This is a genomic window from Notoacmeibacter sp. MSK16QG-6 (genome assembly GCF_024158145.1).
Taxonomy (GTDB): Bacteria; Pseudomonadota; Alphaproteobacteria; order Rhizobiales; family Rhizobiaceae; genus Notoacmeibacter.
The window spans coordinates 1-55,531 of the sequence record NZ_JAMYXM010000009.1 but is presented as its reverse complement, the minus strand read 5'-3'; the positions used below and the strand labels follow the sequence as shown (position 1 = coordinate 55,531).

The 55,531-nt window shown below is 58.1% G+C and carries 57 protein-coding genes and 1 pseudogene; 32 read left to right on the top strand and 26 right to left on the bottom strand.

From position 1 onward, the window contains the following. The 4 genes from NIM86_RS17000 to NIM86_RS16985 form a co-directional block, all read right to left on the bottom strand. The coding region (locus NIM86_RS17000) for a helix-turn-helix domain-containing protein (RefSeq protein ID WP_253383893.1) at positions 1-368 on the bottom strand (368 nt) is incomplete at its 3' end. 232 nt (positions 369-600) lie between these two features. Beyond that, positions 601-984, bottom strand: coding sequence for a hypothetical protein (locus NIM86_RS16995; RefSeq protein WP_253383892.1), 384 nt, complete (start codon positions 982-984; stop codon positions 601-603). 5 nt (positions 985-989) lie between these two features. Further along, entirely contained in the window at positions 990-1,400 is a 411-nt protein-coding gene (locus tag NIM86_RS16990) for a hypothetical protein (RefSeq protein WP_253383891.1), read from the bottom strand. Further along, on the bottom strand, positions 1,393-2,109 hold the full coding sequence (locus NIM86_RS16985) for a ParA family protein (protein WP_253383890.1): 717 nt from the start codon (positions 2,107-2,109) through the stop codon (positions 1,393-1,395). Before NIM86_RS16985 ends, NIM86_RS16990 begins: the two co-directional genes overlap by 8 nt. 516 nt (positions 2,110-2,625) lie before the next feature. On the opposite strand from NIM86_RS16985, the gene mobC reads away from it, so the two are divergent. From mobC to NIM86_RS16965, 4 genes are all read left to right on the top strand, one after another. Beyond that, positions 2,626-3,000 carry a plasmid mobilization relaxosome protein MobC gene (mobC, locus tag NIM86_RS16980; protein WP_253383888.1) on the top strand — a complete coding sequence of 125 codons (375 nt, stop codon included), beginning with the start codon at positions 2,626-2,628 and terminating at the stop codon, positions 2,998-3,000. After that, positions 3,000-5,435, top strand: a complete 2,436-nt coding sequence (locus NIM86_RS16975) for a relaxase/mobilization nuclease domain-containing protein (protein WP_253383887.1) — start codon at positions 3,000-3,002, stop codon at positions 5,433-5,435. Before mobC ends, NIM86_RS16975 begins: the two co-directional genes overlap by 1 nt. Positions 5,436-5,444: 9 nt before the next feature. Next, positions 5,445-5,672 carry a hypothetical protein gene (locus tag NIM86_RS16970; protein WP_253383886.1) on the top strand — a complete coding sequence of 76 codons (228 nt, stop codon included), beginning with the start codon at positions 5,445-5,447 and terminating at the stop codon, positions 5,670-5,672. A 261-nt stretch (positions 5,673-5,933) separates the two neighbouring features. After that, positions 5,934-6,383, top strand: coding sequence for a GNAT family N-acetyltransferase (locus NIM86_RS16965; protein WP_253383885.1), 450 nt, complete (start codon positions 5,934-5,936; stop codon positions 6,381-6,383). 96 nt (positions 6,384-6,479) lie between these two features. On the opposite strand, the gene NIM86_RS16960 is transcribed toward NIM86_RS16965, so the two are convergent. Next, on the bottom strand, positions 6,480-7,334 hold the full coding sequence (locus tag NIM86_RS16960) for a hypothetical protein (RefSeq protein ID WP_253383884.1): 855 nt from the start codon (positions 7,332-7,334) through the stop codon (positions 6,480-6,482). Between the two features lie 1,399 nt (positions 7,335-8,733). Between NIM86_RS16960 and NIM86_RS16955 the strand changes: the two genes are divergently transcribed. After that, positions 8,734-9,585, top strand: a complete 852-nt coding sequence (locus NIM86_RS16955; protein ID WP_253383883.1) for a hypothetical protein — start codon at positions 8,734-8,736, stop codon at positions 9,583-9,585. A gap of 212 nt (positions 9,586-9,797) precedes the next feature. On the opposite strand, the gene NIM86_RS16950 is transcribed toward NIM86_RS16955, so the two are convergent. Genes NIM86_RS16950 through NIM86_RS16890 form a run of 13 tightly spaced genes read right to left on the bottom strand, consistent with a single transcriptional unit; the run spans position 9,798 to position 22,697 of the window. Then, positions 9,798-11,948: a type IV secretory system conjugative DNA transfer family protein gene (locus NIM86_RS16950; RefSeq protein WP_253383882.1), complete on the bottom strand. Its 2,151-nt coding sequence runs from the start codon at positions 11,946-11,948 to the stop codon at positions 9,798-9,800. Next, the gene (gene virB11 / locus NIM86_RS16945; RefSeq protein ID WP_253383881.1) at positions 11,941-12,957 is read right to left on the bottom strand and encodes a P-type DNA transfer ATPase VirB11; all 1,017 of its coding nucleotides are present in this window, start codon (positions 12,955-12,957) and stop codon (positions 11,941-11,943) included. Before virB11 ends, NIM86_RS16950 begins: the two co-directional genes overlap by 8 nt. Continuing rightward, the gene (virB10, locus tag NIM86_RS16940; protein ID WP_253383880.1) at positions 12,950-14,212 is read right to left on the bottom strand and encodes a type IV secretion system protein VirB10; all 1,263 of its coding nucleotides are present in this window, start codon (positions 14,210-14,212) and stop codon (positions 12,950-12,952) included. Before virB10 ends, virB11 begins: the two co-directional genes overlap by 8 nt. Then, the gene (gene virB9 / locus NIM86_RS16935; RefSeq protein ID WP_253383878.1) at positions 14,212-15,021 is read right to left on the bottom strand and encodes a P-type conjugative transfer protein VirB9; all 810 of its coding nucleotides are present in this window, start codon (positions 15,019-15,021) and stop codon (positions 14,212-14,214) included. Before virB9 ends, virB10 begins: the two co-directional genes overlap by 1 nt. Next, on the bottom strand, positions 15,021-15,716 hold the full coding sequence (locus NIM86_RS16930) for a virB8 family protein (RefSeq protein WP_253383877.1): 696 nt from the start codon (positions 15,714-15,716) through the stop codon (positions 15,021-15,023). Before NIM86_RS16930 ends, virB9 begins: the two co-directional genes overlap by 1 nt. A 49-nt stretch (positions 15,717-15,765) precedes the next feature. Next, on the bottom strand, positions 15,766-16,782 hold the full coding sequence (locus NIM86_RS16925; RefSeq protein WP_253383876.1) for a type IV secretion system protein: 1,017 nt from the start codon (positions 16,780-16,782) through the stop codon (positions 15,766-15,768). Beyond that, positions 16,767-17,015, bottom strand: a complete 249-nt coding sequence (locus NIM86_RS16920; protein WP_253383875.1) for a hypothetical protein — start codon at positions 17,013-17,015, stop codon at positions 16,767-16,769. The genes NIM86_RS16925 and NIM86_RS16920 overlap by 16 nt, the downstream gene beginning before the upstream one ends. Next, the gene (locus NIM86_RS16915; RefSeq protein ID WP_253383874.1) at positions 17,005-17,706 is read right to left on the bottom strand and encodes a type IV secretion system protein; all 702 of its coding nucleotides are present in this window, start codon (positions 17,704-17,706) and stop codon (positions 17,005-17,007) included. The genes NIM86_RS16920 and NIM86_RS16915 overlap by 11 nt, the downstream gene beginning before the upstream one ends. Positions 17,707-17,715: 9 nt before the next feature. Continuing rightward, the gene (locus tag NIM86_RS16910) at positions 17,716-18,756 is read right to left on the bottom strand and encodes a lytic transglycosylase domain-containing protein (RefSeq protein WP_253383896.1); all 1,041 of its coding nucleotides are present in this window, start codon (positions 18,754-18,756) and stop codon (positions 17,716-17,718) included. A gap of 38 nt (positions 18,757-18,794) precedes the next feature. Next, the gene (locus NIM86_RS16905) at positions 18,795-21,212 is read right to left on the bottom strand and encodes a VirB4 family type IV secretion/conjugal transfer ATPase (RefSeq protein ID WP_253383873.1); all 2,418 of its coding nucleotides are present in this window, start codon (positions 21,210-21,212) and stop codon (positions 18,795-18,797) included. A gap of 1 nt (position 21,213) precedes the next feature. Continuing rightward, entirely contained in the window at positions 21,214-21,513 is a 300-nt protein-coding gene (locus NIM86_RS16900; protein WP_253383872.1) for a type IV secretion system protein VirB3, read from the bottom strand. A 3-nt stretch (positions 21,514-21,516) separates the two neighbouring features. Then, positions 21,517-21,852 carry a TrbC/VirB2 family protein gene (locus tag NIM86_RS16895; protein WP_256478562.1) on the bottom strand — a complete coding sequence of 112 codons (336 nt, stop codon included), beginning with the start codon at positions 21,850-21,852 and terminating at the stop codon, positions 21,517-21,519. A 38-nt stretch (positions 21,853-21,890) separates the two neighbouring features. After that, positions 21,891-22,697 (bottom strand): transglycosylase SLT domain-containing protein, encoded by an 807-nt coding sequence (locus tag NIM86_RS16890; protein WP_253383871.1) that lies wholly within the window; start codon positions 22,695-22,697, stop codon positions 21,891-21,893. Positions 22,698-23,047: 350 nt separating this feature from the next. On the opposite strand from NIM86_RS16890, the gene NIM86_RS16885 reads away from it, so the two are divergent. From NIM86_RS16885 to NIM86_RS16860, 6 genes are read left to right on the top strand one after another with little or no spacing between them, the layout of a single operon-like run. Further along, complete coding sequence (locus NIM86_RS16885) at positions 23,048-23,605, top strand: hypothetical protein (RefSeq protein WP_253383894.1); 558 nt, start codon at positions 23,048-23,050, stop codon at positions 23,603-23,605. Further along, positions 23,602-24,144, top strand: coding sequence for a thermonuclease family protein (locus NIM86_RS16880; protein WP_253383869.1), 543 nt, complete (start codon positions 23,602-23,604; stop codon positions 24,142-24,144). Before NIM86_RS16885 ends, NIM86_RS16880 begins: the two co-directional genes overlap by 4 nt. After that, positions 24,141-24,824 carry a thermonuclease family protein gene (locus NIM86_RS16875; protein ID WP_253383867.1) on the top strand — a complete coding sequence of 228 codons (684 nt, stop codon included), beginning with the start codon at positions 24,141-24,143 and terminating at the stop codon, positions 24,822-24,824. Before NIM86_RS16880 ends, NIM86_RS16875 begins: the two co-directional genes overlap by 4 nt. Then, positions 24,825-25,238, top strand: coding sequence for a hypothetical protein (locus tag NIM86_RS16870; RefSeq protein ID WP_253383866.1), 414 nt, complete (start codon positions 24,825-24,827; stop codon positions 25,236-25,238). It abuts the gene before it with no gap. Further along, positions 25,235-25,717, top strand: coding sequence for a hypothetical protein (locus NIM86_RS16865; protein ID WP_253383864.1), 483 nt, complete (start codon positions 25,235-25,237; stop codon positions 25,715-25,717). Before NIM86_RS16870 ends, NIM86_RS16865 begins: the two co-directional genes overlap by 4 nt. A gap of 6 nt (positions 25,718-25,723) precedes the next feature. After that, on the top strand, positions 25,724-26,143 hold the full coding sequence (locus NIM86_RS16860; protein WP_253383862.1) for a hypothetical protein: 420 nt from the start codon (positions 25,724-25,726) through the stop codon (positions 26,141-26,143). A gap of 36 nt (positions 26,144-26,179) precedes the next feature. Here NIM86_RS16860 and NIM86_RS16855 read toward each other — a convergent pair whose 3' ends face one another. After that, on the bottom strand, positions 26,180-26,524 hold the full coding sequence (locus tag NIM86_RS16855) for a hypothetical protein (RefSeq protein ID WP_253383861.1): 345 nt from the start codon (positions 26,522-26,524) through the stop codon (positions 26,180-26,182). Between the two features lie 446 nt (positions 26,525-26,970). On the opposite strand from NIM86_RS16855, the gene NIM86_RS16850 reads away from it, so the two are divergent. Continuing rightward, on the top strand, positions 26,971-27,249 hold the full coding sequence (locus NIM86_RS16850) for a DNA -binding domain-containing protein (RefSeq protein WP_253383860.1): 279 nt from the start codon (positions 26,971-26,973) through the stop codon (positions 27,247-27,249). Positions 27,250-27,300: 51 nt separating this feature from the next. Here NIM86_RS16850 and NIM86_RS16845 read toward each other — a convergent pair whose 3' ends face one another. After that, on the bottom strand, positions 27,301-27,627 hold the full coding sequence (locus NIM86_RS16845; protein WP_253383859.1) for a transcriptional repressor TraM: 327 nt from the start codon (positions 27,625-27,627) through the stop codon (positions 27,301-27,303). A gap of 188 nt (positions 27,628-27,815) precedes the next feature. Here NIM86_RS16845 and NIM86_RS16840 point away from each other — a divergent pair, with 188 nt between their 5' ends. After that, positions 27,816-28,496 carry a recombinase family protein gene (locus NIM86_RS16840; RefSeq protein WP_253383858.1) on the top strand — a complete coding sequence of 227 codons (681 nt, stop codon included), beginning with the start codon at positions 27,816-27,818 and terminating at the stop codon, positions 28,494-28,496. A 13-nt stretch (positions 28,497-28,509) separates the two neighbouring features. On the opposite strand, the gene NIM86_RS16835 is transcribed toward NIM86_RS16840, so the two are convergent. Both NIM86_RS16835 and NIM86_RS17310 read right to left on the bottom strand, forming a co-directional pair. Further along, complete coding sequence (locus NIM86_RS16835) at positions 28,510-29,121, bottom strand: acyl-homoserine-lactone synthase (protein ID WP_253383857.1); 612 nt, start codon at positions 29,119-29,121, stop codon at positions 28,510-28,512. Between the two features lie 134 nt (positions 29,122-29,255). Next, the gene (locus NIM86_RS17310) at positions 29,256-29,999 is read right to left on the bottom strand and encodes a LuxR family transcriptional regulator (RefSeq protein WP_371872943.1); all 744 of its coding nucleotides are present in this window, start codon (positions 29,997-29,999) and stop codon (positions 29,256-29,258) included. A gap of 246 nt (positions 30,000-30,245) precedes the next feature. Here NIM86_RS17310 and NIM86_RS16830 point away from each other — a divergent pair, with 246 nt between their 5' ends. The 6 genes from NIM86_RS16830 to NIM86_RS16805 all read left to right on the top strand — a co-directional run bounded on the left by NIM86_RS16830 (position 30,246) and on the right by NIM86_RS16805 (position 35,659). After that, complete coding sequence (locus NIM86_RS16830) at positions 30,246-31,577, top strand: hypothetical protein (protein ID WP_253383856.1); 1,332 nt, start codon at positions 30,246-30,248, stop codon at positions 31,575-31,577. After that, a complete protein-coding gene (gene purE, locus NIM86_RS16825) occupies positions 31,570-32,070 on the top strand; it encodes a 5-(carboxyamino)imidazole ribonucleotide mutase (RefSeq protein WP_253383854.1) in 501 nt (166 codons plus the stop codon). Before NIM86_RS16830 ends, purE begins: the two co-directional genes overlap by 8 nt. A gap of 2 nt (positions 32,071-32,072) precedes the next feature. Continuing rightward, positions 32,073-32,705 carry an HAD family phosphatase gene (locus tag NIM86_RS16820; protein WP_253383852.1) on the top strand — a complete coding sequence of 211 codons (633 nt, stop codon included), beginning with the start codon at positions 32,073-32,075 and terminating at the stop codon, positions 32,703-32,705. Next, a complete protein-coding gene (locus tag NIM86_RS16815; RefSeq protein ID WP_253383850.1) occupies positions 32,702-33,538 on the top strand; it encodes a M24 family metallopeptidase in 837 nt (278 codons plus the stop codon). Before NIM86_RS16820 ends, NIM86_RS16815 begins: the two co-directional genes overlap by 4 nt. Beyond that, positions 33,538-34,764 (top strand): MFS transporter, encoded by a 1,227-nt coding sequence (locus NIM86_RS16810; protein WP_256478556.1) that lies wholly within the window; start codon positions 33,538-33,540, stop codon positions 34,762-34,764. The genes NIM86_RS16815 and NIM86_RS16810 overlap by 1 nt, the downstream gene beginning before the upstream one ends. A gap of 154 nt (positions 34,765-34,918) precedes the next feature. Beyond that, a complete protein-coding gene (locus NIM86_RS16805) occupies positions 34,919-35,659 on the top strand; it encodes a DUF3800 domain-containing protein (protein WP_253383846.1) in 741 nt (246 codons plus the stop codon). A 61-nt stretch (positions 35,660-35,720) separates the two neighbouring features. On the opposite strand, the gene NIM86_RS16800 is transcribed toward NIM86_RS16805, so the two are convergent. Together NIM86_RS16800 and NIM86_RS16795 are read right to left on the bottom strand one after the other, a co-directional pair. Further along, positions 35,721-36,374, bottom strand: coding sequence for an SOS response-associated peptidase (locus tag NIM86_RS16800; protein ID WP_253383844.1), 654 nt, complete (start codon positions 36,372-36,374; stop codon positions 35,721-35,723). After that, positions 36,353-36,577: a hypothetical protein gene (locus tag NIM86_RS16795; RefSeq protein ID WP_253383843.1), complete on the bottom strand. Its 225-nt coding sequence runs from the start codon at positions 36,575-36,577 to the stop codon at positions 36,353-36,355. The genes NIM86_RS16800 and NIM86_RS16795 overlap by 22 nt, the downstream gene beginning before the upstream one ends. Positions 36,578-37,144: 567 nt before the next feature. On the opposite strand from NIM86_RS16795, the gene NIM86_RS16790 reads away from it, so the two are divergent. Then, entirely contained in the window at positions 37,145-37,531 is a 387-nt protein-coding gene (locus NIM86_RS16790) for a LexA family transcriptional regulator (protein WP_253383842.1), read from the top strand. Between the two features lie 8 nt (positions 37,532-37,539). Continuing rightward, entirely contained in the window at positions 37,540-38,820 is a 1,281-nt protein-coding gene (locus tag NIM86_RS16785) for a Y-family DNA polymerase (protein WP_253383841.1), read from the top strand. Between the two features lie 21 nt (positions 38,821-38,841). Here the strand turns inward: NIM86_RS16785 and NIM86_RS16780 are convergent, their stop codons facing one another. Continuing rightward, a complete protein-coding gene (locus tag NIM86_RS16780) occupies positions 38,842-39,837 on the bottom strand; it encodes a hypothetical protein (protein WP_253383840.1) in 996 nt (331 codons plus the stop codon). A 195-nt stretch (positions 39,838-40,032) separates the two neighbouring features. Between NIM86_RS16780 and NIM86_RS16775 the strand changes: the two genes are divergently transcribed. The 11 genes from NIM86_RS16775 (at position 40,033) to NIM86_RS16725 (ending at position 55,309) form a co-directional block, all read left to right on the top strand. Further along, positions 40,033-42,153: a ParB/RepB/Spo0J family partition protein gene (locus NIM86_RS16775; RefSeq protein ID WP_253383839.1), complete on the top strand. Its 2,121-nt coding sequence runs from the start codon at positions 40,033-40,035 to the stop codon at positions 42,151-42,153. A gap of 167 nt (positions 42,154-42,320) precedes the next feature. Next, complete coding sequence (locus NIM86_RS16770; protein ID WP_253383838.1) at positions 42,321-46,688, top strand: strawberry notch family protein; 4,368 nt, start codon at positions 42,321-42,323, stop codon at positions 46,686-46,688. Beyond that, positions 46,685-47,794: a toprim domain-containing protein gene (locus tag NIM86_RS17305; protein WP_253383836.1), complete on the top strand. Its 1,110-nt coding sequence runs from the start codon at positions 46,685-46,687 to the stop codon at positions 47,792-47,794. The genes NIM86_RS16770 and NIM86_RS17305 overlap by 4 nt, the downstream gene beginning before the upstream one ends. 287 nt (positions 47,795-48,081) lie before the next feature. Further along, entirely contained in the window at positions 48,082-48,999 is a 918-nt protein-coding gene (locus NIM86_RS16760; RefSeq protein ID WP_253383834.1) for a DUF2493 domain-containing protein, read from the top strand. 513 nt (positions 49,000-49,512) lie between these two features. After that, positions 49,513-49,695, top strand: a complete 183-nt coding sequence (locus tag NIM86_RS16755) for a hypothetical protein (RefSeq protein WP_253383832.1) — start codon at positions 49,513-49,515, stop codon at positions 49,693-49,695. Positions 49,696-50,227: 532 nt separating this feature from the next. Beyond that, on the top strand, positions 50,228-51,511 hold the full coding sequence (repC, locus tag NIM86_RS16750; protein ID WP_253383830.1) for a plasmid replication protein RepC: 1,284 nt from the start codon (positions 50,228-50,230) through the stop codon (positions 51,509-51,511). A gap of 35 nt (positions 51,512-51,546) precedes the next feature. Then, positions 51,547-52,032: a thermonuclease family protein gene (locus tag NIM86_RS17300; protein ID WP_371872940.1), complete on the top strand. Its 486-nt coding sequence runs from the start codon at positions 51,547-51,549 to the stop codon at positions 52,030-52,032. A 383-nt stretch (positions 52,033-52,415) separates the two neighbouring features. After that, positions 52,416-52,751 (top strand): DUF736 family protein, encoded by a 336-nt coding sequence (locus tag NIM86_RS16740; RefSeq protein ID WP_253383827.1) that lies wholly within the window; start codon positions 52,416-52,418, stop codon positions 52,749-52,751. 119 nt (positions 52,752-52,870) lie between these two features. Further along, complete coding sequence (locus NIM86_RS16735; RefSeq protein ID WP_253383826.1) at positions 52,871-53,071, top strand: hypothetical protein; 201 nt, start codon at positions 52,871-52,873, stop codon at positions 53,069-53,071. Positions 53,072-53,145: 74 nt separating this feature from the next. Further along, positions 53,146-54,192, top strand: a complete 1,047-nt coding sequence (locus tag NIM86_RS16730) for a Fic family protein (RefSeq protein ID WP_253383825.1) — start codon at positions 53,146-53,148, stop codon at positions 54,190-54,192. Between the two features lie 220 nt (positions 54,193-54,412). Beyond that, positions 54,413-55,309 carry an ArdC family protein gene (locus tag NIM86_RS16725; protein WP_253383824.1) on the top strand — a complete coding sequence of 299 codons (897 nt, stop codon included), beginning with the start codon at positions 54,413-54,415 and terminating at the stop codon, positions 55,307-55,309. On the opposite strand, the pseudogene NIM86_RS16720 reads toward NIM86_RS16725, so the two are convergent. After that, positions 55,306-55,531 (bottom strand): annotated as a pseudogene (locus NIM86_RS16720) (XRE family transcriptional regulator); the annotation flags it as partial. The gene NIM86_RS16725 and the pseudogene NIM86_RS16720 overlap by 4 nt on opposite strands.

The window sequence follows — 55,531 nt, the reverse complement described above, 5'->3', positions numbered from 1 at the left end:
TGTTGCAACTTTTTCTGGGCGTCTTCATCGTTTTCTCCAAAGAAATGCGGCGCGATGACACAAAACAATTCGATGGGATGGAAGCCGAGAAGTTCGGCGAGATGGACGACGCGTGTCGCGGTCATTTTCGAGAAACCGCGCTCGTATCGACCATACACCTGCGCGGTGAGACCGAGGAACTCCTGAAGCTCGTTCCGTGTCAGTGGGACGGCATTTCGGCGTTCACGGATGAACTTGCCGATCGCGGCGTCCATCTCGGAGAACTCTTGGATGCCCTGAAACCCTGGGCGTCTATGAATCGGCTTGTCGACTTCCGGGTCTGAGGTTTCGACGAGTCCCATTCGTTTTTTATAGGATTCGTTGTCCACCTAGCGGTTCCTTGCCGTTCTTATGTGTTGTGCATGTCAATGGAGGATCGTCTTCACACCGTGTAGCCAACGTTATTATGCCATTTTTCGCTCGTTCGCCAACGATCGGGCCATTTTGAAACTCCATGGCACCCGGCCATGCAGAGAGGTTCGCGAGATCCATATGCTTCAATATGACAACGCCCCCGGTTGGGCGCAGTGCCTATAGCTCATATCAACCAGGCTGCGCCACTTACTTCCATGTCATTCTCACTATGTGCCATTCCTCATTCGAATGTTCAAATATGGCCTCGGCTGGATGGGGATTTTCCACCCACCAAAGTTCGAGCTGCATAGCACAGGCTATTCCCGCTTTGACGCTGATGCACCTTCTCACTCTGACTGATGATTTGCCGGCGTCGGCGGCGATGTCCCAATCCCTGTACGAAAAGACAGCTCGTTTCGCCTCGTCGTCGCTCGGTCGCTCATCTTCTGCAAGGTCACCCGAAACCGAACTGACCAAGCCTTCCATGGATTGAGAGACGGCTTCGGGCGACAATCCGGGACGGCCTAGCATTGGGGCGACGTAAATCCCGGCGATCAGTCCAATGGCGACGCCGAGCAGGAGCTGGCGCATCGCTATTAGTAACCGTTGTTCGCCAGGAATTCTTTGATCGCCTCGACGAGAATCTTTCTCTGAGACACGTCGTTTTCGCTGGCGGCGCGCATGAGACGATTTTTTGTATCGTAGTCCAACATCACATTGACAGGATACTGGAGTTCACGTTTGCGCTCACGCCTCAGTTGGGCAAGCCGGTTGGAGTCGGACTCCTGCTGTTGGCGCCGCCGCTCCACGATCTCTCGCGTTTCTTCATCCGACCTCGGCTGGATCCTGGGACCGTCAGCGGGTGCAGATGGAGCGCTAAAGTCGGCCGCACTTTCTGAAGGTGCTTCGTCCTTGGGAGCCTCGGTCGTCAGCGGTTTCGGGCTGTTCGGTTTCCGACGCGGCGCGACCGCGAAATCGTCGGGCGAAATGCGATCTGCTTTAGGCATTTTCAGACCTCTTCTCATCAACGGAATGGAGCACCTTCTCGATTTCCTCCGTTAACGCCCGAACTTCTAGACGCCCCTTGAGGATTGCCGGTGTGTGCTCAAGCATTTGAAGTGTCCCGTAGCCATTGCGAATTTCCCGGTAACAGTTTCTTTCGTTCAACTCAGTCTCGGCCAGCATCGAGTCATAGCCCGCCGCCTGGAGGTTCGCTACGAAAGGTCTGATTGTCCGATATGCTTCTAGTTGACGGTTTGGAAGCGTGATCCGCGTCGCGATGTTCACATGGAGACGAAACTTATGGTCTTCGTCGGTCGCGTCGCCGATTGCCTCTGCCGCTTGGCCGGCAGCTTTTATCTCGTCTTGGTTAGGCTGAACGGGAACCAAAATCACTTCCGATGCGCGGATGACAGCCGAAGTCCGTGACGTCTGAAGCCCAGGGGAGTCGATGATAACGTAGTCATAGCCCCTTGCCCTATCCTGCAAGGCTTCATCTAATTTTCGAGGTGTAAGGGCGACCTCAATATCCATATTCTCCGGCAAATTGCCTTTCTGCTCGCATCGTTGCCACCACTCAAGCAAATTGCCCTTTTCATCATTCTCGATCAGCAACACCCTCTTCCCTTTTGAGGCCCATTCTCCGCCGATCAGGATTACGATGGTGGTCTTTCCTGCTCCCCCTTTGGAGCTAACCGATGAGATGATCCGAGGCATTTCTCAATCCTTGATGATTGCGTTTATGGCATACGACTCTGGTACACCACACTAACGACGAAAACTTCGACATCGCGGTGTGGTTTGGGTGATGCGCATATCTACACCATCATTCACTAACAAAATGTTGAAGCGGACCACCACATCATTACACGAAAAATCCGTGTAATGATGTGGTTTGTATACACCGCATTTATCAACGAACGCACTACTCCAGCACACGATGTAGACCTGTGGAATAAATGCACTCAAATGTACAACGTAAATGTGGTGGTGCAACACGATGTTGACTAGAGGTGTGCCTAGGCGGTGTATGTGGGCAATGTGGCGAAGCGGTGTGCGATCACTCGATGACATGTAATGAGGGGCGGTTCGTGTCGTATTTAGAGTGGCAGGATACGCAATTTTGTGGTACAAAATCTGCAACGATCGACAGACAGGCTGTCGATTAGCCGCCGGCGGGCGGTTGGAGATCGGCGGCCCGGCGCCGTGATGATCGAAATTGGACGGTCGTTGATGGCGGATCGCAAGGAGAAGGTCGTGAAAATGCGGGTGACGCCGGAGGAGTATGAGGCGATTTCGGCGGCGGCAGAGGCCGCCGACATGACCCTTTCGGCGTTCGTCCGGTCGCTCAGTCTGGAAGGCGCAGGGGTGCGGCCGATGCTGACAGACGAGGATCGGGCCATCATGAAGCTACTTGCGGAGGACATGCGGGCGATCGGCGTGAACCTCAATCAGGTCGCCCGTCATCTCAATGCGGGCCGGACCGTGAGTGCCGAAGAGCTTTCACTCAATCTTCGCAATGTGCAGGTGGCGGCCGCGGCGAGCCAGCATGAGCTGGCACGACTCGCCAAGCGCGCCGGTCAAAGACGGCGAGGTGCGGGACGCTGATGGCTGAACTGTTCTTGGGTGCGTTCGAAGAGGAATGGGAGCGGCGCAAGGCGGCGCGGCTGCACGAGCTGGAGCTTGGTGAGCGGCGACGGAGCCGTTTGGTTGGCGAGGTTGAGCGGGATTTCGACGCGGCCACATCAGCGGCGGCCGGGAAGGCAGCCGCACTGAATTTCGGTCGGACCAGCGGCTTTGGCGGGCCGTTTAAGCTTGGTTCCCTGGCGTCGGATCGGCCTTCGGCCGAACGACCGATGACGCGCCGGTTTGAGGGTATGGCGACGGGCAGCCAGGCGGCCGTCGTCAAGATGGCGTCCTATGGCGGTGCGGCCCGGGTCGGGGCGATGGTCAATTATGTTTCGCGAAAGGGCGAACTCTCGGTCGAGAACGAGCGCGGCGAGCGCATCGAGGGGCAGGAAGAGCTGGCGCGAGTGCGCGGCGATTGGGACCATCTGATGAAAGGACGAGCGGAGAGCAGGGATATTGGCGGCTTTCGGGTCGACCTCGGTATGGAGATCGCCGGGCCGGACGATGCGTCGTTTCACGATCGCGTCCGAGACGTTCTGACGAGTGGTTTCGACGACCGCCACTATGTCTACGGCGTCGAGCGTCATCGGGACGGCTCGGCGACGGTGAGCGGTGTTATCGTGCTGCGCAGCGGCGCCGGCAAGCGGCTGACGGCCGACGCCAAGGCGGCGGCAATCGTGCAGGCGCAGTTCGACGAAAGCCATGCGGGATCGTCGGGTCGGGCGACATTTTCGTTCGACGGCTACGGCAATGGCGTCGAGTACGGCACCAGCCGGGTGAGGGGGCTTGTCGAGCGTCATCGCGGCGATGTTTGGGCGGATGATGGCCGTCTGATCGCCGATGATGAGCAAGCCGGAGACCTCGTTCAGAAGGAATGGCGCGGCGAACTGCACAGCCGCAAGAGCCGCGATGTGATGCATCTGATCCTGTCGGCGCGGGCGGGCACGGATCCGGAGGCTTTCCGGAGCGCGGCGCGCGGTTTTCTGGCGGCACAGTTTGGCGATGGCGGCCATCGCTATGTGTTCGCGGTTCACGATCCGGCGGATGATCCGAAAGAAGCGGAAGAGGGTGGCAAGCGGCCGCATATCCATGCCCATGCGATCATCACGATGCGCTCGGAATTCGGCGACCGGATCGAGACTAGCCCGGCGATCTTCCGGCAGTGGCGCGAAGCGCTGGCGGAACAGGCGCGCGGGCAGGGCATCGCCATGGAAATGACGGATCGGCGGGAAACGGCCAGTCCGCCGGCGTTCACGCAGAACCAGGTGCGGCCGATCGACCGGCGTGGCGCGACCCGCCATGTCGGCACCAGCGCTTTCGGGCAGGCGCGATACGACAACAAGCGCGCCGGCGCGGCACATGTCGCGCGGTCGGGCCGTAGCCAGGACTATGCCATAATGGCATCGAAGACATGGGGTCAGCTTGCGCTTGCCAGCGGGGACAATAGTGTCCGATCTTTTGCCAAGACGACCATGGAGCGGCTTGAATCCACGCGTTCTGGCGAAGGACGCAGCGATGGCGGCGATGTGGTCGTTGCCGATTTTCGGTCGAAATCGCGAACCAATATGGTAGTGTTGGCGACGGCATTGAAAGAGGGCGACGAGATGGCTGAGATGACGCGGGCGCAGTTCGAAACCTATGAGAAGGGTGTCGAGAAGGCGCTGTTCCAGCTCGACCGCGATACGCCTGCGGAGGAGCGGGCGGATTTCGAGGACGTCGCCCAGGCGGCGCGGGCTGTGGTCAATATCCGCCGTGAAATGGTCGAGCTTCGCGAGGAGAGGGATGCCCTTGAGGCCAATGAGGGGCGTGAGAACGAAGCGGGTTCGGACCAGTCGGAACGTGACGATGATATCGACAATGCCGCGTGGGATGCGGCTGTCGAGCGTCACGGCCTGGAAGCGGTCGAAGCGGCGAACGATCTTCTGATCGAAGTCGCCACATGGGATAGCGCCATGGACGATGCGGCCCGGAACAATGACGATAGCCGGTTCGAGAGCTACGATCGCAAACGCGAGCTGGCGCTTGAGGACGTTGCGAAGCTTGCCCAGGACGGCAACAGCTATGCTCGAGAAGTCGTTGAACAGGACGACGAGCTGAAAGCCATCAGCGATCGGCTGGAGAAAGAGGCCGCGTCAGGTCCGGGTGAAGCGTCAGCCATTTCGGCGCGCGACGAACGGGAGCCTGAAGAGGGGTACGATCGCGACAATCCTGAAGACCGAGCGCAGCATGACGTCCATGATCTGCATGAACAGGTCGCCGCAGTTAATCGGAAGGCTGACGAGGCACAGTGCAATGAAGCCAAAGCGGACAGGTCCGCCGATCAGCAGACCGATCCGGCCCGTCAGCAAGTGCCGCGGTCAGACGCGATCGAGCGGCAGGATGAAGAGCGCGATCGCGACGAGCTGGAGCGATAGGAGGACGTCATGAACGACGATCAGCCAACCTATATCGTCAATCAGAGCAACGATCTTTCGGAGAAGGGCGTCGGCGGCGTGGTCGGCGCCTTACTTCTCGTCTTCGTGCTTTTTGCGGTCGGGCGGTTTATCGACCATCAGATCTACGCGGCATGGACGACGATCCAGCCCTATTACGACTCTCTGGTCGATCAGACTGAGCCAGTCCGCCAGTGGCTTGACCAGCTTTTCAATTAAGCTCTGGCAGCGCCGTGAAGCGATGGCTGTCCGCCACGAATTCCGACGCGAACGAATGACCGCTTCGAGCCCTTTGTTGTTGCTTGGCGCTTTCTGGCATTATGTCTGCTCGCGACCCAATTTCAGCCGTTGTAGCATCACCGTTGATTCCCGAAGTCGACATAGATCGTGGCGGGGAAAGAAAGTATTGCCTTCTTTAGCCGTAAAGGTTTCGGCAGTCTGGGGCGCCAGTAAGCGGGCGGACGCAGAAGATTACGAACGATGCCAGATCAACCCACTATCGAGATAAGTCAGATCGAGGAGTTGCCCGAACCATTCGACGCGCTCCTGCAGGACGCAGATGCAGAGGGCTTCGACACGATGTCGGTGCTCCGCGACGAATGGGCCGCCGGCTCCAATCGCTTTGAGCGTCCGGGAGAAGTGTTGATGCTGGCGAGGGTAGACGGTAAGACGGCGGGCATCGGAGGGATCACGCAGGACTTTGTTGAAGCGAGCTACCTGCGGATGAGACGCTTCTATGTGCGTCCTGCCTATCGTCGGCTTGGTGTTGGTCGCCAGATTGCACTGCATGTTCTGGAACATGCCCGACCTTTCAACCGGCCGATCGTACTTCATGCCGATGGGCCAGATGCCGAGGTGTTTTGGCCGACGCTTGGCTTTGTCCCCATAGACCGGATACACACGACCCATGTGTTCCGGCCTTTAAGATAGCGGCTTCTGCTGCAACTCCCACAAACCGGACCATCCGCTTTCCACTCCAAAGCTGTCACCGCTAAGTTCTCATGGAAACGCACTCTCTCCCGTGCTTTAAAAAAGAGCAATCGTGAGTTTGATGAAGGTGCTGATCGAGGGTATTAAGAGTAAGAAAAACCCTAAGGTGTAAAGAATCGCCGTCAGAAACCGCAGTTTTGGCTGGGAATGATCGTCGATCTCGTACTTTGTGAATGCTATATCAGCTGCAAATTCTTGGGCCGCAACTGCTCTATATGGTTCAGAGAATGCCCAGATGACCTTGGGCGCCTGATAGGCCCGTTCGGCAATTGCTTCTGCATTGAAATAGCCGGAGCCGGTGATAAATTCCTGATGGAATTCGTCCAAGCCATCACTCTCTCCGTCTTCTGCATTATCAAACCGTCCAGCACGATCACCCTCTAGATATTTCTTGTACACCTCCACCACTATTGCTGACGTGCGCAACCTCGTGAAATCAGGATAATCAATAGTTTCAGCTTCATGTCCGCGTTCATCACTTTGCGTAAATTTTCTCAGAATATCATCGAAATAAGACAAGACAAATGTATGAGCATGCAGAGACTGAACAGAACTGGCGAAGTCCATGCTATCACTAAACCGCGCTACGCTTTTTGGGCAAAAAAAACCATATATTATAGACCCTGCACCAACTGAGATAAGACCATAATATAAAAAGTACACGTTTGTTACGCTGAGCGAATCAGTGGCTGAAATTTTCATGTTTATAGAAACTTGTTCGAAGAAACCGATAACGTAGTCATTAAAAACAATCAGGTACGCAATCAATGGAGAAAACATAACTGCACGCATTAGAGGCAGGCTGCCAATACGCCTCAGAGCTGACCAACTAGTGATAAGCCCTACTCGCATAAGCGTGTTCTTCTGTGCAGAATACGTGATAGCTTTCATGACTTCCCAGTAGCAAGGCATCCGTACGATCGTGAGATCGTCAGTATAGGGTTGCTTTTTGAAGCTTCGTGCGAAGCGATCTAGCCGATCCGAGACCAATTACAACTGCGAGACACTAATCATCTAATGGCGCCACGTCAGTGACGTCCGCATTGCTCACGCTGGATGCTAAAGCCGACTAAACCTCTTTTCCACCCCTTCCCAACCTCCCCTACAATCCCCGCCAGCCGCCTTCCGGAGCAACGGGATCGCGAACCGGAGATGTCGTGGGGGCGGGGCGAGCGCAGCGCGTGGGCGGCGGAACCGTGGCCGTCCGCGGTGGGTGTAGGATAACTCCTTTGGCTGCGGGTTTGCGATGAGCCCGGAACCGTCTGAGCCTGCGGGCGTGCAGGGCCTTCCAGGCGGCGGTTCCCAATTCGACCGCACTCAAATCCCGAGAGTAAAGTTCATCCATCCCTTCGGGGTCAATGCATGCCATGCCATAGCAGGCCCCGAAGGCGGTCGTTTAGATCAACGACGTTTTTCTCAAAAGTAGCCGTCCGCGCTCTTTCAACTGACGACCGATACTGAAAAATGCGGTGCTTCGAATCCATTCCAGCGAGTTAGAGAAATACAAGACTTTGCTCTAAGTTCTAGGGGTAGAGCCTAGCGGTCTTCGACAACGCGACGTAAAATATTTTACGTCGAAGGCCGCTGTTGTTTTCGTAGATACTTGTACGCTAGTAAGACACTCCGAAGCTAACCAAAGGATAACGCCGTGGAACAAGCCCAACGGAAGCGAGCTCATCTTGAGCGTATTTTGCTGGTTTGCGGAAATCAGAACGCAGGCAAGAGCCGACTGATGCGCAACATGCTCGGTGACCAGCGATTGGGTGGCACTGTACCTGGCAGAGGCCCCGTGAGCCTGCGGGCGTTATCTAGGGAAAGAGCGTTGGCCGTTCGCTCATCGTCGCCGCATGAGAAAAATCAGTCGCAACTCGACTTTCACAAGATGCTGGACCGCTTGACTAACAGGGCTTGGGGGTCCTTCTGGCGCATCAACTTCGCGTGCGCAGTCCAGCCGCGACCTTTCAACAAGATGCCAGGTATCGTCGACGTTTGTGACGGCTTGATACAGGAGTTCCTTCCAGAACGCATTCGTGTCGTCCAGCTGGCGCCTAACCAATGGGGTGACGGTCAGAGCGGGCTGACCACAGCGGAAGTAGACGGCCTACGATCGCTGGATGTTGAGGTAATGTCCATAGACGCTCGGAGAAACCCGAGCCACCCAGCTGAACCTGGCAACATACGAGTTCTGGCCGACTTCTTCGACTTCTCTTAAAAAAGCGGAGAGGTAAGTCCCAAGCCTCCTCCGATCCACAAATGTCGGAGTCCTCGGCCAGCGCTAGGTGACTGCGGAATGAACGAGCTCGAGCAAGAATGCATCATCCTCAACTCTGCGTGGGACATGATCGACGGTATGGTCAACTGGGCTATTTTCTGCAAACACGATCGTACCGATAACGTGACGATGATGTTCGAGACGCGTCAGCACCAGATGCTGTTTAGCATCCTGCTTGGCGACTTTCTTTCGCAGTTTACAGCTTTCAAGGGCCAGCCCGTACCGCTCGGATTGAAAGCCGCGCCATCAAATGCCCAGCCATCCGACCTAACCTTTCTGTATTATTTGCGTCAAGTCTGTGCAGTGCCGCAGCTAGGCGGTGATGTGGCCGACCTCAAACTGCACACGAACGCATTTGCGACATGGCTTGAGGCCGAGTTCACCGCGCCCCAAGTCAACATTCACAATGTCGATTCGGCAATGGATATAGTTGTGAGGCGCTATCGCTATCTCAAGATCTGCGGCGACGTCTCCAAGCATAATCTGGGCCGTCTGGCGACCAATGTCAGTTACATCAAGAAGTTGTTCGAGCGGGCTGGCCGCGAAGTCGCCGAACAGGACGTTTATCTCGCGGTAGACTCGTTCTATGACTGGTTCTTCGACGACATCTACGTCTACCATGCAAGCGTGATAGCTGAATACCTGAACAATCTGCGGTGGGCAATTTATCGCTACCTGAAGCCCGAGTATGGCCGAGCCTGGCGCCCGACAGGCGTCATTTCGGGTGCGCAGATGTATACCTATAACGTACCTCCAAGCTGTACCCAGCCCCTCGCGCGGGCCATGTATTGGGACTTGATGAACCGGGTCCGCGCTGGCCCGCGAATACAGCACTTCACCGTCTCCGACTCATTCCGCGCTCGTTACTAAGCGAGAACCCAGGCCGCCAGTTTGTTATCGGCTCCAAATTGGTCAGCGGTGTACGCGCACGACGGATGTCTGCTTCCTGCTTACCTCGCAGAAAACCCGCTAGTCCGCTTACCACCCCAGAGCAGACACAGATTGTCACCGCCGCGAAAGTCAGCAAAGTCCGTAAAGGCGACCTTCGCAACTTGCGGGATTCAGTTCTCCCGTCGTGAGTATTAGTCGTTGAGACCGGTGGCTGGCAGTTCGGCTCCCTGATCCAGCTCCGGATCAGGAACGGTGGCCTGCCAGATTTCCATATAGCCTTTTCGCTTGCGTGGACCATCGCCAGCCGTAGTGCCTTCTTTGGTCGTGATGACTGCCCTTAGGGCGTCTTCAGCCGGTTCGAGGCGAGCAATCGTGTCAGCCAACATCTGTTCGACATCGAGTCGGGGACGGCGCGGTTTTTGGTGCGGTGGATCGAACAGGACGGGTTTTGCAGGCCGTCGTCGTAATATGACCGACTGGCTCACAGAACGTTCGTCTCGTGGCGCCGAGGGCTCGGGTTCTTCGACGGGATTCGTCGCTTCGCTGTCTACGTCTTCCTCATCCGAAACAGTGTTGGTTGTCCGATCGTGTTCGTCGGGTGGAGTCGGTGAGGGCGGGGGTTTTCTCGGCTCCTGCTCGATGGGACTGAATACTCCGTAGTCGTCCGTGGTTACCGGTACCGGCAAGGGGGGGAGGTATTCGATGGGCGGAACCTCGGGCTTGTGGCGCTGGGAAAAGGCCTCGGCCGACCGAAACGGTTCGGTTTTGAAGAACTGCAGTTTCTGGCCAAAGATCGGCCGCTGTCCTTCGATGAGGAGCACCATACGGTCCTCCGGCATCTGCCGGACTTCCTGCGGCATCATCAGATCGCGTTCCCGGATCTGTTCTACTCGTGTTCGGCGATTGAGACCCAAGAGCTCGATCGTCCGGGATTCCGATTGATAGCGGATCGTGCGCTTGCCAAGGGCTCGCGACGTGTAGTCTGCCGTGACCTGGTCATTGGCGCCTAGGACGAGCTGATAGGCGCAGTTTCCGAGTAGGGACTGTCGGGTCGTTTCGCCGTAGATTTCATCGAGCGTCTTGAGGTCTTGCACGATGAAGGCAAGCTTGATGCCGTAGCCGGCGACGTAGGGGAGTTTGCCGACGATTTCGTCCATTCTCTTGAGCTGGCGAAATTCGTCGAGAAGGAAGTAGACCGGGACAGCCTTCGGATCGTGATTGAGCAAAAGAACGCTCATCACTTGCTGGACAAATAGGGTTAGCAGCGGCGTGACGAGCGTGACGTCCGTGATGTTCGGCGCCAGGTAGATTGAGATGGGACGGCGCTGCAAGGAGTGGATGTCCATGTCGGTGACGGCCGTCGCGGCGGTGATCCGCTCATTTTTAAACGGGCGCATCGCTTTTTGGATGTCGAGCAGGGCGGAGGCTGCAGCTCGTTCCGACAAGCCGAGATAAGCGTTGAAGCTCTCGACCGTGAATTTGGATAGGCCAGGTTCGGCGGCCTTGATTCGCTTCATCAGGGCCTGCAGGTTCTCACCACTGTTGAACAGCGAATTGACCTCACCAAGGTTGCGGCGGCCCTTGTAGAAGGGACTTTCAAGGATATAGCTGATGGCGCCAGCCATGACCTGTTGAGCCGTCGCCTGCCAGACGGCGTTTTCGGAATCGGTGTTTTCCGGCACGAGAATGCTGGCGACGTTCTGTATGTCCGTCGTTCGCGTGCCGCGCTCGTCGCGAATGAAGTCTAGGGGGTTATATCGGTGGGTCCGATCTGCGCCGGGCGCAAAGAGGAACACCCGGCTGCCCTTTTTCTGACGGTGTCCTGCTGTTGCGGCATAGATCTCGCCCTTGAGATCGGTGACGATCATCGAGCCCTCGTGCATGAGGGCGTTCGGAATCACATAGCCCGCGCCCTTGCCTGACCGGGTGGGACCGATCACCAGGTGATGGCGCTCGTCGCGCACGCGAAGAATGCGTCGTCCGACGCGGCCGAAGATATGGCCCTTGCGCTGAAACCATTTACGACGAGCCATTTCTCCGGGTGACTGAAAAGCAGCATCGCCGAGCGGATTGGATGGCGACCGAAGTCCAACATAGGCCAACAGTCCGGTAATCAGCAGGGCAGGGATGACCGCTCCGCCAGCGACGGTGCGAAGCCTCTCATTGTCCGAATAGGTCCAGAACTGTTGTGCCGGAAGAAAGGGATTCTCGGTGATGGTCCCCTGAAAAATCCGCCAATCGCCAAAGAACCAGCCGAGGGCGGCCCCATACGCCATCGTCCAGATCATGAAGGCGACAAGCAGGCAGAATAAGAGGTAGAAGGTTTTCAGGCCGCTAGTCATGCGCACTCCGAGCAAAGAAGATCTCGGACACACCGCGCTTGCCGCCATCGCGCCGAAGCTGAATGACAATCGGTATGACCATCTGGATGTAGGAGAGCAGGTCCTCTTTCGAGAAGCCGGCACCCATGCCAGCCTGGTGCATCATCATGATCAACTGTTCGTAGGCGCCCATGGGCGTGTCGGCGTGCACCGTGGTCATTGAACCGGGGTGGCCGGTGTTGATCGCTCTCAAGAAGGAAAAGGCTTCGGAGCCACGGATTTCGCCGACAAAGAGCCGATCCGGCCGCATTCGGAGCGACGCCTCCAGCAGATCCTGCAGCGTGACTTCAGCGGCACTCTGGCCGCCTTTCGAAGCGACCAGGTGAACGGTGTTTGGATGCGGGGGCTGCAGCTCGCGGGTGTCTTCGAGCGTGATGATTCGTTCGTTGACGTCGCACGTCTTCAGGCAGGCATTGAGAAATGTGGTCTTGCCGGACGATGTGCCACCGCTGATCAGGATCGATACACGTTCTCGAATGGCCGTATCGATGAACTGATAGATATTGTTGGCTTCCAATTGGCCGATCAAACGGCGATCGGTCTCGCTGAGACCGCCCATGGCGATCGAGACCTTATCGAGCGAGCCGCTGTCGCGATATTCCTCCAATGTGAAGCTTTGTGTGACCTGTTTGCGAATGGAGATAGCCCCGCCTTCGGGCGACGCCGGAGGCAAGACCACCTGAATCCGTTCGCCGGCGGGTAAGGCCGCGCTGAGAAGAGGATTTTGTCGATTGACGTATTGGTCGGAGAGGGCGCCGACGCGCTGGCCGATATTGTGAATCTCGTTTGCCGTAAGCGTTTCGATAAGATGACGCTCCATGAAATCTGCGCCAAGTCGTTCGACGAAGACCAGACCGGGCCGATTGATCGAGATTTCGACGACCTTTGGATCGTCCAAGAACTCTTGCAGCGGCGAAAGTGCCCGTTCCAGCCAGTAATGGGCACTGTGAGCGTGAGCGGGACTATTCAAGGCCCCGCTCCTTTTTGATCTGTTTCAACGCCTCCGTGACCGGATCGTCATAAAGCGCCGAAAAGTCGAGATCCTGCCGGACATAGACGAAGATTCGCTCGCCCTGGGGAACACTGATCGTCGGCTTGATGCGAAGGCTTTCGCCGAGCGCCTGGTTGGCCATGTCGGAAAACGTTTCGGCGATTGTCTCACGGGCCAGCTCTTCGGCTTCGCTGCTATCTTCGGAAGAGGAAGCACTGTCGCTGCCATAACCGGTCAGATAGCTGGCGCCGGCGCCGACCACGGAAAGCAGGATGGCGGAGCCGAACCGTTCTCTGAAGTGGCGATCGACATGGCCGGTGATACCGGATCGGCCGAGACTGTCGGCGCCGATAGAGTTCAGCCGCACCGAAACGCCGTCGCTCCGGATGAGCCGTGTCCAGACAACGAAAATGCGCTCCTGACCGCGTGTGATTTCGGACTGGTACTCGCCAATCAGACGCGTCGACTTGGGAATGAGAATTCGACGCCCATCGAGAGAATAGACGTTCTCCGACACGACGGCCCGCATCTGGCCGGGTAGATCGGAATTGACCGCCGTTTCGAGGATCCCCGGAATCATTGTGCCCTCAGGAACCAGAGCATCGATCCTGTCGAGCTGGCGCGCTCGAGCGGATCGATCGCCAATGGCGGCCGCAGCCGCCAGGAACTTGCTGGCGCTGTCCTCGCCGGCGACGGTCGGTCCACCTTCGCCATCGGCTCCCGCCGCGCCGGCAAGACTGTCGTCACTTCCAGAACTATCCAGAACAACCAGTTTCGATGCGTAGCGGGACGGAAAAACGTCAACCTGGGCTGGCTCCGGCTCGACCATGACGATGGTCGGTTCCGGCACCGGTGGTTCTACGACCGCCGGCACCTGAACGGGAGGTGGGGGAGGTGGGTTGAACTCCGTTGTGTCTGGCTGGGGTTCCGCGACCGGAGGCGGCGCAGGCGGTGGCGGGAGCTGGACGATGTCGTCATCGGGCGGTTCTTCGACCGGCTCGTCCTTGTCGCGGACATAGGACGGCGGTCGATACGTTGTCGTGCGAAACGTTTCATCGCCATCCGTGATGTTTTGAGGGGCTTCTTCGCCAGTGGTGAGAACGAAATAGGCGGCGAGCAGACCGAGGAGGAGCAGTGCGGCGCCGCCGAGGACCTGGTTGCGTCTCGCTCCGCTGTCACGGATGGGAGCGTCGTCGCTTGCCCGCATGGCTTCGAGTTCTGGCGTGCGTTCCATCAGTTGCCGCTCCTTCTGCGCTTCTTTGCAGCTTGATCGGGAACCGGAGCCATGATGTCAGGATCGGGGGCGCCGAAATCGGGCTTCCTGAGGTTGAAGATGCATGTCCAGTTATTGCCGTCTCGCAATGTGAACTGCGTCGCCACGCCATCGACGACGAGATAGTCGCCTTCCTTGCGAAAGTTGACCAATGTCTCGGAGAAATCGGACTGGACCCGGAAGATCGCCGGCGTTCGGCTGTTGAACTTGAAATAGGTTTTGACCCCGTCGTCGAAGACCATCGTCGGCTTCAGTGACGAGCTTCCTGAAAACGAATAGTCGATGTTCACATTGTCCTTGTCGATCTGCGACATATTCGGATACTCGGCGCGGTACTCCGCCTCTTTCCGCAACGCCTCGTTGAGGTTGTTCTCCGGATAAATGAAGCGGATTCCGAAGGTCTTCTTGTTGGCAGCGGGCGAATTGTCGTAAAGCTCGAGATAGTAGATGCGCTTGTCCGTCACGATATTCATGTTGGTGGGAACATCGCGCGCGATCGGCTTGACGAAGAGGATATTGCCCTTGTCGGCCGGAACCACCTGCCAACTGTCGGTATCGCCGAGCGAGATCGTCTGAAACTTTTCGGTTTCGTCGAAAATGATCATCGTCGAGATGCCGTAGGTCGCATAGACCCGCACCACGTTATTGGCCTGGTAGGTGACGCTCGTGACGCGCGAATCGAGGCTGCCCGGTCGCGGCGTCTGAGCTGCTTGGCCGTGAGTCGTCAGCACCGCGACGATCGCCGCGCATGTCAGCACATGCCTCAGCATCACGATCCTCCCGACGTGACCGACTCTTGGTCACGACGGTAGTCGTAGACCTGAAATCCCAAGGGATTTTCAAAGCGCCATTCATTGCTGGCGGGGGTGTCGGTGTAGCGGAAGCGGACGACGGAAATGTAATGCCGCGTCGTGGCCTCGGTGGCTCTGACTTCCTCGGTCGAAAACCGCACAAGCGCGGTGCTCCCGTTCGGAAACGAAACAGACTTGATGTCGACGGTGACCTTTGTGTCCTTTCCGAGCTTGCGCGCCGGATTGTTGGGATTGGAGCTGCTGTAGAGCTGCTGCAGCTCGCGTGCGGCCGCACCGGTTGACAGAAGGGCCGCCAGTCCGAAATTCTCCTCGATGCGATAAGGATCGTATCCCTCTCGCGAGCGGATGTAGCGGACCACATTCGCCTGAGTGACCGCTTCCTGGTCGGTGAGGCGGGTCTGCCGGGTCAATCCCGATTTGACTTCGATATAGCCTGTCGTCTTGTCGACCTCGATGATGTACGGTTCGAAGCTCTTCAGCGGCACGAGCATGACCAGAGCGGCCAGGCTCATGAGCGTCACCAGTCCGAAAATCGTCGTGACGAACCAAGCCAGCGCACGAGAGCGCTTTGCCTTGCGGACGATCTCGGCTTCCCATCTAACGCCATCTTGGAAGTAGGATCGGAGTCCTTCATCGCTGTTTGTCTTTGCCATCAGTTCTAGCCCTTATACGCATGTACAGTGATGCAGGTCCGATCCCTCCTTAGGTCGGCATGCTGTTTGCACTGATCCTGTTTTGCATCGCCTCGGCGTTGGCAGTTCGGATGTTCTGCCTCATGCCCTCATGGATGCGTCGATTTGCGGCGACCCCGGCATTGCCGATTTCGCCGGCGGCCCTCCGTCCGGCAAAAACGGACTTCGCGACGCCCCATCCCACGGCCATTCTCGCCGCACTGCCAAGGCCGGAGGCGATGCCACCAACAATGCCTTGTGCGAGGACCTGGACCTGGATGAGCACAAAGGCTCCAGCCGCACAGAGCAGCAAGAACGCAGCGAAATCGCTGAGCTGGAGTTCGCGCGCCTGCGTCTTGGCCTGGATCTGCGTCAGTTCCGGATCCATGGCGCTGATCAGAAAGGCAGCAACGACATAGACGAATAGGGGGATCAATGCGTAGAGAATGCACTGATTCAGCCATCCGACACCGAAGCGTCTGGTGACGTCGAACAGCATGCAGGCAATGAAAATCGGCGCGGTGCCGATCAGAACCCAAAGCATGACCTTCGCCAGGACGAGCACCGCCAGACCAATCGCGATGAATATGCCGGTCGCTACCATGATAAGCCCGGCAACAATGGCCGGGAGGACGGAAAAATAACCGGCTTGTTCCGAAAATGCCGACGCGGCTTCATTCGCCGTGTTCCAGATCATCGACAGGCCATTGGTTGGTTCGGTGATGCCGGTTCCTGTCGCGGTGAGGATCGCCCGCCCGACGTCTTCGGGGACGTCGTTGATCCAGTCGTAGAACAGCGTGTTGAAGTTTCCCCACGAGCTGACCAGGATCAGGATGACAATCATCCGCACCATACGCGAGACGACGTCTCCGACACTGACGCGGGCCGTACCCATGAGGAGTTGGAAGCCGTAATAGGCGAGATAGGCGATGAACAGGATTTGCAGCAGAGGGAGGACCTCGTCTCCCACCACCGCATAAGCCTGTTCGGAAAAATTCGCGCCGGAGTTTTCAATCCGGTCGAGCAGATCGCCTAGAAAGTCTTCCATGTGTCGTCCCGGTCAGCCGACCTCATTTCCTCCAATGCCGCCATGGCCGCAGCTTCATCGCCGTTCACCGCCTGCATGGGCCCACAGTCATGGCGCGGATCATCCGCATAGGCGGACGCGTTGGCCGGTCGCTTGCAGGGTGCGGACTTCTCCTTTGGCAAGGATGCGCAACCAGCAAGCGTGATGACGAACAGGACCGATCCGAAGGCCACCATGAGTGGTTTAGTCGGCATTGTAGGTCAGGGCCTTTTTGGTGTTCGATATGTCCGTCAACCGACGTTGGTTTTCGGCCTGCATCGATGCGACAGCGCCGTTCATGACACCGATCAGCTCATTGATGGTAAGCCCGGCCTGGACCTGAAGCTGTGTGTTCTGATCTATGCTACCTTTGATGTCCTCGGCCGAGCCGATCTGCGAAGCGGCCTGCTCAAGTGACTGCTGCCTCGATTGGACGGCCTGCTGCGAACCGGTGATCAGGGCGGAGACGCCGAGCACCGTGTTGAGCAATTCCTGATAGGACTGATCGCCGGCATGAGAGCTGTTGTCGCTTCCCGAGAGGCTTTTGACGAGCTTCAGGCCATTGATGAAGGTGGTCGCCACTTCAGCTATGTCGCCGCTCAGATTGCCAAAATTTGGCACGCCGCCAGAAAGCAGGCTGTCGAAGGATGGAACCGACGACACATTGAAACCACTTCCGAGCGCAACGCTTTGAAGCGGGTTGGAGACGCTGCCGCGATCGCCCGTGACGGCCTTGAGCGTCTCGTTGACCGTCTCCAGGACCTCCTTGTTGGTCGACAGAATTTCATCGGTTGTCTGCGCCGTCTTTTGGGCAACGGCGTAGTTGGTCGAATCAATGACGGGGATTTGTGCATGAGCGGCCGTTGCAACACTGCCCAGGGCCAAGATTGTCAGAATGCGTTTCATGGCTGTCTCCTATTGTGCTTCTAAGAGCAGTTCGACGTTTTCAGGATCTGGTCGCTTTTCGACGCAGGCCTCTTCTTCTTCGTCCCATTCGAGATCCTCACGGCCGTCGCACAGGCCCGTGGTCTCGCGATTTTCGTCGTCGTCGTCGCGGTAGGTCGTCGATCGTGATGTGCCGGACTCTTCGCCGAGCGTCATGGCGTTGCGGCTGTTGATCAGATCGGCCAGGGTCGTGCCGAGCATGATGACCTGGTTGAACATTTCCAGATTGGAGTTCCGGGCAGCCGAGTTGAGATCCCAGCTATCCTGTATCGTCGGAGACTCCACTTCGCCGAGCTGCTGATACCAGGACTGCACGTTAGCCGTGCTCTCGCCGATCGCTTGGTTGGCCGCTTTCGCGTTGAGGGTGGATTCGCGAGCCGATGCGAAGTTTGACGTCCCGCCGCCGAAGTCCATGGGCAGAGCCGACTGATCCGACCCGCCGAGCATGGGTATCCACTTCTTCGTGATGTTTCGGACGTAGCCTTGCGTCTCTTTGAACGGCGGTATGCCACCGTACTTGTTGACGTTGCCGGCGCCGGCATTGTACGCGGCGAGCGCCTTGTTGACGTCACCGTCAAAGCGACGGAGCTGCTGCTTGTAGTAGCGGGCTCCGCCTCGCAAATTGTCTTCGATATTGTTGGGATCGACACCCAGTTCTTTGGCTGTCGCAGGCATGAGCTGCGAGAGCCCCATGGCGCCGGCAGGCGACTTTGCGCAGGGATTAAAGCGACTTTCCTGGTAGACGAGCGCCATGAACTGGGTTTCGTTGACGCCTTCTTCGCGCGCCACCCGTTTGATTAGCCCTGCGATTTCGGGATTGGCTTCGACAGCAGCAACCGGGTCGTCCTTCCTGCCGGGCTTGTACATCGAGCAGGTGACGCTTTTCGAAGCGACATACTGCTTCTTGTTGACGTCCTCGATGTCGGTCGTGGTTTGATCGCGCTTTTGCCGTTCCTCCAGAACGGCGTCGTCGATGACAGGTATCTGCGCCCAAACCGGAGCGCTCATCATGACCAAGGGAAGGCAGAAGAGAATGTGCCGGATGGTCTTCATAACGCTGTCTCCCAGCCGCAGAATTTCCCAAGCCATGCCTCGGGATCGTCGCCATATTGGTCGCGCAGCGCGGCGCATTCCTCGACGGTCTCCTTGCGACCTGAGAGGACTTTCACGACGTCAGGCATGTTGGAGAGATCGAGCCGTGCAATGACCGAATCGTTGCCGTGCTTGATCAGAAAGGTCCGCTTTTCCGGCGGCGTGTTCCTGATGAATTCGTACTCTTTGACCGTCAGGCCGAACCGTTTGATGTAGCTTTCCTCATCCGCCCGCGGATTGGGAAAGTGGATGTTGGTCGACGATTGCTCGATGAGCGTGTGCGAGACCGAGGCGCGAGCGATGTCGGCCGCCGACTGCGTGCCGAACCCGACGATCCCATTCAGCTTTCGGATCGTCTTCATCTTGTCGACGATGAAGTTCGAGAAAGTCGGATCGGATAGAAGCTGCCAGCCCTCGTCCATGAAGAACATCACCGGGTCGCCGGTCAGCAGCTCGTCGAGGCGATGATAGAGATACATCAGCGCCGGTGTGCGCACTTCCGCATCACTAAGGATGTTTGTCATGTCGAAGCCGATGGCATGGACATCGGAAAAGGTCAGAACATCGAATTCGGAATTGAAGAGCCATGCCTTTTCGCCTTCTACCCAGGGCAAAAGGCGCGAATGCAAATCGTTGGCTGAAGCGCGTGCGCCGCCTTTGAGAAGACTCAGGAAATTCGCCAGGGTGCGCTGCCGGGTCGGCTCATTCATCAGCCGGGCAAGAGCGCGTTCGAGCGTGTCTTCCTCTTCCTGCGAGAAGTCGGGCGACACCATGCCGGCGCTGAGCATGGCTTTGAGAAGACGCAGCAGGAATGACCGATTTTCGGCCGTGTTTTCCAACTGGAGCGGATTAAACCCGGTTCTCGTGCCCGGCGTCAGGACCTCATAGACGCCCCCGATCGCCCTGATGAAAATCTCCGCGCCTCGATCCTTGTCGAAAAAGACTGCTTTGGGGCGTGGTGAGACTCTGAACGCCTGAGCGAGCAGAAATGTCAACGCGACGGTCTTGCCCGATCCGGTGGGGCCGGTGACCAGGAAATGGCCAATGTCGCGCTGATGGAAGTTGAACCAGTAAGGCGTTTGAGACGTCGTTTCGAGGATTGTGATCGGCAAACCCCAATGCAGACGGTCGTTCTGGCCGGTCGCGAAGTTGTGCATCGACGACAGGCCGGAGAAATTGGAGCTGGAGAGCATCGCCCGGCGGGCGATGTAGCTGTGGTTGCCGGGAAGCTGTGCCCAAAAGGCGGCTTCGAGATTCAGATCCTCGCGCAGCCAGTTGATGTTCATGTCGGTCAGGCAGGCGCCCAATTCCGAAACGGCGCGCGGAATGCCGTCGAGGGTCCGCGACAACGCCAGCAATGTGAAGTGATGGAAGCCGAACACGGCCTCCTGATTGACCAGGCTATTCAGCGCGAAGTCGATGTCTTCTTCGACGGCGCTGCCGGCCTCGTCCGAAGCCTTGATCTGCCGCTGCAGACGGCTGATCCTCTCCTGGGCAATCGGCTTGTCGGCGATTGTGAAGGATTGGGTCAGAATGAATTCGTGGTTGACCTGCAACAGGCCGTCGAGCATACCCGGCCCCGTGAACGGCGGATATTCCTTGATCGACAGAATTGCGCCGAAGCGGTCGTCATCGGCGACCGGCCCCTGGGCCTGCATTGTTCTCTTGGAAAAGTGTAGCCTGGATGTGCCGACATAGTTGCGGATTCCCATGCGTGGAAGTCGCATTTGACGCGGCACGCCGCACGTCAAAATCATGTTGAGAAATTCGCAAGGTTCGGAATAGGGCTCGCCGTCGCGATAGACGATGCCGAGCGACCGTGCGCCGTATTTGGCGAGATCCTTGCAAAGGTTTCCGGTCAGTTCCTCCAGCTCGGTGACCGCTTCCGTCTGCTTTTGATCCTGGATGCTTCGTCCACCAGTCCGGTCAAACCAGCGGCGCGCCGTATCGGTCGCGCCGAGTGCGCCACGCATGTCGGAGCGGAGGATTGTCAGGTACAACTCGTTTGCGAACATGCGCTTTGCGCGCAGTTGCGCCATGTAGTGCTGGTTCAAATAGCCGCAGAACGGATCGTCGAAGCTGCCATCCAACTCCGGCTCGACTTGGCGTCGGACGATGGTTGACCACAACGAAAACCGGCTCGATCCAAGCGCGCGGATCATTGTGTTCTGGACGGACGAGCGCATATTAAGCTCGGCTTGGTCCTCGGTCTGGAAGAAGAGGCCGTCGAGCTTGATGACGGACATCAGCGCGCCGCTTTCGAGATTGATCACGGAATTGGCGGCATGGCGCAAAAACGGCATATGCGTTGCCATCGGCCGCTCGTTGCCGGCCTGTTTTCCAAATCCCAACTCTTCTCGGACCAGTTTCAACATGTCAGGGACCGTAGGAATTGGCGCCCCAAAACACCTTGTTTCGGGTGCGCGGCGTTTTTCGCGAGACAGTCTGGAGCACGTCGAGAATGCGGCTGTCCCACGCACAAAGCGAAAACAGCACCACATAGGCCACCGGAGCGATCAGCAGCGCCCAAAGGGTATTGGTCGCAAGCCAGCCAATGATCGTCACACCGACGATCAACACGACGGCCATGTAGGGCACACCCCATAGCGTTGGTGATCGGGTCAGTCCGATCACCAACGGCGTGAGGACGGGCCTATCGTCGCTGAACTCCGCCAAGGGTCATTCTCCCACGGCCGAGATCAGCTCGTCGACAATCGTCGGCGCACCAAATACCAACCCGATGCCGATGACGACGGCTCCGGCTGTGAACCAGGACAGACGTCCCGCGAAGGCCAGGAATCCGAGGCCGATTACGGCGATGATCGCCAGAAGTCTTCCGAACGGGCCGGTTATGAAGTCGACGATCATCTGCACCGCCGTTTGCAGCGGCCCGAATGCTCCCGACGATTGCGCGTAAGCGGTGTCCGCTCCTACGACCTGAAAGGCCGCCAGAACCATCACCACGAAGAGAACCGTTCGAGCAAAGCTCCGCTCTCCTGGCGGTGATTTCAGCATCTGAAGGCTCACATAGGCTTTCAGCATTTCCGTCTCCTTTAGAACTTCATCACTCCGCCGACGAAGACGCCGGGCTTTTCCACCGACAGGACCCCAGCGATCGGCTTTTCCTTGGTTGGGGTCATGCCTTTTCCATCCCGTCTGCCGGGTTTTGCCGGCAGTCCGAGCTGGTAATTCAGGACTTTTGCCAGATAGCTCACCGTCTCCTTGAACGGCGGGATGCCACCATATTCGTAGATGCGGTGTTCGCCGGCGTTGTAGGCGGCCGCCACCAGCAGCGGGTTGGTGAACTCGTCCAGGAGGACCCGCAAATATGCCACGCCACCTTCGATATTCGCCGCCGGGTCGCAGACATCCGAAACGCCAAATCGTTCGGCCGTTGACGGGATGAGCTGCATCGGGCCGCGCGCGCCTTTGTTGGAATTGCGCAGCCTGTCGAAATCGCTTTCCGCCCAGGCAATGGCGGTGGCGAACAGAGGGTCCACACCCCGCCGGTTTGCCGTCTCGATGACGAGTTGCTTGATCTGTTCAGGGGATAGCGGCGAAGGGCCGCATTCAGGATTGGCAGCCCCCTCACTCGCCGATAGCGATCCGTTATGGTCATCACGATGAATATCGATATGAACAATATCGGTAACATCGCTATCCATATTCGGTGCGGAAATGTTTACCGCAATATTACCGTTTTGGCTATGCGGTTGGATTTGGTCCGCCGTCGGCGGAGCTACGCTCGGCAAGCGGACCTTCCCATCGTCATCGAGGACGTAGTCTTCTTCATCGCGTTGCCAGCGTTCAGCGGAAACAGTTGTCGACAGACTGCCCTCTGTCTGAGGCAGATTTGTCACAAATCCAGTGTTTTCCGCGCTTGAAGCGGTAGCCTCTTCCGACCTGGCTGGCAAAATGCCGGCTGCCACCGTGAGCGTCAGAAGCAGCGCCGCTGGGACTGAGTATCGCCTGATTTCTCCGACCCTTTGCACGATGACCCCTCTTTCGTGCGGTTGAGATTTTGCTGAAAACGGTCTACTCTTGCTTCGCAAATGTAGCCATAATGGGTCATTGAATACCGCTTTTTTGGTGACCTTAAAACCCCTAATATGCAACTTTCCATGGATCGAGCGGTGAACCAGATTGGTAAAGGGCTAGAACAATGCGCAAAATATTCGGACTGGCATGTGTCGGTGCGTTGGTAGGGGGCATGGCGGTGGCTGCCCCAACTATCGACAAAGACTATGTGAAATCGCTCGCAGCGCCGGGCAAAACGGTCCTGGTCATCGAGTATTACGACAATGAAGGGGAAGTCACGAACCGCAAAGGTTTTGCTTCGCGCGAGGGGTATCGTGCGATTTCACCTACGGATTTTCAGGTTGATGGCGAAACATCCGTCCATCTCTACGGTCTGGAGCCGTGTGATGGCGAGTTGACGGTCCGGTCGGAAGATTTCTCCGGTACATGCGCTCAGTTTGCGCAAGACCAACTTCAGATCATGCTGAAATCGGCAAAGGTCTTGTTTTGCCGCGCCTTCGTCAGTGAAGAGTCGGCAAAGAGCCAGGATGCCACCTGTTACGGCTATTACCACTATCCCGGTAGTCTGGACTCCGTCGACATGTTGGAAGAGCAGCTCGTCTCGCTCGGCGCTCTGCGCGTTGCCAAGGGTTCGGACGGAAAACCACTACGAGAGGATTTATCCGAAGCCGAAACCATTGGTCAAAAAGGATATGGCATGTGGGCGGACCCACGCCATAAAGGCCAATGAAGCGATTTGTCCCGACAATCGTGGCGGGCCTGATGGCGGGAGCGGTCGCCGAAGCCGCTCCCGCCGGCTATTTCGACCTTGAGCCGGGCATCACGCTCCAGACCGGTGATACCTGGAGCGATGACGGTGAGCGCTATCGTCTTTATGGGGTTCAATCGTGCATCAGGGGCACGCCCTATACCGACAAGAGCGGAAATGTCCGTGATTGTGGCGATGCCTCCATGGCTGTGCTCGCCGCCTATATCAAAGACACATCGCCGATCTGCGCTGCCGTCGCGACAACGACGGACGTCACCTTCGTCATGTGCTACGCGACCATCGACGGTCAGCGGCTGGATCTCGGCACACTGCTGATCACAAGCGGCTACGCCTTTGCCGCTCTCAACGCCGAAGGCCTTCCCTACAACGCCGGCTATGCGGTGGCCGAACAGGAAGCTCGCAAGAAGTCAGCGGGGCTTTGGCAATTCAAGGACGTGCAGCATCCCTCGATCCTATTGAGCCGCAACGCGGCGTCCAGAGCGTCGAAAGACTCCCAATGAATCGCCTTGCTCTTGCAGCCGTCAGCCTGCTCCCGTGCCTCCCGGCCTTCGCAGCCGATCCCATTTTGTCCGGCCCACCATCGGCATTGATCGTCACGTCGGCGTCGCCCCTCCCGTCCTATTCGGGGCGAGTGGCCGTCATCGATGGCCGGACGCTCTGGTATCCGCAATACGGCGCCAAGGTCAGGTTGATGGACATCGATGCCTGCGAACTTCCCCAATGGGCGCTCGATCCGCACTGGGTTGAGCGCGACAAGGTCCATTCGCCACCCCCCGTACCGTGCGGCCCCCTTGCCAAGGCTTGGCTCAAACGCGCGATCGGTTCCCATCCGGTCAAATGCACCGGCGTTGCTTATGACGCAGACGGTGTTGTCCTGGCCTATTGTTCGACACGCGGCTACGACCTGGGGCTTGAGATGCTCCGGGTCGGCTGGGCACGGGTCGTATCGCCTTCTCCCGCCTATCCGAACTACTTCGCCTACCAGCGATATGCGATGGCGGCGCGATACGGCATGTGGGCAACCTACGTGCTGGATATGAACGAGTGGCGACGCAAGGCCGTCGACAAGACTCTCAACCGTCAGCCAATCGCCGACTTCAACCTACTAACCGAGCGCGAAAGCGAGATTTCGCCGCCATTCGTCGACGCTCGGAATAAGCCGAAGAGGACCGACCGATAATTGCCGGACTTCACATCGCTCGGATCGACCGTGCTCACCGAAACGGCCGTCAGCCTTCTCGTGGCGACGACGATCGCCTTCGCGCTCCTTCTGCCGAGCGTCCGTCTTTGGTGGATTCACTCTCTACCGGCGGCTTTGTTGATCAGTCTGGAAATCTGGCGCTTCCCGGAGCGCAGTCTTGCGATCGAGGCTCTCGCGGCCGCGAACGTCGTCTACGTGATCCTGTGCCGGCAGATCCGCGCCGATGTCCTGGTCCTTCGCTACGGCATCCTGTGGTTCAGTCTCTTCGGCTTCATCGCCACGTTCGTTTTCGCTGCTTCCCTCTTGCCGGGCAATTCCAAATCAGCCGGCGGAAGGCCGCCGGCACCCGCCGCTTCGCACTTTCAATATGCCGATCAGAGGATGCCAAAATGAAAGTCAGATCGATCATTATCGCCTGTGCCGGTCTTGTCGGCACCATAGCGTTCAGTTCACCCTCGCCTGTTCACGCCAGTGAGTGGGGATGTGAGGTGCTGCTCTGTGCTTCAAACCCAGCCGGATGGCAGACCATCGGAGCCTGTCATCCGCCAATGTACAAGCTCATCGCAGCGATGAAAAATCCGGGATTTTCTTGGCCGACCTGTCCGGAGGCGGGCACGGGTTCGCCCGGCTATCAACGATATGACGACTGCCCGACCGGATGGGAAGAAACGGCGGATCCGGGTTTGGACCGAGGAAACGACAAGTCGTTTTGCCGGCGCAGGAAGACCAACTGTTCAGGGCGTGGCGAGGGCTATGACTGCCAGCCCTACGAGTACCAACCGCGACCGGTGCGATCGAAGCCGTACTATTTCGACATCCGCGACACAGAGGCCGGTGCATCGAGCCGGCATTGGTTTAACCTCAACAAGTAGCAAGATATGCCCAACGCTCTTCCACTTGTCGCCGCGGCCGCCATTGGCATCGCCGCCGGCTCCCTCACCACCTATGTCGTCATGGTTCAGCCGTCAGCCGATCTCACATCGACCCAGGATACGGACCTGCATGCGGTGGTGGAAGCCGATCCATCACTTTGCCAGGCGGCGTCACTGATAATTCCGACAGCCGAAGAAGCCCAGATCGCTGTGAACGAGGCCCTGAGAAAATCGCCTCTCGCCTACAACGCCGACGCCAAACCAGATGCGACCATTGCCCTTGGTCAGTGTGGCGAGGATGCCAACGGACCCGGCGTCACATGCATGACGTCAATCCGCTATACGCCGCAACAGACGGAACCAAAGAACCGCCTGGTCGGCTTCGCCAAAAATGGTGAGGGCAACTGGGCCGCCATCCTCTACTGAGCCATTGAGCAGGAGGCCGGACGCTCCAGTCTCCTCTCACGCCCCAAAAATGTTGGTGATCAGGGTTTCGAGTTCGGCGTCCCTCAAACGGCTATGCGTCGAAATCAAGAACCCCGCGATGTAGGTCAGCCTCTTTTGGTTGTCTTCGTGGGATGCCGGCTTCATCGCCAATAAGCGCGCCCAGGCCTTCGCTTCATCCCGACTATGATCGAGCACATCCCCGATCATGGAAACGCCAACCGCTTGCGGATCGAGCCCGTTCGCGCCGGTCTCCTTCACCAGCCTGACGGCCGCCGCGTGCAGCTCAACCACAGCGTCGCTGTGTTCCGCTATCGCTCTGTCCACACCGATGTCCCCATACTCAACAATGTCCTCGTCCATTTGCAGCCTCCGCGCTCACACTTGCGGCCTCCTGCCTGCTGTCCCGAAGGGGCAGGAGCCCCGCTCCTGCTCCCGAGACCTCGTCGGTGAGAGCGGAAGAGGGGGGCATGCCGAAAAGTCGGAGGGGGATCACCCACCCAAAGGGCGCAGTCTTCGACTGCGTCCTGCAGCCCGTGGCATCGCCACGGGCGAAGGATGGGGACACCGATTTTTCGGCTTGCGGGGGAGAAGGCGGCGCCGTCTCCCCCTCTCGTTACTTTGGAATTATTCGAGATTTAAATGTGTTACGTGAACTCCAACAGGTTGGATTCTATTCCTGCCCGGTCAACATTAGGTCGAGTTGAGGCGAGATTACGTTCAACGAGCGACCAATTTGCCTCACTGTGGAGATAAATTTGGCTCACTCTGCGCAGGCTTAATTCGGGGTTACGAAACGAGGGCGAAAAATGACCAAACAGTCCCAGTCCGTCGCTGACGAAGTGCCGTGGTCGGACCGGATCACGCCCTATGATGAAGCGCATTTTGCGATCTATATACGACTCCTCGACGCCGAGTCTGAGGGCGCTGACTGGCGCGAGGTAGCGCGCATCGTTCTTGGCCGGGATCCGTCAACTCATCCGGAACAGACGCACCATTGCTGGCAAGATCATCTGAGGCGCGCGAAGTGGATGAGCGAGACCGGCTATCGGATGATTCTCACAGGCGAGCGCGATGCGCTTCAATGAGAAGTCGGATCGGTTGGGAACGTCAGTCTAACCCGCCCGTCGAAGCCAGTCTCAGTGAGCAGTTTCACCCCCAGAGATGGTCGGTACATATCCTAATTTATCGATAACGGCCGATGTAACTTGATGATGCGTGGTCATCATTAGCATGGCGAGCGTGTACTCATGCTTTACTAGCTCATCTGCCGCATCCTGATGAGCACCCTTCCGCGAAGCGTCGAGACGATCGTACAAAGTCTGAGCGGCCTCAAGACGCTCTCTTTGGTTTCGGATGACAGCGATCGCGAGTTGTTCAAGCTCAGTGGGCGTCAGGTTCGACAGAATCCGTTCGATAGAGAGACGGGGTGATGAAGCGTTTCGCAGTTTGATTTCCTTCGACATCGAATGATCCTTTTGTCGTTGGCGCAAGCATAGGCTGATCATTTAGACATTTCGACGGTCACTGCTCAGAAAACGACCGTTTTCTGGAGAGTGGCGCTCCCATCTTGTGGGTACTCGGAAAAGCGCTTGAAAACCCGTTCCAATAATCTACGCTCAGAATACCCTGTCGATGCAAAGTTTTTGAGCGAATGTCAGTTCTGATCGGATATGCCCGCGTCTCCAAAGCGGATGGTTCGCAGTCTCTCGATCTTCAGCGTGATGCCCTCATCGCCGCCGGCGTCGACGCAAGTCGGATTTACGAGGACCGTGCGTCCGGACGAAAGGATGCTCGACCCGGTCTGCAGGAATGTCTTCGCGCGCTCCAGCCAGGGAACACACTTGTCATCTGGAAACTGGATCGCCTTGGCCGTGATCTGAAGCACCTGATCAACACCGTCGACGATCTGCGCGAGCGCGACATAGGCTTTCGGGTTCTCGCCGGCTATGGCGCGTCGATCGACACGACGACCCACAACGGCCGACTCTTTTTCGGTGTCTTCGCGGTCTTGGCCGAGTACGAGCGCGAGTTGATTGCGGAACGGACGAAGGCCGGTCTTGCAGCCGCCCGAGCAAGGGGCCGAAAAGGAGGGCGGCCCCGGAAGATGAGCCGCAAGACGATCGAGGCGGCGCAGGCGCTGCTTCGGCTTCCGAACGAAACCGCACAAGGCGTGGCCGATCATCTCAACATTTCGACGGCGACCCTCTACAGCTATCTCAACGGCGACGGCTCGCTAAAAGAAGAAGGGGCGAAAGTGATGGAATCACCGAATCAATCTGAACATCTAACGTCCGACCGTAGTAAGAGAGTCCGTCGCTCTCGGCATCTATGAGGAAAGAAAGTATTTATGCAGCCCTCAGGGATTTGATGCGGCTGTCATGGTCGTTGAGATTCTCAATAACTTGCGGGGAGACCTCGAAAATACCGGCAACGGTTTTGAGATCATCATATGTTACGACCGGCCCCAATCTTTCGAAAATGCAACCCGATCTGCGAAGAATTTTTTCCAGATAAATATCATAAACAGAGATGATATTTGAAAAACCATGACTCAAGGCCGTAGTAAATAAGCCTGATAATAACGTGCGCGTTACGATATTGATGCCATCAGTAGCGAAATCTCTTGCAAGAGTAGTGTCAACACAAAAGCGAGAGCTTTCCCATATCATTGGATCTCGCACGAGTGGCATATTTCCCATAACCTCGGGGAATACGTCGGACAACATATGCGGCTCAGTCGTTGAAAGTAGTCGAAGCGAAGCCAGCAATCGTTTATCACCGCTCACCACCATGATATAAATGGGGCGCAATTCGTCAAATCTGTCCTTTTCCAACCCATTGACGACGTGGACATTCCATCCACGCCTTTGCGAAAATTGTCTCGCGCGTAATGCATACATCTGGTCGAAGATGTCACGAAATTTTGAATTATTTGTTTGGCGGGTAACTATCAACATGTCGACCGCTGCTCCAGCATCTGGCTGCGGCCAATAATGTCGGCAGGGACGCCTGAACTGCCATTGGAGGAACTGCGGTATTGACGGCGCTATTGATGGGGGACGGCTGAGGTTTGCACTCTGGTGCCCCGTGTTTAAAGCTTGATCATATGCTCGGATATGGCCGTCGCAACAGCATGAGTTTTTGTTGTTGTTCCGAGCTTAGTGCAGGCATTTGAAAGGTAAAACTGGACAGTTTTCTCTGATAGTCCTAATATCTGAGCTGTTTCCCACGCTGTTTTACCCCTTGCGGCCCATGACAGAGTTTCGGTCTCGCGAGTCGACAGTCGGATACCAGCCAAACCGATTTCGGATGATTGTAACAATACCGCCTGTTCATGAATCAACGATGAAAGATAATATAAGTCGGAAATTAGGTCGTTGCAGTACGATTTCCATTCGATGTCGCTACATTCCTTGCTATAGGATACTAAGGCAGATTCCTGCCTAAGCCCCCTTACGGAAATTGTGATCCCTTTCGAGCCAATGCCGAAATCCCTTGATGCCGAAAAAAATTCGGACGTTGATCTATTCAAATCGACCGATGACCATTGAATGGGGTGAAGCGAATTCGGCCCGAATGTCAGTAGAGGATCGATGGATTCATAGCCATTTTGAAAGTAATGGGAGACCCATTCGGGGCAATAGGTGGTCAAAAGACACTGAGACGCATCGCCGTTGGCTCGCCTGGTACATCCGTAGTAGGTAATGTCGCCTAAATGGTAGCAGTCACAAACGTCGTGCAGAAGACCCAGCAATCGATCTTTACTACAACACTCTGTGACACTGACACGTTCTAAGAAGAATTCTGGAATGTGTTGCGTGCGCAAATGTTTCATCGCTACCGCGTGCTCCATTCTGCGATACTGTTCGGTCTGTCAAATTGGCGGATTTAGTTTGCGAAAGTATGACATCAACCTAGGGTATTGTTCACAATGCCAGTCGTTGCAAGGGCGACTGAACTGCCGAGGTTGCAAGCCACCAATACGGGGTTTCTTCCGTAGTGATTTGCTCTCCGCTTAGATCCACCATCGGGATGAGGCTGATTATCGTGATGGTGGACGGCCCACCGAGGAGGTTCTTGGGTGTGCGGGATTTTCGCATATTACGGCGTGACAACTGCCGGGAGCAAAATCGAAGACGCGATCAATCGACTATCACATCGCGGCTCGGTTGGTTTCGGGTATTGCTGGCTGACAGCAAAAGGGCGCAGCATTCATCACCGTGAGTCGGATCCTGCGTCGAAAATTGGGATCCCTAGTACCGTGGGCGAGGAGGAAGGTGTCCTCATAGCCCATTGGCGGTATGGGACAACCGGTGACAGTACCGTTGGAAGTGTTCAGCCTTTCGTGGGACGGAACTCGGATCCGGTCCTTGCCCATAATGGTCAATTCCTCATTCCAGTTCGGCAAGATCACTCAGATTCCGAACTTTTTTTTCACGATTTGTGCAAGTGTCGATTGCGGCGTGACGATCAGGCATTTGAGGCGCTGCTTCGCTCTCATGATGGCGCTTTTTCAATCGTCTGTTGGCTAAATGGCCAGCTTTTGGCCGCAAGAGATCCGCATGGCTTGCGACCGCTGTTTGTTGGCCGCCTTCCCGGTGCAATTGTTGTGAGTTCTGAGACAACGGCGCTGGAGGTCGTTGGTTGTAGCGACATTGCGGAAATTCCGGCTGGTCATTGGGCGTCACTTGATCCGGCACGACCACCAGAATTTCGATCGTTCGGTCAATCCAAAATTGGATTTTGCGCATTCGAACATATCTATTTCCACTCCAGAGAGGGGAAACTGGGCGGCGTTCCCGTATGGTCTTGGCGAAATCGACTGGGCGCTCAACTGGCACGGGAAAAGCCCGTCAACGCTGACATTATCGTCCCTGTGCCGGACTCAGGCCGCGACGCGGCCGAAGGTTTTGCCAAAGAGCTCGGTCTACCGATCAACGACGCAATCCGACGGAATCCTCTCTCTGCACGCACATTTATCGCGAATGAAGCCAGTCGAAGTTCCAAGATAGCTTGTAAATACTGTTTTGATGAAGACGCTCTTGCTGGGCGGAATGTGTGTCTCGTCGATGACAGCGTTGTCCGAGGTGCGACCTTACGGTTCCTTGAGGGTGAACTAAGGCGTCTGGGCGTGAAAGCAGTCCATGCCCGGATCGCTGCACCGAAATTTCGATACCCATGTTTCTTCGGAATTGATATTCCCAACAAAGCTGACCTGGCCGTCACTGAAGAACCGGCAGAGACTCTCTCGGCCCGCTTTAACCTTGATTCATTGGAATTTTTGAGTGTCTCGGGCCTGCACCTTGCACTCGATTTTTCGCGACTTTGTACCGGGTGTTTTACTTCGCGGTATCCGGTCGATGACAGCAAAATCCGGCGCAACGAGGCGCGGAAGGAACCAGCATATGCGTAAAGACAGATCCATATTAGTGGCGATGGGCAGCCAATCGGACTGGCCAACTATGGCGCATACGGCCGGCATGCTCGATGACTTCGGCGTTAGGTATGAGACGGCAATAATATCAGCCCATCGAACGCCGGATCGGCTCGACCATCTGACCACACGTCTATCAAATGATGAGTTTTATGTGGTCATAGCCGGCGCAGGAGGCGCGGCTCATTTAGCAGGCGCGCTTGCGGCTCGGACAATAGTCCCCGTCATCGGCATTCCGATATCGAGCCATCTTCAAGGACTGGATAGCCTACTTTCGACAGTGCAGATGCCCGCTGGTGTGCCTGTCGCAACGGTGAGTATCGGAGTCGCTGGCGCGAAGAACGCTGCCCTGCTCGCCCTCCAGATCGTGGCTGTTAATGATAAGGCGATTTCGGATAAATTGGTTCAACATCGACAACAGCAGTCTCTGAGTATTCCGAAAGTGCCAAAGACAGCAATGGCGGCCGAATAGTTATGTCGCGGCTTTTTGCATTTGATATGGACGGAACACTGCTTCCTGGCACCTCAGGTCTGTTGGAGCTGGCCAAAGAGCTAGGTACCGTTGACAGGCTCAATGTTTTGGAAACGCGATATGTTGCCGGTGATTTAGATACGGTCGATTTTACGAGGGAAATATCACGATTGTGGGGACCAATAACCCCGACGATCGCTGAAGCCGCTTTTGCAAAAGCTCCGAAAATCGACGGTATCGAAGAAGTAGTAGCCCAAGTCCGGTCTGCCGGCGGCATAAGCTGCGTCGTGACGATGTCGCAAGATATATTTGCTAATGAATTCCTGAAATGGGGCTTTGACCACGTATTTTCAACGACCTATCCCCCTAATCACGGTTATAACTATGATAAAATTCTGACTCCTGAGCATAAGATTCACCTGCTGCAAGATGTTGCGGATGAGCATGGATTTGATTTTGTAGAGACCGTCGCGTTCGGCGATTCCCGCAGTGATGTGCCCCTATTTCAAAAGGTAAAATATCCAATATCCATAAACGGTGATGAATATGTCGAAGCTCACGCTGTGATGGCGTATAATGGAAATAGTCTCCTAGATGCCTTCATTCAATCAGAACGTCTTTGGAGTCCGCGATGATCAACAATGGACGACGTGTGGTTTCTGATTGTCTAGCTAAAGTTATTCTGGACCTTCTTGGAAAGCCCAATATTTCAGAGCGAGTGATTAAGGAAGCATGGCTTGAGGAGATTCGCAGCCACTCATCTCTCACGGACAATGGCTGGTATGCCCCTCCAGAAAAAGGAATGGCGGTTCTTGCTAGCCAGGGCGACGATATGCGGCGAACTCATTTCAAGTCCTTCCGCGACCCCCAATTCTATCCTTCCGATCGACCAATCGATTGGGGTAGCAGTGCTCTTATTGCGTATGCATCGAACGTTGACATTTACACCGGTTTGCCAGCAGATTTTGCGACAACTATGTACTTTGGTGCGGAAGCCAACGTAAAAAGGCATTTCCAGACCTGCCTCGGCTGTTGCCGTGAATTATTCGCGGAACTTGAGGATATTTGTCTCGGTCGTGAACTCTATCTTCGATTTGAAGATATTTTGGCCACATGTGGAATCGACGGTCGGACGTGGAGTTCAACGGATAACGACTATAACTTTGGTCATACACTGCCCTTGCTCGACACGGAAAGTGGACTGTCATGTAGTTCTGCGGCCAATGCGTCTCTCTGCGTTAATGACGGAGGAGCAGAAGCGATGAGGAAAGCGCGCCTTTTTTTGTCGAGCGACTCTAGTCTGCATTTGGCGACCGGTATTCAGTTTACGATTGAACCACAATGTGTCTCACAACATTGCCCTGACTTGCCAAAGGTCATGATCCATTACGTCGCGCAATATACGCAAGGTCGCTTTCAAGTGTGCGATGCTTGTGACGATTTGATGTACAAGTTTGGCCTGAATTGATGAATGTTGTCGCCTCTACACAAAACACGCGATGGCCGGCGGTCCTCGTTCTTTGGGCGATTGGGCTGGCGGCGGCCATGCAGTTCGCGAAGTTTTCGGTCACCTTCGCCGATCTGACGGCTCACTACCAGGTCAGCGACGCTTCCATCGCGCTGGTCCTGTCCTCCGTTGGCATCATGGGTATTGTCTTTGGAACCGCGGCCGGAGCCCTCGTCGGCAGCATCGGCCCGCGGCGCGCCATCATCGTCGCCTGCCTGATCGGCATCCTGGCGTCGATCGTTCAGACCCTTCTGCCACCATTCGCGGTGGTGATGGCCAGCCGGCTCCTGGAAGGCGTGTCCCACCTTCTGATCGTCGTTGCCGCGCCGACGGCCATTATCGCCAACAGCGCTGCCCGCCATCGATCGTTGACCATGGGTCTGTGGGCGACATTCTTCGGCGTCGCCTACGCCATCGCCGGGCTGATAGCTCCGACCATTCAGAACAGCTATGGCTTTTCGGCGCTCTACGGGCTTCATGCAGCTTTGCTGATCGTTCTCCTCGGCGCTTATCTGCTTGTCGGCCGACGGGCGCCGCCGGTCGTCATCGACAATCTTGCTCATGAGATCCGTAAGGCCTGGCTCGGGCAGTTCACCGTGTATCGCTCGCTCCGAAAATCGGCGCCCGGTCTGGCCTTCTTCTGGCACACGCTTCTCTTCGTCGCCCTGCTCACATTCCTACCGGGACTGGCGTCTGATGAGGAAACGACACGGCTTCTGGCGACTGTCCTTCCCTTGGTGACGATCGTCGGTTCCTTCGCCGGCGGCGCGATCGCGCAAAAGGCCGAGCGCCCGATCGGTCAATTGCAGTTCACCTTTGCGATCTTCGGCGTTTTGGCGATAAGCCTCGCCTTCGTCTTGCAAGGTCCCGCCTATCCCGTTCTGGCATGCGTGACCATGTTCATCTCGGGAATCGTTCAGGCATCGTCGTTCTCGGCGATCCCCCAGCTCTGTCACTCTGAGGCGGATCAGGCGGAGTCCAATGGCGCCATCACCCAACTCGGCAATCTCGGGGCGACCTGCGGCACGCCGCTCTTTGCCGCTGCGCTTTCCATGTTCGGAAACAGATCCGTACCCCTTCTCGCGACGATTATCGCTGTCGCAGCGGTCGTTATGCTCGTAGCGATCGCCCGTTGGCGCCCGGCCGGTATCGGATCGATGTCGGAGGCCGGAAAGGAGGGCGGCTAGGAGCTTGCTACTGACCTTCGTCAGTCGAGCCTCGGTCAACCGATCTTGACAAATGATGCGGGAACGCTCATTTCTGTGTCAGAGACGCAGCTCCGGTTGCACTCATTCCGAGGCCCGTGCGCAAGCGCGGGCTTTCGTGCTTCTGGAGCCACGTTTGACGTATATCGCCTATCTCGACGAGTTCGGCCATATCGGTCCCTATATCAGCCGGGACGATCCCAAACACAATGACAGCCCCGTTTTCGGTCTTGCCGGTCTCGTTCTTCCGGTCGAGGAGGTCCGCAATTTCGCCACGTGGTTTTATCAGCGAAAGTGTGACCTGTTAAAGTTCGAAATCGAGCGGGACGGCATCCATCCCGCTATCTGGGAGAAGAAGGGCTCGGCCCTCTACACCGTTCGAAACGTCGAAACTTACCGCGAGCTGCGCGCCTTTACGAACCGGCTCTTCAATAAGATCACGAAGCTTGGCGGGTTTGCCTTTTACGTCGGCCAGTGCACGCGAGACGCACCGGCGGACCATGACCCGAACGCGCTCTATCGGCACATCTTGCGCGAGGCAATCAAACGTATCGACCAGCATTGTGACGAAGATTGCGACCCTTGTGATCGCTTTCTGCTGGCTCTCGACGAACATGATCAGCGGTCTGAACTTATAACGCAGGCCGCAATTGCCATGTATGGAATGGATCAGCGTCGGTGTCTCGTCGAGCCTCCTTTTCAGGTGGAGAGCCATCGCTACCAAACCATGCAGGCCGCCGATTGGATCAGCGGACTGGTTGGTCGTCTCGGAGCGAGCTGGAAGGCTCCAGATGAGTATCCCGAAAACGAGATATTCAAGACCTACTTCGCCGCACGGCTGAACCGGTGCGCAGTTCGAAGCGGCATTCGCGATTAATCAGTGGTTGAACACCACTCTGCTCGGCGACTTTTGGCTGACACTGCGAGGCAAGACGGCTTCAGGAGCCAATGTCTTTTTTGTCGCCTCTGGCGACAATCTGCAATGCGCCATCCGGCAACGGCCGCTGCAGGTCTTTGGCTTCATTCCAGTCGGCCCGCTGCCAGACCTCGCGCTCTTCGGCCGTCGTCAGAATGACAGGCATGGCCCTGGGATGGACAGCCTTCACTTCCGCATTCGGCTCGCAGGTCAGAAAGCCGTAGCGATCGACGTTGACCTCGCCCTCCTTCACTTTCCAGACCGCCGTCCAATTCGTCCAGACTCCGGCGAAGAACAGAAGCGGCCGACCTTCGTCGGCCGCAAACCAGACCGGCACTTTCTTGCCGTCGATCGTGTCGTATTCACTGAAAGAGGTGAGCGGGACGAGACAGCGATGTTCGACGCTCAACCAACGGCGCCAGTGAGGCGATTCCGTCCGCCGGACATTGGTGACGCCCGGGTCGGTCTTCTTGTTCTCAAGCGCCTTCTTTGGTGACGGCATGCCCCAACGGGCCGCGACCATCTCCAGACCATCGGCGCCGTTTCGCACGATCGGCGCTTGCATATCAGGAAAGATGCCAGGGAGCGGCGGCAGATTGCCAGTCTTGTCCGTCATGCCCTTCACAAGGTCGCGGATCGCTGCTTGCGTGCTCGTCATGGAGTAGAGATTGCACATGAGCGGCGCTCCATCATTTTGGCGCTGGGCGATTTATATCCGGCCCTATACATGAAATTCGGCTCCTTTCGCATGGCGCGTGCGCGACGCTCGACCTGAAGTTTGGCCAGCGCCTTCGTGTCCTCCAGGCCGCGCGGGTTCGTATCCGCATCATAGGCTGCCCAGTTCCAACGACCGTCGAAATGCTTGACAACGACACCCACGGTCGCGCCGTCTCGATTACGGACGCAGGTGCCGAAATCATCAGGATGAGGGCCATCCGGCCAAGTCTGCCGCCAACGAAAATAGCCACGCCATTGGATCATCGCCGAAGGTAAGCAGATATTGAAGGGAGTTTCCAGAACATTTGCGGAACATCTGCAATTGACCTTTTGGGCACGTCGCTCCGCGACCACGCTCTATGCCTGACGGCACGGAGCCCAGCCAGCCGGTCTCCGCCCATACGGGTGACGATCGTTCGTGCGGGTCCCGCGGTCATGCCGGTGGGCGTTTACTCTCCGTCTTGTCCGTCGCATAATTTCGGGACCGCGTTGCGGTAGCCGATCGCGGCAGGTCGCTAGCCCTTCTTGCCGTTCGGCGGGGAGCTGTCCTACGGGACGGCTCCCACTAACGCCATCGACGCCGACAGGACGCACGCTCGGTCCGCCCGTCACAGACCAGCTTCCCGTTGACATCCGCCGGCAAAGCGTCGCTATATGGCCTTTTGTTCCTCTTATGTTCTTAAGGCCATGGTTTCAACACCGCTTAAAATAAGGCGTCGAGCACGGCAGTTGCCAATCGCAACCATGACCGTGCCGGCGGGATTCCCCTCCCCGGCTGCCGACGATGTCGAAGAGACCGTGGATCCGATGGCCTGGATCATACGCCATGAAAGCGCGACGTTCTGGTGGCGCGTCAGCGGTCATAGCCTCGAGGCGGAAGGGATCCTCGACGGTGATCTGATTGCCGTCGACCGGGCCGGTAAGAAGCGGATCGGACGCATTGTCCTGGCCATCGTGGACGGCGCCGTCACCGTCAAGAAATTGGCCCGACGAGACGGCCGGTACTATCTCGATCCTCGTTCGACGTCGGATGTTTACGAGCCTATTGCGGTCACCGAGTCGACCGAAATATGGGGCGTTGTAGCTGGCGTGGTGCGCCGCTTGCCGGTCGAGTAGCCCCACCCATGGCCGAACCGATCGCGCTTATTGACTGCAACAATTTTTATGTAAGCTGTGAGCGGGTGTTTGACCCACGCCTCGCCGGCGTTCCCGTCATTGTGCTGTCGAACAATGACGGTTGCGCCGTCGCCCGATCGGACGAGGCTAAGGCGCTCGGCATTAAAATGGGTGCGCCGGCATTTCAAATCCGCGACGTCATTCGCCGTCACGGCGTTCGTGTCTTTTCGTCAAACTACACGCTCTACGGCGATATGAGTCGGCGTGTCGTCGCGGTCATTCAGGATTTCTCTCCCCGCTACGAGGTCTACTCGATCGACGAAACGTTCGTCGATTTATCCGGCTTCGGCGACCGTATGGTGGCGCATGCAGCCTCAATGAGCGCTGCGGTTCGCCAAAGGACCGGGATTCCGACCTGTGTCGGCATCGGCCCGACCAAGACGCTCGCCAAGCTCGCGAATTTCGCGGCGAAGAAGAACCCTCTTTTCGACGGCGTCTGTGACCTGATGGACGAGACGATCCGCGACTACGTCCTCGCCAGGATTCCTATCGGCGAAATATGGGGCGTAGGACCGGCGACGGAGGCAAAGCTGATCCGCCAGGGTGTCGCTCGGGCGTCCGAGCTTCGCGATCTGCCACTGCCCCTTGCGCGCAAGATCGGAACCGTCGTTCTGGAACGTCTCGTTGCCGAGCTGCAGGGGATCGCCTGCCTCGCCATCGAAGAGGTCGAACCACAACGCAAGGGCATGGCCGTCACGCGTTCGGCCGGGACGCCGATGACGAGTTTCGACGAACTGGCTCAGGCCATGACGGCCCATGCGAGCAGGGCGGCCGAAAAGCTGCGCTCCCACGGCTTGGTGGCCGGTACGCTGACCGCCTTTTTCCATACCAATCCGCACAAGCCCGACCGGCCGCAACACTCGGCCTCGCGGACGACGCGGTTGTCGCCAATGTCGGCGGATACGTTCGATCTCGTCGATACTGTCCTGCGCTGCATCGCAGCGGCTTGGAAGGGTGAGCGAAGCGCCAACGGCTATGCCTATACGAAGGCCGGCGTCATACTCGATGACCTGGTTGCCGCGCGCGTCGCGCCGCAGCTTCTTCTTCCCCCGGATCGGCCGCGCGATGCGCGTTTGATGGACGCGCTCGATGCGGTCAATGATCGCTTTGGCAGAAAGACACTCATCCTTGCGAGCGAAGGGTTCCAACGTCCATGGGCGTTGCGGGCCGATCATCGATCGCCGCGCTATACGACACGTCTCAGCGATCTGCCTGTCGTGCGGATCTGAGGGTGATCGGTTTCGGCGAGATCATGCTCTGGCCGGAGTGCCTCTGATCCGTACCCATTCAGGGCTGCCTTCTGAAATCGGTACTCCGTCGACGAGCGGGGGATCATTGTCGTCGAACCGACATCCATTGTAAGACAGGCCCATCAGGACATCCCGATGCTTGAAATTGGTCCCGCTAAGGTCGACATCGAGAAGAGCGTGGTCTCTCCCGTTCCGCCAGTCAACGGTCTTCACACGGCCGGCAATTACAAACGTGCAATCGTAAAAGACTTCATCCAGCATTAGCTCAAGGCCGTCATCATCGATTGGAGGGAAAATCCGACAACTTAGGAAGTCGATCTCGCGATCACGGCCTTGTGCGTGCATTTCTGGCCAAAGATACGGCGTGTTCAAAAAAGAAACGGACGCGCCGACATATGTGCCTCGCGGCATATTGTCGAACGCGCTAAATGTGCTGTTCTGCGGAAATCTGAGCATCTGTCGATTGGCATTGATACGGTTCATCCTTTCGGCTTCGCCGAAGGCGATGGCTATCTCATCTCCACCAATATGCCCGTCTCGTTCGAAGACCTTCGGATATTGGCGGGCGAGGCTATCGAGGGCGCTTCCTGCAAGCACATTGTCGCTGCTCAATCCGACAATCGTCAGAAATTCTATTCCAAGGAGGAAGCCCGATGGCTCTCCTTCAACAAGTTCGTTGCCCTTTAGCAGCAAGTCCGCCAATTGTTTGCGGTCACCGGCATCGTTCTGCCGCTTCGCCTCATCGGCCTGCCTGGAGTTAATTGTACCCCGCCAACCTATTGTGGCGAAGGTGACAGCAGCTCCCATTGCCAAGAGGAAAGGCGCAAATGTTTGCGCCACCTTGACTTGATCATCAGGCTTGTCGGCGCAGATCGTTGAAATTCCGGCGACAACGACGAGAATGGCGAAAAGGATCGCTAAAGCGATCATCCAAGCCTTCCAAGCGTCTTCGCTGATATCCGGCACGTTACGGATGATTGATCGCTTGTCTGCCATGGTCTGTGTGTTGACTTTCTCGGGGCCGAGCCGCTGAAGCCTAACAGCGCTCCGCCACCTGGCCAAGATACCGTGGGCGGTCCGCTAGGTCGGAACCGCCGCTAAGAGGAAGAGGGAGGAGGAGCCCGGTTGACGGGCTCCAATAGGGAGAGAGAGGCTCTCCCGGCTCGTCGGAGACCGAAAGGAACCCTGACGATGAAAACGACTGTGATCCGCAAGATTGCGCTGCACCTTCTTGACCTTTCCCCGAAAAACGTTCGTAAGACACCGCCGACCCAGGCGGAGGAGGATGCGTTGGAGGCGTCCATCGCAGCTCATGGCCTTGGCCAGAATCTCAGCGTCGAGGAAGGCCAGGATGGACGCTTCCTGGTTCACGCCGGCGGCCGTCGCCTCAAGGCGCTACAGCGCCTTTGGTCCAAGGACGTCATCGATGGCGATTACAAGGTGGCCTGTAAAATCTGCGACCCCGACGAAGCCGCGGAACAATCACTGGCCGAGAACTTCGCCCGAGCACAGATGCACCCGGCGGACGAATATGAGGCTTTCGCCGATCTGATCGAGAATGGCGCCGTCGAGCAGGACGTCGCCGATCGCTTCGGCGTTTCCGTTCTTCATGTGCGCAAGAGAATGAAGCTCGCCCGGGTAGCCCCGGAGCTGCTAGACTACTATCGCGCCGGTTCGCTGACACTCGATGCACTCATGGCCTTTACGCTGACCGACTCCCACGATCGCCAACGGGAAATCTGGAGCAATGTCGAACCTCAGTATCGGCATTATCGTGATGCCATGCCGAGCGCCATTCGCCGTCTGCTGACAGAGACAAGCGTCTCGTCCGGCTCTGTCCTTGGGCGGTTTGTCGGAATTGACGCCTACGAGGACGCCGGCGGCCATGTCACCCGCGACCTTTTCAGCGATCGCGATAATGCGCATCTCGACGATCGGGCGCTTGTCGAGAAACTCGCTCTCGAAAAGCTCGACGCCGCGGCCGAGCCGTATCGCAAGGACTGGCGCTGGGTTGAGGTGATGCTCGACATGCCGTGGGACGCCGCGCGGGCATATGCCCGGGTCTATCCAGAACCGCTCGACTTCGATCCTTCGGAACTTCAGGACGAACTTGCCACCATCGACGAGCGTCTGGCCGAGATCGATGAAGAGGATGATGTCAGCGACGAGGAGCAGGCCGAATATGACAGGCTGAACGCGCGATACGACGAGATCGAGACGCAGCTTGCCGAGCAGCAATACGTCTATAGCGCCGAAGCCAAGGCCATCGCCGGTTGCTTCATCAGCCTTTCTTCCAATGGAGAGCTGCGGGTGGAAGCGGGTCTCGTCAAGCCGGAGGACGTGCCAGCCGAGCCGGATGGCGCCGAGGACGAAGACACCCAGGCTGACGATGCGGGGACCGATCCGGCCATCCGGATTTCACCGCCGTCGTCGCAACGGATAACGGATGGTAAGGTCGACCATCCGCGAACCGTGGCGCTGAAGGAAGCGGGGCTGACGGCGGCCCTGGCCGATGATCTTCGCGCTATCCGCCACCAGATCATGCAAGTGCACCTGGCGGTCGATTTCGAGGTCGCATTCGATGTGATGCTGTACTCGATGTGCCGGCAGACGCTCTCCTCCGGATATGTCAGCACGCCGATCGATGTGTCGTTGAGGCCGGCGATGGTGACGGCATCGCGCGAGCATCTGAAGGACAGCGTCGCCGATCGGATGATGACGAAGCTGAAAGCTAACCTTCGTCTGGAGTGGATGGAGTTGCCGAAACCGGAGGACTTCGTCGCGCTTTCTGCCCTTTCGCCGGAGGAAAAGCAGGAGCTGTTCGCCCATGTGACCACCGCCGGGCTGGTCCAGCAGCTCTCCGTCGATCATGGCGCTGATCCGGTTGTCGAGGAAGCGGGCCGTCGTCTCGGTGTCGACGTCGCCGCCAGTTGGCGTCCGACGGCCGAAGCCGTCTTCAAGCGCGTGACCAAGGATTACATGCTGCGGGTCGCACGCGAGCGGATCGGGGACAAATGGACCAATGATCACGCCGGCTACAAGAAGGGCGAGCTGGCCGACGCCATGGAGGCGGCCTTCTCAACAGATGCCCGCACCCGTGCCGGTCTGACGCCGGCGACCGCGGCCAAAACCGGCACCTGGGTGCCGGAGGGCATGAGCTTTGCAGCCGAGCCTGATCGTTCCGAAATCGCCGATAGCGACGGTGATGACGAAGCCCCGGAATCGGAGGCGGGGGAGATACAGGGTGGCAATGAGGATGCCGACGGCGCCGAAGACGAGGAGCTGCCGGAGTTTCTGACCTCGGCCGCCTGAAACACCATTGCCAGACCTTCAAAAAGGGGCCTTTCGAGGCCCCTTTTTTTCATGCGGTCGGACTTCGAGGACCGGAAAGAGAAAGAGGGTGGCGAGCGAAGGGCAGGCCTTCGCTGGATCGAGAGAGAGCAGCGAGGGCGCAAATCGCCAACCGACGGAGATCCTCGATGAATGCCCTCGCCAACATGCCCAGCCTCGCCCTTGCAGCCCCTACCCTGCCCCAGCACCGTGCTTTGTTTCAGGCCGCAACGGCCCTCTCGCGCCATTTGGAACACGGTCGGAAGATCGACGCGAAAGTCCAGCGACAGGTAATGGAGGTCGCGTTTGGCGGCACCGATGCCGCCGGCCACTGGTCCTGGAAGGACGCCTATGAGGCGACCGAGGTCGCGCAGGTCCTGTTCCTGAAGAAATTCGGCCCGGCAATGCGGCGCCAGGCGGGATCCTCAGCCGCCTATCTGGCAATGCTTGAACGCCTGACTGGCCTCGTTCCGACCCAAACGAAGCGGTCTGAGGAAAGCCAGGCCCTGCAGCAGTTTTCCACGCCGCTACCCATCGGCCTTGCCGTGGCCGAGGCGGCCGCGATCGCCGATGGCGATCTGGTGCTCGAACCATCTGCCGGCACCGGGATGCTGGCGATTTTCGCACGCAACGCCGGCGCCCGCGTCGTCCTCAACGAACTCGCCGAACTTCGCGCCGAGCTTCTGGCGCAGATCTTCGAGACCAGTGCCGTCACCCGCCATGACGCCGCAACGATCCACGATCGTCTCGATCCGAGCCTCGTCCCTTCCGTCGTCGTGATGAACCCACCCTTTTCGGCCTCGCCGAAAGTCGATGGCCGGTACAAGATGGCGACTGCCCGCCATATCCGCTCGTCGCTGCAGCGCCTCGCTCCGGACGGTCGTCTCGTCGCCGTCACCGGCGCCAGCTTCTCGCCATCCAATCCAGGCTGGCGTGATTGCTTTCGTGAACTCCAGGAAAGCGGCCGTCTCGTCTTTTCGGCACCGATCGCCGGTTCGGCTTATGCGCGCCATGGCACGACGATCGACACGCGGCTGAGCGTCTTCGACAAGCGGCCAGCGGTCGATTCCGGGGATTTTTCCGGCTGCATCGACTGTGAGCCATGCGACCCGCAGTCGCTTTTGGATCGGATCATCGAGAGCTGCCCGGTGCGTGAGCGCGGGCCCATCAACAGCCGACCGGCCGCTGCCGCGCCGGGCCAGGCCATATCGCGCAGCCTGACAGACATTCGTGAAGAGGCGCAGGCCGAAACGCGGGAACTCGCGCTCGCCCAGGCGGCGCACAGGCTCGATGCAATCGCAACCACCCCGATTTCGTATCTCCCCAAGGCCTGGGCGGCAAAGACAAAGGCTTTGACCGCCTCGCTCTATGAGCCCTACGAGCTGCAGAGCATAGAGATCGAGGGCGCGGCCGATCATCCGGACAAGCTGGTTCAGTCGGCCGCCATGGCCTCCATCGCCCCGCCGCTGCCGTCCTATCAGCCGCTTCTGCCGGCGCATCTGGTCGGCGACGGAATCCTATCGGCCGCCCAGCTCGAAACCATCGTTTATGCCGGCGAAGCCCATTCGAGCTTCCTGCAGGGCGAATGGTCGCACGAGCCCGAGACCGGCCAGCTTGTGCGCGCCGCCGACGGCCAGGGGCATCGCATCCGGCGCGGCTATTTCCTCGGCGACGGGACGGGTTGCGGCAAGGGCCGCCAGGTCGCCGGCGTCATCGTCGACAATTGGTGTCAGGGCCGCCGCAAGGCGGTCTGGATATCGAAAAGCGACAAGCTCATCGAGGACGCGCGCCGCGATTGGACGGCGCTTGGCGGCGCCGCATCCGATATCGTTCCGTTGTCGCGTTATAAGCAGGGCAGTGACATTCGCCTCAGCGAAGGCATTCTGTTCGCCACCTATGCCACTCTACGATCCGCCGAGCGTCAGCAGGGCGATACCATCAAGGCAAGCCGTCTGCAGCAAATCACCGATTGGCTCGGAAGCGATTTCGAGGGGGTTATCGCCTTCGACGAAGCCCACGCCATGAGCAACGCGGCTGGCACGGGTTCGGACCGCGGCGAGAAAAAGCCGTCCCAGCAGGGCCGCGCCGGTCTGCTTCTCCAGGACGCCCTGCCCGGCGCGCGCGTCCTCTACGTTTCCGCGACGGGCGCTACCGAAGTCGGCAATCTCGCCTATGCCTCCCGCCTTGGCTTGTGGGCGACAGGCGACTTTCCCTTCCCGACGCGGGCCGGGTTTGTTTCATCCATGGAAGCGGGAGGAATCGCCGCGATGGAGGTCATTTCCCGCGATCTCAAGGCGCTGGGTCTCTATACCGCGCGCTCACTCTCCTACGACGGTGTCGAATACGAGATGCTGGTGCACGAGCTGACGCCGGCGCAGGTGGAGATCTACGACAGCTATGCCGCCGCCTTCCAGGTCATTCATACCCATCTGGAAAAGGCGCTCGAAGCGGCTGGGGTAACCGGCGACGAGGGCACGCTCAATGCCCAGGCCAAGAGCGCCGCGCGCTCAGCCTTCGAGAGCAACAAGCAGCGGTTCTTTTCGCATCTCATCTGCGCGATGAAGTGCCCGAGCCTCATTCGCTCGATCGAGGCGGACCTGGCCGACGGCCGCGCCGCCGTCGTGCAGATCGTCTCAACGTCCGAAGCCTTGATGGAACGGCGCCTTGCCGAAATCCCGGCGTCGGAGTGGCAGGACCTGCAGGTTGACGTGACGCCGCGCGAATATGTGCTCGACTATCTCCATCACTCCTTTCCGGTCCAGCTTTTCGAGCCCTACACGGACGAGGATGGAAATCTTCGATCCAAGCCGGTCTTCGACGCGGACGGACACCCCGTTCTCTGCCGTGAGGCTGTCGCTGCCCGTGACGCGATGATCGAGAAGCTCGGAGCACTGGCGCCCGTGCAATCCTCCCTCGATCAGCTGGTCTGGCATTTCGGGACCGATACCGTGGCCGAGGTAACAGGTCGCTCACGGCGGGTGATCAGGACATCCGACGCAAAACTTCGGGTCGTCAGTCGCCCCGTATCCTCCAATATCGGCGAGACGGCCGCCTTCCAGAATGACGACAAGCAGGTCCTGATCTTTTCGGACGCCGGCGGCACCGGTCGGTCCTATCACGCGGATCTCGCCGCGAAGAACCAACGCCTCCGCGTCCACTACCTGTTGGAGCCGGGCTGGCGTGCCGACAACGCCATCCAGGGCCTCGGCCGGACGCACCGCACCAATCAGGCCCAACCTCCCCTTTTCCGGCCCTGTGCCACGGATGTGCAGGGCGAGAAACGCTTTCTGTCAACGATCGCCAGGCGTCTCGACACACTCGGGGCGATCACACGCGGGCAGCGGCAGACCGGCGGCCAGGGCATGTTCCGGGCCGAGGACAATCTCGAAAGCGGCTATGCGCGGCTCGCGCTTCGCCGCTTCTTCGTCGCGCTTCATGCCGGCACCATTTCGGCTTGTTCGCTGGAGCGGTTTCAGCGAATGACCGGTCTTGATCTGGTCGACCGTGATGGGTCTCTGCGCGAGGAATTGCCGCCCATCTCGCGGTTCCTGAACCGTTGTCTGGCGCTCCGGATTGCCCAACAAAATGCGATTTTCGCGGACTTCACGTCTATCCTGGACGGCATTGTCGAAGCAGCCATAGCAGGCGGCACCTATGATGTTGGTCTGGAGACCCTGACCGCGGAGAGCTTCAGGGTGGTCGACAGTCGGGAGATTTTCGCAACGCCTTCGGGCGCCAGGACGACAGCCCTGACCGTCGAAGAAGTTCAGCGAAATCAACCGGTGACGATCGATGAGGTGAAACGGCTTGCGGCGGTGCAAGGCGATGCGCGCCTTCTGGTCAACGAGCAGTCCGGGCGGGCCGCCCTGCAGCTCCCAACTTCGGGCCTGATGGCCGATGATGGCAGCGTGATCGAGCGGGTCAGGCTCTATCGGCCGATGACGCAGGAGTCGCTGACTTGTGTTGAACTGCAGGCCTCCCATTGGAGGCCGGTCGCCGACATGGCTTTCGAGGCTGCCTGGTCGCGCGAGGTCGACGCCATTCCCGAATTCACGACGTCGCGTCTCACCATCGTCTCGGGATTGCTGTTGCCGATCTGGGATCGTTTGCCCAGCGAGAATATGCGCGTCTATCGCCTCCAGACGGACGAGGGAGAACGGATTATCGGGCGCGTTCTGACAACCGATCAGCTCGCAACGCTGTGCGCAGGTCTTGGTCTCGACGACGTGATTACTCTATCGCCCTCTGAGATCGAAGATGCCGTCATGGAACGCGGCGCTACGATATCGCTTGATGCCAAGCTTCAACTTCGCCGTTCCCGCATCATGGACGTCAATCGACTTGAGGTGATAGGTTTCGATCCGTCGATTTTGCCCACCCTCAAGGCGCTTGGATGCCGGACAGAGATCATCAGTTGGAAAACGAGAGCGTTCCTGCCGGTCGGCGATCGGGAGGCTCTGGAGCGACTGATCGATCGCTTTCCGTTCCGACCGGGGACGACCGCGCTGGCGGCGTGACCGCCAGCGAGCCAACGTCCGAAACGAAGCGGGCCAAGGCGGCGCAGGACATGCGCGGCCACGGCCAAAGCGCCGGAGGGTCGAACGACATGCACAGCGTTTCCGAGATCGCCGATCGCCTTGCCGCGAACGCCGAGGCATTCTGTCGGCAATACCTGCCCGAAGGCAGGCGTGTTGGAAATTTCTGGCAGGTTGCGGATACGACCGGGGCGAAAGGTCACAGTCTGAATATCCGGCTTCACAGCGCCTATGGCCGCAAGGCCGGCAAATGGTCGGACTATGCCAATCCGGAGGATCATGGCGACCTGATCGATCTTATTCGTCACGTCACGACCGCGAAATCGCTTCCCGAGGCGTTGGAAGAGGCCCGATCCTTCCTGCGACTGCCGACAACCATTGCCGCATCATCGTCGCCCACTGGGCACGAGCCTTCGACGTCGGGGCGGATCAGGGCCGGTCGCCTGTTTGAACTCGGTCGGCCGATGGCCGCTACGCCTGTTGAGGCTTATCTCCGAAACCGCGCGATCACGCGCTTCGGTCCGGCCCTGCGATATCACCCAGGTGTCTACTATCGCTCCTCGAGCGGCACGGAGCAGATCCCGGCGATGCTGGCGCGCATCACGGACAATGCGGGCGAACTGACAGGCGTCAATCGGACCTTTCTCGACATCGAACGCCATTGTGTCGCGGACATTGTCGAGCCGAAACGGGTGATCGGCAATCTTCATGGCAATGCTGTTCGTTTCGGCACGCCCGGGCCGGTTCTGGCTGTCGGCGAAGGCATCGAATCGGTGCTGTCTATTGGCAGCGCGTTTCCCCGTTTGCCGCTCGCTGCCTGCCTGACTTCTACCCATCTTTCGCTTTTCGACGTCCCCGAGACGGTCTCCGAACTCTGGATCATCAAGGACAATGATGAGGCCGGAGAAACAGCGGCGCGGCTGCTGAACGAGCGGGCCCAGGCCAACAAAGCGCTCATCATTCATGAGCTTGACCCTGTCCTCGGCGACTTCAACGACGATATCCGCCAATGGAGCGTGCAGTCTCTGCGTGATCGGTTCATAGGCCAGATTGGCGAGAGTGCCGCGCGGTTTGTACTGGCCGCGTGATCATGCGCGGCAACGGAGACCGGTGATCACGCATGCTCTGATCGCCGGGCCATCTTTCGGCCAGGCCAACTGAAGCGATGGATTGCCGGGTCGGGCGGAGAGCCGCCCTCGATGGGTCCGCAAGTCTTCGCTCACGCCTATTTTCCCCGCCTGCGGCTCCTCGCGCAGCAAAATAGGCCTCGCTACAACTCGCCGCTGCGCTGCGCCCTTCGGGTGCGGTCCCATCGCCTGCAATCTTTCATCGCGTTGTCCCGGCCGCAAGGCGGCCCAGCAAGAGGATCAGCGCCATGACCACCCGTCCCTATTCCCACGCGAGCAGTTCCAGTCCGACTGCACACCTTCTGCAGGAACTCGCCCTTTACGGCGTCCGCGCCGACGGTGACGAGCGAGACTACCGGCTGCTGCCGGATCCGGACGAGCTGGAGATGCAGATCGGGACGCTCATGACGACGATGGCCGACATCTTCAGCGAGAACCGGCTCGAAGATTGCGCCGAGGAAATGCTGTTCAGCCTCGTCAACGCCTTTCACCGTCGCATTGGTCAAGCCGAGAAGCAGCTCGATGACAACGAAGCGAAGCAGCGTGATGCACAAGACGCCCAGGATGGCAGCGAGGTTCGCAGTGTCGAACTTGAACGCCTCGTCGATCAGGGTCTGACCTTGACCGAAACCCGGAACTGCTTCGAGGCGATGCGCGATCTCGCGGCCGAGCATTTCCATGTGATCATCGGAAAGCCGTGGGCACCACGGTCCGGATCAAAGCTCAACCATGGTCATCTAACCGCTGCGATGATCGACAGCCGAAACTACCTGGCCGCAAAGCACCACACGGAGAAGCAGGTGTGCTGCCCTGCCGGAACGAAAATCGCTTTCTCCGGCGGGCTCGATTATCAGGACGTCGATGCGATCTGGAACGCACTCGACAAGGCCCATGCCAAATATCCCGACATGGTGCTGCTCTATGGCGGATCACCCAAAGGGGCCGAACTGATCGCCGGCAAATGGGCTGCCAATCGCGGCGTCACGGCGATCGCCTTCAAGCCCGATTGGAAACGCCACAACAAGGCCGCACCGTTCAAGCGCAACGACGAGATGCTGAAGCTGATGCCTCAGGGTCTGATCGCCACGCCAGGCACTGGGATCACCGACAATCTCGTCGACAAAGCCCGCCATCTTGGCATCGCTGTCATGAGGATCGGCGCCTGAGGGCGCCGATTTTACACATTCAGCGGGGCCTAGTCGTCCGTCATGGTCCTCTGGTCAATCGCTCCTCGCGTTGACTACTTACGGTCTGGACTCCCAAGGGTTGATCACTGTCACACCCATATCCTCGAAAGGGCATTTTGCCGTGCCCGAGGACCAGGACGAAGCCGAGATCACCAGAAGGAGGGTTATTCGCTGTCACTCACTCACGTCGGGCTGTCGTGCCTGATGTATGCCTAAAGCCTAAGTTTGGAGCTGAGCCATTCCAACTCCCCTGCCCTTCTGCTCATTCGGAAAACGGCCATCGCTGACGCAGGATCGTGTCTGCAGCGTTCCAAAATTTGGTCTTCCCGATCTTTATGCAGCGTGTTGTGAGCCACCGACCCCCTATGCGAGCAACCCTTTCAGGGTCCTCCACTGCGCTCCGCTTCGTTGCGGCCGCGAGCGGTGCACGCGGTGGCCGGCGTCTCCTTTTGCCGCTGCAATCATGCAGACCAATTTTTGAAGGATACGCTCATGCAGACACTCTTCGCCTTTTGCAGGAAGACTGGCCGTTCAATCCGGACACTTATCGACAAACTCGTCGCAAGCTTGGCTCATGGCAAACTTAGGCTCGCCTTTTCAGTTACCGTACCGTTCTTCGTGACGTTCAAGATCAGCTACGACGTCACTCTTCGTGGTTCGGACCGGTCGGGCTGATGTCGGCTGCGCCCCGCTTTGGCAGGGCGCAGTATCCCGCCACCCGCGACTCATGCTATGGAGAGGTTCCTTCAGCCGCGACTCACCTGTTTCCCGGGACGTGAGAATTTTCCGTTTTGCCGGGTAGCCATTTTGGCAATGCGTCGTGAGATGCCAATCAAAGCGAAATATACGCTTATTTCTTGAAATCAATGCCTTATATGGCCCGCTCCGAGAAGATATTCGCTCGGTTAGATAGCCATATCGGTACACTTTCTTGAAAAAATCGGGCTTTGACGATACGGTCCGCGCGGGTCGATCCGACTCAATCCGATTCGGATCGACCCGTCACTACACCACCCTTATTCAGAGGAATGAGCTAACCGACCAGCCAAAACGAAAAAGCCGCCCCGGAACCAAATCCGAAGCGGGCTTTTGCGAAAAGAATTTCTTGGCGGATTTCCTTCTCGCATTTTCCCGTCTCACCGTCAACAAAAAAACACCCTCCGGGTGAACGGGATCGCTTTGCCTGGTCTCCAGATGGAGACATTGCATGTCAGATGCGGAAGAAAACCGACGGCCGATCGGCCGTAAACTCACACGTCGACGGGTCGAGCTATGCCGGCTCGCCGAACAAACGGCGGTCGGAGACATCACGCGCGGCGAGCTGGCCATCCTTGCGCAGGCGCTGCCCTGCACCGGCCTGATCAACGGGACCGAGAGCCACCTCCTGGTGACGCTGATCAATACCGCCACCAAGGAGTCGTTCGGCAAGAATGGCCGCCCGATCGTCTATAAGTCGAATAAGCAGCTCGCCTTCGAAATTCATCGTTCCGAAGGTCGCGTCAGCCGCCTTCTGTCCCGGCTGTTCGACGGGGGCTTCATCGCCATGCAGGATTCGGCCAACTACAAACGCTATCCCGTCCAAAACGAGCACGGCGAAGTGGTTTCCGGATGCGGCATCGACCTGCGCGTCCTGATCGCCCGTTATGGCGAATTGTCAAAGATGGTCGATGATGCGAAGGCCGAACGCCGAAAATTTCAAGCAGCCCTACGTCGCTTTCGTGGAATTCGCCGCTCTATCGAGGTCGCCTTGGAGCGCTTGGAGGACCTGCAGGAACGTCCTCGTCAGCTTCTGGAAAGCCGGTTTCGAACAATCGTGGCTTTGTTGGGCCGGACGTCTCACGCGACCAGTGACGAGCTTGAGCGGGCAACGGCTTTGCTCCGCCGCCTTCTTGAGCGGATATTCGGAGTGCCGTCAAAGGATCCTGACGGTGCCGAGCCTGCGAGTGAAGATGAAAATACGACATGCGTGCATGCCGTTTTCGACACACACAAACAGAATACAACCCCTCATCAATCTGTGAATCGTAACGAAAGATGGCGTTCGGCTAACGCCGAACAACTCTATTCCCTCTTCGCTGGCTTCGCCAGCAAGAAAGAACCCGACAAGAGAAGAGCGGGGCAGGCGGTTGAGACCAACGGCCAACCGCCGAGCCTTCCGGCTCTTGAAGTGGTGGTGTCGGCGTGTCCGTCCGTGTCGGAGTTCCTCGGAGGTCCGCCACGGAGCTGGGAAGCCCTCATCCGATCGATCCCGATGCTCTGCGCGGCCGCCGGTGTATCCATTCCGGCGCGCGACGAGGCGATGAAATCGATGGGGCAGCAAACCGCCGCGGTGGCCATCGCGTTGATGCTGGAGCGGCATAGTCGCGGTGAAGTCCACTCACCTGGCGGTTTTCTGCGGGCTTTGACAGATCGCGCCTTGCGCGGCGAATTGTTCCTCACGCGGTCGATCTACGCCGTTGGAAAACGAAACTTGGTGGAGACGACGCTCTGATCCTCAAGCACGTTGTTTTCCTCGGCGCCATTCTGATGCTGGCCAATCCAGCTTACGGATGGACGGTTCAAATTACGGGCCAAGCGCATGTCGTCGACGGTGATACGATTACGATCGGCGCCGTCCGAATACGGATCGGCGCGATCGACGCTTGCGAGCGATCGCAACATGGTCTGAAAAACGGCGAGCCATGGGCGTGCGGCGTTGAAGCGGCCGCGGCGATGCGGTCCCTGTTGCGGGGCAATAAAGTCAGATGCGTCGGCTTTGACCGCGACCGCTATGATCGTCTTGTCGCGAGATGTGTCGCCGGTGGCCGTGACATTGGCCAGGAGATGGTCGCTCTTGGGATGGCTGAAGTGGTGACACGGTGGCTGCCTGGGCGGCATCCGATCGATGTGACAGCCTATCGAGCAGCGGAGGCCCGCGCGCAGTCTCTGAGGCTTGGCATATGGTCGGCCGACGTCGGCCATCCAGGTGATTTTCGCCGCTCTCGGGCTCGACGATCTGTGCAACAGAGATAGCCATATTGGTTCGGGTGGAGGGTGCTTTACTGAATGCGTGTGGCCTATTTTCTTAACCGAAACGGGCCAATCCGCTATGATTTCGCCCGATATCCGAATATAATAGGACAAGTGGAGGCGCTTTGCCGGCTCCGTCGACGTAACCGATTTGGTGATGCGAGCGTCCATGATGCCCTCCACAAGCAGTCCGCAACTTGCCATCGATCGCACGGCGCTGCGCCAACGCAATGGCGAGATCCGAGAAATTTCCCCGCTACGCTCCTCGCCCGACAAATTTCCCGTCCTTCGCCATCCTCCGCTGCGCTGCGGTCCTGCGGATGCGCCGGCGCTGGTCCCGCCGTGCTGGAGATCGATCGTTGCAAACGCTTTCAAGGAGAGCTCAAATGAACATCACCAACTACATCCAGTTCGAGAACGACGACATCGAGACCGCCAAGGGCTCCGGCCTGATCTCGACCATCGAGCGGGACCTCGACATCACGGTCGTCCCCTTCGACTCCTCGAACGAGAGAGCCCCGACGCATCGGGTCTACGCGAAATCTCCACGCGGCCATGACATCGAGGTCGGCGGCATCTGGAAGAAGACGAGCCAGGAGAACAAGCCGTACTACACCCTCTCGATCAAACGCCTCGGCTATAATGCCAATCTCGGCAAATATCCGCAGCAGGACGACACCACCCTGCAGGCCATCATCGAGTGGGACGAACGCCGGCCTTGAGACCCTCCCTCTGCGTCCGGATCAACCGGGCGCCCAGCCGGCGAGTGCCGCCCTTCGGGGCGGCACTTCTCGCTTTTTGAGACGCAACAGACTATAATCGGAATCAAAGGAGACGGCCCATGAACGTCCAGCAAAAGCGCCCCGACCGGTCACCGGAAGCAATAGAGCGACGGCGTCGTGCGGCTGAGCGGGCTCACGCGGCGAACTACCGGGAGGGGCTTATGCCCAGCCCGGTTTTTGCCGAGGCTACAGAACGCTTCATCGCCGGCGAGATCACCATGGAAGAGCTGCGGGCCATCGGGCTCTCGCCAGCAAACTGATCCGCCGCGATCCCAGCCGAAAACGCAGTCGAGGATCGTGCTGTCGGGTATGCCCGGCGGCACGTTTTGTTTGAATGGCCAAAGCCAAGGGTTCTTACACCTACCCAAACGACGTCGGTGACGCTGATCACCAGGACGTTTTGAAGAACAAGCTCGGCCTTCGGTCTCACTCGGACCTGCGCGAAGTCGAATACGCCGCAACTTTCGTACGACAGTCCGAAATGGAATTGGGCCAGGGTCCAAAGGGACTGTTCGATGAAACCCATTTGAAGGCGATCCACGGCTATATTTTCCAGGACGTCTACGAATGGGCCGGCCATCTGCGCAATGAGACCGTGATCGTCGATGGCGAAGTGGTCGATCCGATCGGCAATATGTCGAAATCCGGCGATCATTTCCTGCACGGGTCGCGGATCGATATGGGGCTCAACGAAGCACTTCGGCCGATCCGTGATCCGGACGTTCTACGTGGGTCGACACCTGTTGAATTTGCCGAAATTGCCGGACGAGTCATGGGAGAGATGAACTATGTTCACGGTTTTCGTGACGGCAACGGACGCACCAATCAGGCCTTCATCGCCGCTCTTGGCCGTGAATATGGTCATGACGTCGACTTCTCGCTCATCCCGAAACCACGGATGATTGATGCTTCTCGTGAAACATCGGCGGATCCGTCGAGCCGGGCGATGGTTCACCTGATCGAGGACGCCACGGATCCGGGACGGAGGGCCGCCATCGAGGCGGCCTTCGCGGATCTCCGGCAACGGGGCGAAAACCCGCTGGAGCACGATGTCCGGACCGTCCAGGCGGGGGCGGCCGTCACCGGCCAGGTTCTCGGCAGTGATGACAGCTTCGTCTCTTTGGTCACCGATAGCGGTATCGTCGTTGCCGATCGCGCCGATCTTCCGGCAGACCTGCCGGGTGACGACCGCGACATCACTTTTACGGCGCACTCGAACTATAATCGCCTCTCTATGGCTCAGGAAGGCGACAGAGACGCCTCTGCCGATCCGGCGGCCGTTGGCGCCCGAGAGTCGCAAAACGACGCCTCAGCGGCTTCAGGGAGCCAAAGCGGGCACCAGCAAGAGCAGGCCGAAACCGACGACGATCGGGATCGTTGACGCTGCCTGCAGAATTTTCCTCCATGAGGTTCGATCTTAGAGCGGTCGTGAGTGGCCCGCCGTCACCATTCCGTTGACTTGGCTGACGGGCACATTGCGATAGCCCCTCCCCCGCGCAACCGCTGAAGCGGTCCTCCTCTTCGTTGCGGCCCCTACGGGGTGCACGGCCTCGCCTAGGCCATCTCCATTTCCTGCCGTCAGCCAACGGAAGGAGACGGTTATGACAGCCACCAACGACACCTATCAGCGCATCACCGACATGGTGGTGGAGCAGCTCGAAGCAGGAACCAAACCTTGGATCCGACCATGGGTCGGTACCGGTCGCGCCGGAGCCATCATGCCTCGCCGCGCCAATGGCGAACAATATCGCGGCATCAACGTCCTGATGCTCTGGATCGCCTCACAGATGATCGGTTACCAGCAGAACGTCTGGATGACTTACCGCCAGGCCTTGGCGCTCGGCGGCCAAGTTCGAAAGGGCGAGAAGGGTTCTCTTGTCGTCAAATACGGGACGTTCACACCAAAGGAGCAGGACGCCAGTGACGGTGATGAGGATCGCGAGGTGCCCTATCTTCGCGGCTACACGGTCTTCAATGTCGAGCAGATCGATAACCTACCAGAAACCTATTTCACGGCCTGCGAGCCGGTTCCCGATAAGGTCGTGCCGCATCTGGAAATCGTCGAACGCTTTGTCGCGTCGACCGGCGCCATCATAACCTACGGCGGGACCCGCGCGTGCTATCGTGTGTCGTCTGATGACATCTTGATGCCCGACCGCTCACGCTTCATCGACGAGACGCACCTGTACTCGGTGCTGCTCCACGAAATGGGCCATTGGTCTGGACGACCTGATCGCACCAATCGCGATCTGACGGTTCGTTTCGGTTCGGCAGGTCACGCCCTGGAAGAGGCCGTCGCCGAATTGACATCAGCTTTCTTGTGCGCCGATCTCGGTATCCCGCATAATCCACGCGACAACACGGCCGCCTATATCGACAGTTGGTTGGCGTTGCTCAAGAAAGAAAAGAAGGCCGTCTTCACCGCGGCCGCAAAGGCGCAAAGCGCAGCCGACTACCTGCATAGCTTGCAGCCGTCAGACATCCGGGTGGCCGCTTAGCGGCCACCCTCCCCTTCACTTTTCTGCTCCATCAATTCGAAGATGTGCGCCAAAGCATCGGTCGTTTGGGGCGGCAGTTCCAATATGCGCAGGCATTGTTGCAACTTTTTCTGGGCGTCTTCATCGTTTTCTCCAAAGAAATGCGGCGCGATGACACAAAACAATTCGATGGGATGGAAGCCGAGAAGTTCGGCGAGATGGACGACGCGTGTCGCGGTCATT

What these genes read in the sequence shown, in the direction of transcription:
- NIM86_RS16995 (WP_253383892.1), bottom strand. Translation starts at nt 984, where the DNA reads ATGCGCCAGCTCCTGCTCGGCGTCGCCATTGGACTGATCGCCGGGATT.
- NIM86_RS16990 (WP_253383891.1), bottom strand. Translation starts at nt 1,400, where the DNA reads ATGCCTAAAGCAGATCGCATTTCGCCCGACGATTTCGCGGTCGCGCCG.
- NIM86_RS16985 (WP_253383890.1), bottom strand. Translation starts at nt 2,109, where the DNA reads ATGCCTCGGATCATCTCATCGGTTAGCTCCAAAGGGGGAGCAGGAAAG.
- mobC (WP_253383888.1), top strand. Translation starts at nt 2,626, where the DNA reads ATGGCGGATCGCAAGGAGAAGGTCGTGAAAATGCGGGTGACGCCGGAG.
- NIM86_RS16975 (WP_253383887.1), top strand. Translation starts at nt 3,000, where the DNA reads ATGGCTGAACTGTTCTTGGGTGCGTTCGAAGAGGAATGGGAGCGGCGC.
- NIM86_RS16970 (WP_253383886.1), top strand. Translation starts at nt 5,445, where the DNA reads ATGAACGACGATCAGCCAACCTATATCGTCAATCAGAGCAACGATCTT.
- NIM86_RS16965 (WP_253383885.1), top strand. Translation starts at nt 5,934, where the DNA reads ATGCCAGATCAACCCACTATCGAGATAAGTCAGATCGAGGAGTTGCCC.
- NIM86_RS16960 (WP_253383884.1), bottom strand. Translation starts at nt 7,334, where the DNA reads ATGAAAGCTATCACGTATTCTGCACAGAAGAACACGCTTATGCGAGTA.
- NIM86_RS16955 (WP_253383883.1), top strand. Translation starts at nt 8,734, where the DNA reads ATGAACGAGCTCGAGCAAGAATGCATCATCCTCAACTCTGCGTGGGAC.
- NIM86_RS16950 (WP_253383882.1), bottom strand. Translation starts at nt 11,948, where the DNA reads ATGACTAGCGGCCTGAAAACCTTCTACCTCTTATTCTGCCTGCTTGTC.
- virB10 (WP_253383880.1), bottom strand. Translation starts at nt 14,212, where the DNA reads ATGGAACGCACGCCAGAACTCGAAGCCATGCGGGCAAGCGACGACGCT.
- virB9 (WP_253383878.1), bottom strand. Translation starts at nt 15,021, where the DNA reads ATGCTGAGGCATGTGCTGACATGCGCGGCGATCGTCGCGGTGCTGACG.
- NIM86_RS16930 (WP_253383877.1), bottom strand. Translation starts at nt 15,716, where the DNA reads ATGGCAAAGACAAACAGCGATGAAGGACTCCGATCCTACTTCCAAGAT.
- NIM86_RS16925 (WP_253383876.1), bottom strand. Translation starts at nt 16,782, where the DNA reads ATGGAAGACTTTCTAGGCGATCTGCTCGACCGGATTGAAAACTCCGGC.
- NIM86_RS16920 (WP_253383875.1), bottom strand. Translation starts at nt 17,015, where the DNA reads ATGCCGACTAAACCACTCATGGTGGCCTTCGGATCGGTCCTGTTCGTC.
- NIM86_RS16915 (WP_253383874.1), bottom strand. Translation starts at nt 17,706, where the DNA reads ATGAAACGCATTCTGACAATCTTGGCCCTGGGCAGTGTTGCAACGGCC.
- NIM86_RS16910 (WP_253383896.1), bottom strand. Translation starts at nt 18,756, where the DNA reads ATGATGAGCGCTCCGGTTTGGGCGCAGATACCTGTCATCGACGACGCC.
- NIM86_RS16905 (WP_253383873.1), bottom strand. Translation starts at nt 21,212, where the DNA reads ATGTTGAAACTGGTCCGAGAAGAGTTGGGATTTGGAAAACAGGCCGGC.
- NIM86_RS16895 (WP_256478562.1), bottom strand. Translation starts at nt 21,852, where the DNA reads ATGCTGAAATCACCGCCAGGAGAGCGGAGCTTTGCTCGAACGGTTCTC.
- NIM86_RS16885 (WP_253383894.1), top strand. Translation starts at nt 23,048, where the DNA reads ATGGCGGTGGCTGCCCCAACTATCGACAAAGACTATGTGAAATCGCTC.
- NIM86_RS16880 (WP_253383869.1), top strand. Translation starts at nt 23,602, where the DNA reads ATGAAGCGATTTGTCCCGACAATCGTGGCGGGCCTGATGGCGGGAGCG.
- NIM86_RS16875 (WP_253383867.1), top strand. Translation starts at nt 24,141, where the DNA reads ATGAATCGCCTTGCTCTTGCAGCCGTCAGCCTGCTCCCGTGCCTCCCG.
- NIM86_RS16865 (WP_253383864.1), top strand. Translation starts at nt 25,235, where the DNA reads ATGAAAGTCAGATCGATCATTATCGCCTGTGCCGGTCTTGTCGGCACC.
- NIM86_RS16860 (WP_253383862.1), top strand. Translation starts at nt 25,724, where the DNA reads ATGCCCAACGCTCTTCCACTTGTCGCCGCGGCCGCCATTGGCATCGCC.
- NIM86_RS16855 (WP_253383861.1), bottom strand. Translation starts at nt 26,524, where the DNA reads ATGGACGAGGACATTGTTGAGTATGGGGACATCGGTGTGGACAGAGCG.
- NIM86_RS16850 (WP_253383860.1), top strand. Translation starts at nt 26,971, where the DNA reads ATGACCAAACAGTCCCAGTCCGTCGCTGACGAAGTGCCGTGGTCGGAC.
- NIM86_RS16845 (WP_253383859.1), bottom strand. Translation starts at nt 27,627, where the DNA reads ATGTCGAAGGAAATCAAACTGCGAAACGCTTCATCACCCCGTCTCTCT.
- NIM86_RS16840 (WP_253383858.1), top strand. Translation starts at nt 27,816, where the DNA reads ATGTCAGTTCTGATCGGATATGCCCGCGTCTCCAAAGCGGATGGTTCG.
- NIM86_RS16835 (WP_253383857.1), bottom strand. Translation starts at nt 29,121, where the DNA reads ATGTTGATAGTTACCCGCCAAACAAATAATTCAAAATTTCGTGACATC.
- NIM86_RS17310 (WP_371872943.1), bottom strand. Translation starts at nt 29,999, where the DNA reads ATGAAACATTTGCGCACGCAACACATTCCAGAATTCTTCTTAGAACGT.
- purE (WP_253383854.1), top strand. Translation starts at nt 31,570, where the DNA reads ATGCGTAAAGACAGATCCATATTAGTGGCGATGGGCAGCCAATCGGAC.
- NIM86_RS16820 (WP_253383852.1), top strand. Translation starts at nt 32,073, where the DNA reads ATGTCGCGGCTTTTTGCATTTGATATGGACGGAACACTGCTTCCTGGC.
- NIM86_RS16815 (WP_253383850.1), top strand. Translation starts at nt 32,702, where the DNA reads ATGATCAACAATGGACGACGTGTGGTTTCTGATTGTCTAGCTAAAGTT.
- NIM86_RS16810 (WP_256478556.1), top strand. Translation starts at nt 33,538, where the DNA reads ATGAATGTTGTCGCCTCTACACAAAACACGCGATGGCCGGCGGTCCTC.
- NIM86_RS16800 (WP_253383844.1), bottom strand. Translation starts at nt 36,374, where the DNA reads ATGTGCAATCTCTACTCCATGACGAGCACGCAAGCAGCGATCCGCGAC.
- NIM86_RS16785 (WP_253383841.1), top strand. Translation starts at nt 37,540, where the DNA reads ATGGCCGAACCGATCGCGCTTATTGACTGCAACAATTTTTATGTAAGC.
- NIM86_RS16780 (WP_253383840.1), bottom strand. Translation starts at nt 39,837, where the DNA reads ATGGCAGACAAGCGATCAATCATCCGTAACGTGCCGGATATCAGCGAA.
- NIM86_RS16775 (WP_253383839.1), top strand. Translation starts at nt 40,033, where the DNA reads ATGAAAACGACTGTGATCCGCAAGATTGCGCTGCACCTTCTTGACCTT.
- NIM86_RS16770 (WP_253383838.1), top strand. Translation starts at nt 42,321, where the DNA reads ATGAATGCCCTCGCCAACATGCCCAGCCTCGCCCTTGCAGCCCCTACC.
- NIM86_RS16760 (WP_253383834.1), top strand. Translation starts at nt 48,082, where the DNA reads ATGACCACCCGTCCCTATTCCCACGCGAGCAGTTCCAGTCCGACTGCA.
- NIM86_RS16755 (WP_253383832.1), top strand. Translation starts at nt 49,513, where the DNA reads ATGCAGACACTCTTCGCCTTTTGCAGGAAGACTGGCCGTTCAATCCGG.
- repC (WP_253383830.1), top strand. Translation starts at nt 50,228, where the DNA reads ATGTCAGATGCGGAAGAAAACCGACGGCCGATCGGCCGTAAACTCACA.
- NIM86_RS17300 (WP_371872940.1), top strand. Translation starts at nt 51,547, where the DNA reads ATGCTGGCCAATCCAGCTTACGGATGGACGGTTCAAATTACGGGCCAA.
- NIM86_RS16740 (WP_253383827.1), top strand. Translation starts at nt 52,416, where the DNA reads ATGAACATCACCAACTACATCCAGTTCGAGAACGACGACATCGAGACC.
- NIM86_RS16735 (WP_253383826.1), top strand. Translation starts at nt 52,871, where the DNA reads ATGAACGTCCAGCAAAAGCGCCCCGACCGGTCACCGGAAGCAATAGAG.
- NIM86_RS16730 (WP_253383825.1), top strand. Translation starts at nt 53,146, where the DNA reads ATGGCCAAAGCCAAGGGTTCTTACACCTACCCAAACGACGTCGGTGAC.
- NIM86_RS16725 (WP_253383824.1), top strand. Translation starts at nt 54,413, where the DNA reads ATGACAGCCACCAACGACACCTATCAGCGCATCACCGACATGGTGGTG.